The organism is Agrobacterium sp. 22-214-1 (assembly GCF_053522465.1).
Window position 1 is genome coordinate 57,319 of sequence record NZ_JBNWCK010000002.1, and the last position, 57,671, is coordinate 114,989.

47 protein-coding genes (2 of these 47 only partly in view) are annotated in these 57,671 nt (G+C 60.2%); 25 read left to right on the top strand and 22 right to left on the bottom strand.

The window, feature by feature from the left end:
* On the top strand, positions 1–72 hold the end of the coding sequence (locus tag ACQZ5G_RS10050) for an NAD-dependent succinate-semialdehyde dehydrogenase (protein ID WP_448737771.1). Its footprint begins 1,383 nt before the window's first position; 72 of the gene's 1,455 nt are visible here — the last part of the coding sequence; its start codon lies beyond the left edge, outside the window; its stop codon occupies positions 70–72.
* 23 nt (positions 73–95) lie between these two features.
* Here ACQZ5G_RS10050 and ACQZ5G_RS10055 read toward each other — a convergent pair whose 3' ends face one another.
* Positions 96–710 carry a TetR/AcrR family transcriptional regulator gene (locus ACQZ5G_RS10055; RefSeq protein WP_080819556.1) on the bottom strand — a complete coding sequence of 205 codons (615 nt, stop codon included), beginning with the start codon at positions 708–710 and terminating at the stop codon, positions 96–98.
* Positions 711–1,015: 305 nt separating this feature from the next.
* On the opposite strand from ACQZ5G_RS10055, the gene ACQZ5G_RS10060 reads away from it, so the two are divergent.
* The 4 genes from ACQZ5G_RS10060 (at position 1,016) to ACQZ5G_RS10075 (ending at position 7,159) form a co-directional block, all read left to right on the top strand.
* Positions 1,016–2,092, top strand: coding sequence for an efflux RND transporter periplasmic adaptor subunit (locus ACQZ5G_RS10060; RefSeq protein ID WP_448737770.1), 1,077 nt, complete (start codon positions 1,016–1,018; stop codon positions 2,090–2,092).
* The gene (locus tag ACQZ5G_RS10065; RefSeq protein ID WP_448737769.1) at positions 2,092–3,177 is read left to right on the top strand and encodes an efflux RND transporter periplasmic adaptor subunit; all 1,086 of its coding nucleotides are present in this window, start codon (positions 2,092–2,094) and stop codon (positions 3,175–3,177) included. Before ACQZ5G_RS10060 ends, ACQZ5G_RS10065 begins: the two co-directional genes overlap by 1 nt.
* Positions 3,174–6,245: an efflux RND transporter permease subunit gene (locus tag ACQZ5G_RS10070; protein WP_448737768.1), complete on the top strand. Its 3,072-nt coding sequence runs from the start codon at positions 3,174–3,176 to the stop codon at positions 6,243–6,245. The genes ACQZ5G_RS10065 and ACQZ5G_RS10070 overlap by 4 nt, the downstream gene beginning before the upstream one ends.
* A gap of 197 nt (positions 6,246–6,442) precedes the next feature.
* Positions 6,443–7,159, top strand: a complete 717-nt coding sequence (locus tag ACQZ5G_RS10075) for a FadR/GntR family transcriptional regulator (RefSeq protein ID WP_448737767.1) — start codon at positions 6,443–6,445, stop codon at positions 7,157–7,159.
* Here the strand turns inward: ACQZ5G_RS10075 and ACQZ5G_RS10080 are convergent.
* The gene (locus tag ACQZ5G_RS10080) at positions 7,128–8,555 is read right to left on the bottom strand and encodes an aspartate ammonia-lyase (RefSeq protein WP_448737766.1); all 1,428 of its coding nucleotides are present in this window, start codon (positions 8,553–8,555) and stop codon (positions 7,128–7,130) included. The two genes, ACQZ5G_RS10075 and ACQZ5G_RS10080, sit on opposite strands and share 32 nt — an antisense overlap.
* Positions 8,556–8,828: 273 nt before the next feature.
* Between ACQZ5G_RS10080 and ACQZ5G_RS10085 the strand changes: the two genes are divergently transcribed.
* The 9 genes from ACQZ5G_RS10085 to ACQZ5G_RS10125 all read left to right on the top strand — a co-directional run bounded on the left by ACQZ5G_RS10085 (position 8,829) and on the right by ACQZ5G_RS10125 (position 19,907).
* Positions 8,829–10,280 carry an amino acid permease gene (locus tag ACQZ5G_RS10085; RefSeq protein ID WP_003519567.1) on the top strand — a complete coding sequence of 484 codons (1,452 nt, stop codon included), beginning with the start codon at positions 8,829–8,831 and terminating at the stop codon, positions 10,278–10,280.
* Positions 10,277–11,230, top strand: a complete 954-nt coding sequence (locus ACQZ5G_RS10090) for an asparaginase (RefSeq protein WP_448737765.1) — start codon at positions 10,277–10,279, stop codon at positions 11,228–11,230. Before ACQZ5G_RS10085 ends, ACQZ5G_RS10090 begins: the two co-directional genes overlap by 4 nt.
* Positions 11,231–11,605: 375 nt before the next feature.
* Positions 11,606–11,695 (top strand): K(+)-transporting ATPase subunit F, encoded by a 90-nt coding sequence (gene kdpF, locus ACQZ5G_RS10095; RefSeq protein ID WP_003506089.1) that lies wholly within the window; start codon positions 11,606–11,608, stop codon positions 11,693–11,695.
* Positions 11,696–11,829: 134 nt separating this feature from the next.
* Positions 11,830–13,533 (top strand): potassium-transporting ATPase subunit KdpA, encoded by a 1,704-nt coding sequence (gene kdpA, locus ACQZ5G_RS10100; protein WP_448737764.1) that lies wholly within the window; start codon positions 11,830–11,832, stop codon positions 13,531–13,533.
* A 9-nt stretch (positions 13,534–13,542) separates the two neighbouring features.
* Positions 13,543–13,704: a hypothetical protein gene (locus tag ACQZ5G_RS10105; protein WP_400156807.1), complete on the top strand. Its 162-nt coding sequence runs from the start codon at positions 13,543–13,545 to the stop codon at positions 13,702–13,704.
* 44 nt (positions 13,705–13,748) lie between these two features.
* Positions 13,749–15,833 (top strand): potassium-transporting ATPase subunit KdpB, encoded by a 2,085-nt coding sequence (kdpB, locus tag ACQZ5G_RS10110; protein ID WP_448737763.1) that lies wholly within the window; start codon positions 13,749–13,751, stop codon positions 15,831–15,833.
* 12 nt (positions 15,834–15,845) lie between these two features.
* Positions 15,846–16,412 (top strand): potassium-transporting ATPase subunit KdpC, encoded by a 567-nt coding sequence (kdpC, locus tag ACQZ5G_RS10115; protein WP_003519563.1) that lies wholly within the window; start codon positions 15,846–15,848, stop codon positions 16,410–16,412.
* A gap of 54 nt (positions 16,413–16,466) precedes the next feature.
* On the top strand, positions 16,467–19,169 hold the full coding sequence (locus ACQZ5G_RS10120; RefSeq protein ID WP_003519562.1) for a sensor histidine kinase: 2,703 nt from the start codon (positions 16,467–16,469) through the stop codon (positions 19,167–19,169).
* A gap of 48 nt (positions 19,170–19,217) precedes the next feature.
* Positions 19,218–19,907: a response regulator transcription factor gene (locus ACQZ5G_RS10125; protein ID WP_003519561.1), complete on the top strand. Its 690-nt coding sequence runs from the start codon at positions 19,218–19,220 to the stop codon at positions 19,905–19,907.
* Between the two features lie 30 nt (positions 19,908–19,937).
* Here the strand turns inward: ACQZ5G_RS10125 and ACQZ5G_RS10130 are convergent, their stop codons facing one another.
* On the bottom strand, positions 19,938–20,990 hold the full coding sequence (locus ACQZ5G_RS10130; protein WP_448737762.1) for a threonine aldolase family protein: 1,053 nt from the start codon (positions 20,988–20,990) through the stop codon (positions 19,938–19,940).
* Positions 20,991–21,361: 371 nt separating this feature from the next.
* Here ACQZ5G_RS10130 and gltB point away from each other — a divergent pair, with 371 nt between their 5' ends.
* Both gltB and ACQZ5G_RS10140 read left to right on the top strand, forming a co-directional pair.
* Positions 21,362–26,107, top strand: a complete 4,746-nt coding sequence (gene gltB, locus ACQZ5G_RS10135) for a glutamate synthase large subunit (RefSeq protein WP_448737761.1) — start codon at positions 21,362–21,364, stop codon at positions 26,105–26,107.
* Between the two features lie 182 nt (positions 26,108–26,289).
* Positions 26,290–27,744: a glutamate synthase subunit beta gene (locus ACQZ5G_RS10140; protein WP_003519554.1), complete on the top strand. Its 1,455-nt coding sequence runs from the start codon at positions 26,290–26,292 to the stop codon at positions 27,742–27,744.
* Positions 27,745–27,827: 83 nt separating this feature from the next.
* Here ACQZ5G_RS10140 and ACQZ5G_RS10145 read toward each other — a convergent pair whose 3' ends face one another.
* From ACQZ5G_RS10145 to ACQZ5G_RS10160, 4 genes are all read right to left on the bottom strand, one after another.
* Positions 27,828–29,183, bottom strand: coding sequence for an ATP-binding protein (locus ACQZ5G_RS10145; RefSeq protein WP_196378483.1), 1,356 nt, complete (start codon positions 29,181–29,183; stop codon positions 27,828–27,830).
* Complete coding sequence (locus tag ACQZ5G_RS10150) at positions 29,180–29,854, bottom strand: response regulator transcription factor (protein ID WP_448737760.1); 675 nt, start codon at positions 29,852–29,854, stop codon at positions 29,180–29,182. The genes ACQZ5G_RS10145 and ACQZ5G_RS10150 overlap by 4 nt, the downstream gene beginning before the upstream one ends.
* Before the next feature lie 247 nt (positions 29,855–30,101).
* A complete protein-coding gene (locus ACQZ5G_RS10155; protein ID WP_448737759.1) occupies positions 30,102–31,337 on the bottom strand; it encodes an SGNH/GDSL hydrolase family protein in 1,236 nt (411 codons plus the stop codon).
* Between the two features lie 63 nt (positions 31,338–31,400).
* Complete coding sequence (locus ACQZ5G_RS10160) at positions 31,401–32,624, bottom strand: lytic murein transglycosylase (RefSeq protein WP_003519550.1); 1,224 nt, start codon at positions 32,622–32,624, stop codon at positions 31,401–31,403.
* Positions 32,625–32,819: 195 nt separating this feature from the next.
* Between ACQZ5G_RS10160 and galU the strand changes: the two genes are divergently transcribed.
* Positions 32,820–33,707, top strand: coding sequence for a UTP--glucose-1-phosphate uridylyltransferase GalU (galU, locus tag ACQZ5G_RS10165; protein ID WP_003519549.1), 888 nt, complete (start codon positions 32,820–32,822; stop codon positions 33,705–33,707).
* A gap of 59 nt (positions 33,708–33,766) precedes the next feature.
* On the opposite strand, the gene uppP is transcribed toward galU, so the two are convergent.
* On the bottom strand, positions 33,767–35,266 hold the full coding sequence (uppP, locus tag ACQZ5G_RS10170; RefSeq protein ID WP_448737758.1) for a polysaccharide biosynthesis protein UppP: 1,500 nt from the start codon (positions 35,264–35,266) through the stop codon (positions 33,767–33,769).
* Positions 35,267–35,685: 419 nt separating this feature from the next.
* Between uppP and ACQZ5G_RS10175 the strand changes: the two genes are divergently transcribed.
* Both ACQZ5G_RS10175 and ACQZ5G_RS10180 read left to right on the top strand, forming a co-directional pair.
* Positions 35,686–36,051 (top strand): PAS domain-containing protein, encoded by a 366-nt coding sequence (locus ACQZ5G_RS10175; RefSeq protein ID WP_020809352.1) that lies wholly within the window; start codon positions 35,686–35,688, stop codon positions 36,049–36,051.
* Positions 36,052–36,163: 112 nt separating this feature from the next.
* On the top strand, positions 36,164–37,159 hold the full coding sequence (locus ACQZ5G_RS10180) for a KpsF/GutQ family sugar-phosphate isomerase (protein WP_448737757.1): 996 nt from the start codon (positions 36,164–36,166) through the stop codon (positions 37,157–37,159).
* Positions 37,160–37,196: 37 nt separating this feature from the next.
* Here ACQZ5G_RS10180 and ACQZ5G_RS10185 read toward each other — a convergent pair whose 3' ends face one another.
* From ACQZ5G_RS10185 to ACQZ5G_RS10210, 6 genes are all read right to left on the bottom strand, one after another.
* A complete protein-coding gene (locus ACQZ5G_RS10185) occupies positions 37,197–37,661 on the bottom strand; it encodes an NfeD family protein (protein ID WP_448737897.1) in 465 nt (154 codons plus the stop codon).
* Between the two features lie 2 nt (positions 37,662–37,663).
* On the bottom strand, positions 37,664–38,713 hold the full coding sequence (locus tag ACQZ5G_RS10190) for an SPFH domain-containing protein (RefSeq protein ID WP_125144965.1): 1,050 nt from the start codon (positions 38,711–38,713) through the stop codon (positions 37,664–37,666).
* Between the two features lie 57 nt (positions 38,714–38,770).
* A complete protein-coding gene (gene hemH, locus ACQZ5G_RS10195; RefSeq protein WP_059757715.1) occupies positions 38,771–39,805 on the bottom strand; it encodes a ferrochelatase in 1,035 nt (344 codons plus the stop codon).
* Between the two features lie 354 nt (positions 39,806–40,159).
* The gene (locus tag ACQZ5G_RS10200) at positions 40,160–42,091 is read right to left on the bottom strand and encodes a 5'-nucleotidase C-terminal domain-containing protein (protein ID WP_448737756.1); all 1,932 of its coding nucleotides are present in this window, start codon (positions 42,089–42,091) and stop codon (positions 40,160–40,162) included.
* A 216-nt stretch (positions 42,092–42,307) separates the two neighbouring features.
* The gene (gene omp10 / locus ACQZ5G_RS10205; RefSeq protein WP_003497694.1) at positions 42,308–42,682 is read right to left on the bottom strand and encodes an outer membrane lipoprotein Omp10; all 375 of its coding nucleotides are present in this window, start codon (positions 42,680–42,682) and stop codon (positions 42,308–42,310) included.
* Positions 42,683–42,831: 149 nt separating this feature from the next.
* On the bottom strand, positions 42,832–44,277 hold the full coding sequence (locus ACQZ5G_RS10210) for a homospermidine synthase (RefSeq protein WP_448737755.1): 1,446 nt from the start codon (positions 44,275–44,277) through the stop codon (positions 42,832–42,834).
* Positions 44,278–44,524: 247 nt separating this feature from the next.
* Here ACQZ5G_RS10210 and ACQZ5G_RS10215 point away from each other — a divergent pair, with 247 nt between their 5' ends.
* Positions 44,525–45,433 (top strand): diguanylate cyclase domain-containing protein, encoded by a 909-nt coding sequence (locus ACQZ5G_RS10215; RefSeq protein ID WP_448737754.1) that lies wholly within the window; start codon positions 44,525–44,527, stop codon positions 45,431–45,433.
* Here ACQZ5G_RS10215 and ACQZ5G_RS10220 read toward each other — a convergent pair.
* Positions 45,430–46,065: an aminotransferase class IV family protein gene (locus ACQZ5G_RS10220; RefSeq protein WP_125144961.1), complete on the bottom strand. Its 636-nt coding sequence runs from the start codon at positions 46,063–46,065 to the stop codon at positions 45,430–45,432. The genes ACQZ5G_RS10215 and ACQZ5G_RS10220 overlap by 4 nt on opposite strands.
* A 99-nt stretch (positions 46,066–46,164) precedes the next feature.
* Positions 46,165–48,015 carry a M3 family oligoendopeptidase gene (locus tag ACQZ5G_RS10225; RefSeq protein ID WP_448737753.1) on the bottom strand — a complete coding sequence of 617 codons (1,851 nt, stop codon included), beginning with the start codon at positions 48,013–48,015 and terminating at the stop codon, positions 46,165–46,167.
* 169 nt (positions 48,016–48,184) lie between these two features.
* Between ACQZ5G_RS10225 and ACQZ5G_RS10230 the strand changes: the two genes are divergently transcribed.
* Both ACQZ5G_RS10230 and ACQZ5G_RS10235 read left to right on the top strand, forming a co-directional pair.
* On the top strand, positions 48,185–49,732 hold the full coding sequence (locus ACQZ5G_RS10230) for a sigma-54-dependent transcriptional regulator (protein WP_003520377.1): 1,548 nt from the start codon (positions 48,185–48,187) through the stop codon (positions 49,730–49,732).
* A gap of 175 nt (positions 49,733–49,907) precedes the next feature.
* Positions 49,908–51,815: a DUF882 domain-containing protein gene (locus ACQZ5G_RS10235; protein WP_448737752.1), complete on the top strand. Its 1,908-nt coding sequence runs from the start codon at positions 49,908–49,910 to the stop codon at positions 51,813–51,815.
* Between the two features lie 80 nt (positions 51,816–51,895).
* On the opposite strand, the gene pyk is transcribed toward ACQZ5G_RS10235, so the two are convergent.
* Positions 51,896–53,335, bottom strand: coding sequence for a pyruvate kinase (gene pyk, locus ACQZ5G_RS10240; RefSeq protein ID WP_003520375.1), 1,440 nt, complete (start codon positions 53,333–53,335; stop codon positions 51,896–51,898).
* Positions 53,335–53,721, bottom strand: coding sequence for a DUF1036 domain-containing protein (locus tag ACQZ5G_RS10245; RefSeq protein ID WP_020012242.1), 387 nt, complete (start codon positions 53,719–53,721; stop codon positions 53,335–53,337). The genes pyk and ACQZ5G_RS10245 overlap by 1 nt, the downstream gene beginning before the upstream one ends.
* 291 nt (positions 53,722–54,012) lie before the next feature.
* Between ACQZ5G_RS10245 and ACQZ5G_RS10250 the strand changes: the two genes are divergently transcribed.
* The 3 genes from ACQZ5G_RS10250 (at position 54,013) to ACQZ5G_RS10260 (ending at position 55,527) form a co-directional block, all read left to right on the top strand.
* Positions 54,013–54,801: an N-formylglutamate amidohydrolase gene (locus ACQZ5G_RS10250; protein WP_020012241.1), complete on the top strand. Its 789-nt coding sequence runs from the start codon at positions 54,013–54,015 to the stop codon at positions 54,799–54,801.
* A 15-nt stretch (positions 54,802–54,816) separates the two neighbouring features.
* On the top strand, positions 54,817–55,122 hold the full coding sequence (locus tag ACQZ5G_RS10255) for a DUF1244 domain-containing protein (protein WP_137453630.1): 306 nt from the start codon (positions 54,817–54,819) through the stop codon (positions 55,120–55,122).
* 147 nt (positions 55,123–55,269) lie between these two features.
* Positions 55,270–55,527 (top strand): DUF2312 domain-containing protein, encoded by a 258-nt coding sequence (locus tag ACQZ5G_RS10260; RefSeq protein WP_026364047.1) that lies wholly within the window; start codon positions 55,270–55,272, stop codon positions 55,525–55,527.
* A gap of 42 nt (positions 55,528–55,569) precedes the next feature.
* Here ACQZ5G_RS10260 and ACQZ5G_RS10265 read toward each other — a convergent pair whose 3' ends face one another.
* The 4 genes from ACQZ5G_RS10265 to ACQZ5G_RS10280 form a co-directional block, all read right to left on the bottom strand.
* Positions 55,570–56,139: a hypothetical protein gene (locus tag ACQZ5G_RS10265; protein WP_448737751.1), complete on the bottom strand. Its 570-nt coding sequence runs from the start codon at positions 56,137–56,139 to the stop codon at positions 55,570–55,572.
* Between the two features lie 46 nt (positions 56,140–56,185).
* Entirely contained in the window at positions 56,186–56,806 is a 621-nt protein-coding gene (locus ACQZ5G_RS10270; protein ID WP_448737750.1) for a hypothetical protein, read from the bottom strand.
* A 101-nt stretch (positions 56,807–56,907) separates the two neighbouring features.
* Positions 56,908–57,033 (bottom strand): type B 50S ribosomal protein L36, encoded by a 126-nt coding sequence (gene ykgO, locus ACQZ5G_RS10275; RefSeq protein ID WP_003497670.1) that lies wholly within the window; start codon positions 57,031–57,033, stop codon positions 56,908–56,910.
* Positions 57,034–57,180: 147 nt separating this feature from the next.
* On the bottom strand, positions 57,181–57,671 hold the end of the coding sequence (locus tag ACQZ5G_RS10280) for a 5-(carboxyamino)imidazole ribonucleotide synthase (RefSeq protein ID WP_448737749.1). Its footprint extends 586 nt past the window's final position; only the last 491 of its 1,077 coding nucleotides appear in the window; its start codon lies beyond the right edge, outside the window; it ends in the stop codon at positions 57,181–57,183.

Genomic DNA, 57,671 nt, shown 5'->3' on the forward strand with positions numbered 1-57,671 from the left:
CGGGAAGGCTCGCGCCACGGCATCGAGGAATATACCGAGCTCAAATATGTCTGCATCGGCGGCGTCGGCTAAGGCCGGGCCGCGAAGAATGATGCCTATGCCAGCAGCCCACGCATGATCAGCTCGAGGTGTATTTTCAGGACGGCCTGTCTGTCCAGAATGCGTCGGTCGTTGAAAATCAGCCGAAACACCAATGTTCCGACCATGGGTGACATCACCACTTTGGCGAGTTCGGGAGGGTTGGCCCTGAACCTTTTTTTCGCGACGCCTTCCTCGAGGACCGTATCGATGCGCGCAAAGACCGGTGCCATCAACGTGTCGTGATGCTGGTCGATGAGATCGGGAAATTTTGCGCCTTCCGCAAGGATCAAGCGGAACAGTTCCCGCATCTTCTTGTTGTCGACGAGTGCATCGAACAGGAATTCCAGCAGCAGGCGAAGCTCCTCGACGGGGTCGTCGGATGTATGCGTATAGGCCTTGAACGCCTCCTGGAATGGCAGGGAGGCGTGCTTGACCATCGCTTCGAAGAGCGCTTCCTTGGTTTCGAAATAGACGTAGACCGTTCCTTTCGTCACCCCCACCCTTTCCGCGATGTCTTCCACCCGCGTCGCGGTAAATCCCCTTTTGGTGAATTCCTCGAATGCGGCATCGAGAATTTGCAACGGACGTTGTATCTTCTGTTCAGCACGTGTCAGTTTTGCTTTCGCCATGGCCCCGGATCCTTCTTTATTTTCGACGCGTGCCCTTCTGTCCGTCGCGATTGGCGGAAATGAGAGATGGGTTTGCCTATAGCACCGGCGCAAAAACCGGAATGATTTTTGTGAAGGCGCGCGCATGCTTCACTATGCCGGAACATTGCCAATGCGCCCGCAGGTATGTGCCGGACTACGAGGGAATGATCATTCGGGAACCCGTGCCGATACTCCGGACAGCTCCCCGTTCAGCGGCATAAGAATTTCATTGACTATTCAGTCAGTCAAATATTATAGGATGAGGCGAAGATCAAGAGGTCACCATGAGAACCATTCTTATCGCGGCGGCGCTTGGCGGTATTTTCGCCCTGTCGTCCTGCAGCAATGAAGAGCCGCCCGCCGAAAAGCCGCTCCGCACCGTCGATGTGGTCGCGGCTGAGAAAAAGCCCGTTGATCGCGGCAGCGTCATCACGGGCGAAGTAAAGGCGCGGGTCCAGACGGACCTGTCCTTCCGGGTCAGCGGCAAAATCACCGAGCGGCTGGTGGATGTGGGCGCACGGGTGAAGACCGGGCAATTGCTTGCCCGCATGGATCCCGAAGAACAAAAGGCCGATCTAGATGTCGCCCTGGCCAACCTGCAATCAGCGGAAGCGCAGCAGACGCAGGCGCAATTGACGTTCGACCGTCAGCAAAGTCTGTTCAGGACGCAGGTGACCTCGCGTTCGGCGGTCGACAAGGCCCAGGAAACCCTTCTCACGACGCAAGGAGCGGTGAGATCGGCGCAGGCGCAGCTCGATACGGCGCGGGATGCCCTGTCCTATACGGAACTCAGGGCGGATGCGGATGGCGTTATCACGGCGCGCAATGTCGAAGTCGGCCAGGTGGCGCAGGCCGCCCAGCTCGTCTTCACGCTGGCGCATGACGGGCCGCGCGATGCGGTTTTTGATGTTTATGAATCCCTCTTCCTCGAGCGTGATATCGACAATCTTGTCAATGTCAGCCTCCTGTCGGACCCCGCCCGCAGCGTTGCGGCGCCGGTGCGGGAGATTTCTCCGACGATCGACCCGGACAATGGAACGATCAGGGTCAAGGTCGGCCTGAACGGCGATATGACCATGCCGCTCGGCGCGCCCGTATCTGGCCATTTCCGCTTCAAACAGGTCGATGCGATTGAGCTTCCGTGGTCGGCGATGACGTCGCAGGACGGCTTCCCCGCCGTCTGGGTGGTCGATCCGCAATCTTCGGAAATCGCCATGCGGCGCATCGAGGTCGCCGATTACGAGACGGGTCAATTCGTCATCACGCAGGGGCTTAATCCCGGCGATCTCGTCGTCACCGTCGGCACCAAATTTCTCCGCGCCGGTGAAAAGGTCGCCTATGAAAAGGGGCAGGCACAATAATGTCCAGTATATACAAAAGCTTGTTTTTGGTGGCTGTGGCGATTGCGGTTTCCTCCTGCGAGGACAAGCAGGAAGCCGCCGCCGAGGCGCCGCGCCCGGTGCTTTCCGTTGTCGTGGAAGAGAAGCCGGCCGACGCCTTGCGTCTGACCGGCACGGTGGAATCGCGCATTCAGACCGATCTCGGCTTTCGCGTGCTCGGGCGCATTATCGCCCGCAATGTCGATGTGGCTGATCTGGTGAAGAAGGGCGACGTGGTTGCGTCAATCGATCCGCTCGCGCTCGAGCTTGCGGTGAAGAGCGCGCAATCCGACCTCTCCAATGCGGAAGCGCAGCTGGCCAATGCAGTGACGACCGAGCAGCGCCAGCGTGTGCTGGCGGAAGCCCGCAGCGGCACGGAAGCGGCGCTGGAAGAGGCCGAGCAGGCCACCCGCACAGCCAATGCTTCCGTCGCCAAGGCCCGCGCCAATCTGGACAAGGCCGAGGAGCAGCTGGGTTATGCGCAGCTGCATGCGGAATTTGACGGTGTGGTGACGGCAACTTCAGGCGAAATCGGTCAGGTCGTCTCGGCCGGGCAAACGGTCGTTACGATTGCCCGTCCGGAAGTGCGCGACGTGGTGGTCGACGTTCCGCAATTTGCGGCGCAACGGCTGGAGATCGGCTCCGCCTTCGAGATCGCCCTGCAGCTCGATCCGAAAATTCGCACCACCGGCGTGGTGCGCGAGATTGCTCCGGAAGCCGAAACGGCGACGCGCACGCGCCGCACGAAGATCAGCCTGCAGGATGCGCCGCCCGCATTCCGGCTGGGGTCCGTCGTCACGGCCTCGGTGCTTGCCGCCTCCGAACCGCAGATCATGCTTCCGTCATCGGCCTTGCTGAAGACCGACAATGGATGGGGCGTCTGGATCGTCAATGCCGATACGGCAACGGTAACGCTCCGCCCCGTTACGATAGAGGGTGAGCCTGCCGAAGGCGGCAGCGTGCGCGTCACCGGCGGCGTCAAGCCCGGCGAGCGCGTTGCCAGCGCCGGCGTTCACAAGCTCAAGGATGGACAGGCCATCAGGATCGATCAGGAGGTCCGTCAGTGAAGAAATTCAATCTCTCCGACTGGGCGCTCGAACACCGTTCGCTCGTCTGGTACTTCATGCTGGTTTTCGTTCTTGCCGGCGTTTTCTCCTATCTCAACCTCGGTCGTGAGGAAGATCCGAACTTCACCATCAAGACCATGGTGATCAGCGCGCAATGGCCCGGCGCTTCCGCCGAAGAAGTGGCGCGGCAGGTGACCGACAGGATCGAGAAGAAACTCGAGGAACTCGACAATCTCGATCATCTGCGCAGCCAGACTGTCGCCGGTCGCACGACGATCTTCGTGGAGCTGGTGCCGGAAACCAAGGCGCGCAACGTCGAGCCGACCTGGGTGCGGGTGCGCAACATGATCGGCGACATCAAGGGCGATTTCCCCTCGGGCGTCGTCGGTCCCTTCTTCAACGACCGCTTCGGCGATGTCTATGGCAATATCTACGCCTTCACCAGCGACGGTCTCAGCCAGCGGCAATTGCGCGATCTGGTGGAGGATGCCCGTGCAAAGGTGCTGACCGTCGACAATATCGGCAAGGTCGATGTCATCGGCGCGCAGGACGAGACGATCTATCTGGAGTTCTCCACGCGGCAGATCGCGGCGCTCGGCATCGACCAGCAGTCGATCATCAAGACGCTGCAAGCCCAGAACGCCGTTACGCAATCCGGCTTCGTCAATGCCGGGCCTGAGCGCGTGGCGCTGCGCGTCAGCGGCCAGTTCACCTCGGAAGACAGCCTGCGGTCCATCAATCTGCGGGTCAACAACCGGTTCTTCCCTCTGACGGAAGTGGCGACGATCCGGCGCGGTTATGTCGATCCGCCATCCTCGCTTTTCCGCTTTAACGGCCAACCGGCCATCGGCCTTGCTATCGGCATGAAAACCGGCGCGAACCTGCTGCACTTCGGCGAGGCGCTGGATGCGCAGATGAAGCGGGTGGTTGCGGATTTGCCTGTTGGCGTCGATGTGCATCGCGTGTCCGATCAGCCGGCCGTGGTCGATGAGGCGGTCTCGGGCTTCACCTCGGCGCTGTTCGAGGCCATCGCCATCGTTCTCGTCATCAGTTTCATCAGCCTTGGCCTCAGGGCTGGCATGGTGGTTGCGGTTTCCATTCCGCTCGTGCTGGCGATCACCTTCGTCTACATGGAATATACCGGCATCTCACTGCAACGCATTTCCCTGGGCGCCCTCATCATCGCGCTCGGGCTTCTCGTCGACGATGCGATGATTGCCGTCGAGATGATGGTCGCGCGGCTTGAAGTGGGAGACGATCTCAGGAAAGCGGCGACCTATGTCTACACCTCGACCGCTTTCCCGATGCTGACCGGTACGCTGGTCACGGTTGCCGGCTTCATTCCGGTCGGTCTCAACAACAGCGCGGCGGGTGAATTCACCTTCACGCTTTTTGTGGTGATCGCCGTTTCGCTGATCGTGTCATGGATCGTCGCGGTCCTGTTCACGCCGCTGCTCGGCGTGACGATCCTGCCGAAGACGATGAAATCGCACCATGAGAAAAAGGGCCGCTTTGCCTCTGCCTTTTCCTGGCTTCTCGGCCGGGCGCTGCGCTGGCGCTGGGTGACGATTATCCTCACCATTGCGCTGTTCGGCCTTTCCGTCGGCGGCATGGGTCTTGTGCAGCAGCAGTTCTTCCCGTCATCCGACCGCGTGGAACTGATCGTTGACTGGAACCTGCCGCAGAACAGTTCGATTGCCGAGACCAACCGGCAGATGGCGCAGTTCGAGCAGGACATGCTGGCCAAGAATCCGGATATCGACCATTGGACAACCTATGTCGGTGAAGGCGCGCCGCGTTTCATCCTGTCCTTCGACGTGCAGACGCCTGACGTCACCTTCGGCCAGACGGTCATCGTCACCAAGGGGCTGGATGTCCGTGACAAGGTCCGTGCTGAACTGCAGGACTATCTGAACAAGACTTTTATCGGCACCGACGCCTTTGTGAAACTGCTCGATATCGGTCCGCCGGTCGGAAAGCCGGTACAATATCGCCTCAGCGGTCCTGACATCCAGAAGGTGCGTGAACTCGGGCAGCAATTGTCGGGCATCGTCGGCGAACACCGGCTCTTGTCCAACATGGTCATGGACTGGAACGAGCCGACGCGCGTGGTAAAAGTGGATGTTCTGCAGGACAAGGCCCGCCAGCTCGGCGTCTCCTCGGAAGATATCGCCAATGCCATGAACAGCATTGTCGAAGGGTCCACCGTCACGCAGGTGAGGGACGATATCTACCTCGTCAACGTGGTGGCGCGGGCGCAGCTTTCGGAGCGCGGCTCCATCGAGACGCTGCAGAACCTGCAATTGCCGGCAACCAACGGCAAGGCCGTTCCGCTCTCGGCAATCGCCAATTTCCGCTATGAGCTGGAGCAACCGACCATCTGGCGTCGTGACAGGATCCCGACGGTCACCGTCAAGGCGGCCATTATCGGTCCAACGCAGCCGGCGACGATTGTGGAACAGCTGAAGCCGAAGATCGAGGCGTTCCAGAAAACGCTTCCCGTCGGCTATACGTTGGAGACGGGCGGCTCGGTGGAATCCAGTGCGGATTCGCAAGCGCCGATTGTCGCTGTCGTGCCCATGATGCTGTTTGCGATGGCGACGATCCTGATGATCCAGTTGCAGAGCTTCAGCCGGCTGTTCCTGGTCTTTGCCGTGGCGCCGACTGCCCTGATCGGCGTCGTGGTGGCGCTGCTCTTCTCCAATGCACCGATGGGCTTCGTCGCCATTCTCGGCGTGCTGGCGCTGATCGGCATCCTGATCCGCAATTCGGTCATCCTCGTCGTGCAGATCGAGCATCTGAGAAGCGAAGGGGTCTCGGCTTGGCGCGCCGTCATCGAGGCGACCGAGCACCGCATGCGGCCGATCATGCTGACGGCGGCGGCGGCCACGCTTGCCCTCATCCCCATATCGCGGGAAATCTTCTGGGGGCCGATGGCCTATGCGATGATGGGCGGCATTGTGGTTGGCACGGCGCTTACCCTGCTCTTCCTGCCGGCGCTCTATGTCGCGTGGTTCCGCATCCCGCGTGAGGATGACAAGCCGGAGGCAGGGGAAATCAAGGCGTAATATCGGACGCGGAGTGAGGGTGCGGCGATGCTGCATCCTCTCTCCAACAAAAATATTCGCCGTCGTTGTTCCGGCGGGCAGGATAATGTTAGGAAGGTCGGCTTGGCCGCGAGAGCGGCGGCCGTCCTTTGCGTTTGGGCGGTTGTCTGGTTTTGCGTTGATATTGCGAACATATAGAGAGTGCGGAGGGTTTGAAGATGGGCGGGTTGTCGGATTGGCTAGCGGATGCGCAGCCGATCAATCGCAAGAATGCCGCAGAAGCGGTGTTCGATGATATCCGTTCCGCCATCACCTCGGGGCAGCTTGCGGTCGGCACCCGGTTGCCTTCCGAAGCCCATCTGGCCGCCCGATATGGCGTTAGCCGGCCGATCATTCGCGAGGCTTTGCGGTCGCTCCAGACCCTGGGCCTGACGCAGACCCGCACGGGAAGCGGCACCTATGTGATGACGCCGACCCCGCCTTCCGAATTGAACTACGGCGCCTATTCCGCCCGCGATCTGATCGAGGCCCGCCCCTTCATCGAAGTTCCTGCGGCCGGATGGGCGGCGTTGAGGCGCACGAATGCTCAGCTGGAAGTCCTGCTTGACCTCTGTGATCGGATGGAAGCCGAAGAAAGGCCGCATCCCTGGGTGCTGCTGGATGGGCAATTCCATTGCGCCATTGCGGAAGCTTCGGCCAACAGGCTGTTCGCCAAGGTGGTGGCCGATGCCCGCGAGGCCCTTTCCCAACAGTCAGAGATGGTCAACCTGATGGCCGGCCGACGCGTCGCCTCGAATTTCGAGCACCGCCGGATCGTCGAGGCGATCCGGCGGGGTTCAGCGCCCGAGGCGCGGGAGGCGATGGAGCTTCACCTTGGGCAGGTGAAGCAGGTGGTGACGACGATTATTGGCGAAGATCGGTTTCGCCAGCCGTGACGGCGGGCAGGTTGGCAAGGTGCCGCGGGCTCAGCGCCTGCTGCAGTTGCGCATCGGTGAGATAACCGCGTTCCAGAACCACCTGCGGCACCGTGCGGCCGCTGGCAAGCGCTTCCTTGGCCACTTCGGTTGCCGCATAATAACCGATCAGCGGGTTGAGCGCGGTGGCGAGACCGATGGATTCTTCCACGCGCTGTGCCATGATCGTCGGATTGGCGACGATACCCTCGACGCAGCGTTCCGCCAGCGTGCGGCAGGCCGCGCTGAGCTGACTGATGCTCTGTGAAAGTGCGCGCACGATGATCGGCTCGAAGGCGTTCAACTGCAATTGCCCGGCTTCGGCGGCCATGGTGATGGTGATGTCATTGCCGATCACCGCATAGGCCACCTGATTGACCACTTCGGGAATGACCGGATTGATCTTGCCCGGCATGATGCTGGAACCCGCCTGAACGGAGGGCAGGGTGATCTCGCCGATGCCGGCGCGCGGGCCGGAAGAGAGCAGGCGAAGATCGTTGCAGGTTTTCGACAGCTTCACGGCAACGCGTTTCAGCACGCCGGAGAGATGCACGAAGGCGCCGGGGTCCTGTGTGGCTTCGATGAGGTCTGCCGCCGTCACCAGCGGTCGTCCGGTCAGTTCCGCCAGATGCTGGCAGGCAAGCTCGGCATAACCGCGCGGTGCATTCAGCCCGGTACCGATGGCGGTGGCGCCGAGATTGATCTCGTGCAGAAGTGCTGCGGATTCGATGAGGCGCGCCTGATCTTCTCCCAGCATCACCACGAAGGTGCGGAATTCCTGGCCGAGCGTCATCGGCACGGCGTCCTGCAATTGCGTGCGGCCGATCTTGATGAAGCCCGCGAATTCCTGCGCCTTGCGGTCGAAGGCATCCTTCAGCACACCCATGGAAGCGGCCAGATCGTCGATGGCCTCGATCAGCCCGACATTGATCGCGGTCGGATAGGCGTCGTTGGTCGACTGGCTGAGATTGACATGGTCATTGGGGTGAAGGCGGGCATAATCGCCTTTTTCGTGTCCGAGCAGTTCGAGCGCACGGTTGGCGATGACCTCATTGGCATTCATGTTGGTGGAGGTGCCGGCTCCGCCCTGGATTTCATCCACCACGAACTGCTCATGCAGCGCGCCGGCGCGGATTTCGCGGCAGGCCTCGGCGATGGCTTCCATGCGTTCTGTGTCCAGAAGGCCGAGCTCGTGATTTGCGCGTGCCGCCGCCTCCTTCACATAGGCCAGTCCCCTGACGAGATAGGGGTTGTGGCCGATGGTCACACCGGTGATCTTGAAGTTTTCCACGGCGCGCGCCGTGTGCACGCCCCAATAGACATCCGCTGGAATTTCCTTGGTCCCGAGCAAATCATGCTCCTTGCGCGTCACGCTCACTTTTTCCTCCACTGGCTTTTAAGTGTTGCTATATCTGTAAAGCTGTCTTACAGATTTTTTGACCTTAATTGGGGTGGAGGAGAAGGTCAATCATATCGAATACGCTTGACGAACGGCATTATGTGCCATTATGAGGGGCGAAAATCTGTCATGCAGCCTTACAGCGCGCATGAGCATGCATGCTGGCCATATTCCAGCGCGGACTGTGCCAGTTTCATTTTCATTTCCGGCTTATCGCCGACTGCAAGCACTTTATCGGGAGGATAAATATCCATGCATTCTGGAAAAACGGCGTCTGCCGACCGTGAGGTCTTCGTCGAAGAAGACCTCGGTTACCACAAGGCCCTCAAGCCGCGTCAGATCCAGATGATCGCCATTGGCGGCGCCATCGGCACCGGGCTTTTCCTCGGTGCGGGCGGGCGTCTGGCGCAGGCAGGCCCGGCGCTGGTGTTCGTTTATGCGCTGTGCGGTTTCTTCGCGTTTCTGGTGCTGCGCGCGCTCGGCGAACTGATCATGCATCGCCCGAGCTCCGGTTCCTTCGTGTCCTATGCTCGCGAATTCTACGGCGAGAAGATGGCCTTTGCGGCCGGCTGGATGTACTGGCTGAACTGGGCCATGACTTCGGTGGCGGATGTGACCGCCGTCGCTCTCTACATGAATTTCTTCAAGCAATATGTTCCGTGGCTTGCGGGTATCGACCAGTGGGTCTTCGCGATGACGGCGCTTCTGGTCGTGCTGGCGATGAACATGCTGTCGGTGAAGGTCTTCGGCGAGCTTGAATTCTGGTTCAGCCTCATCAAGGTGCTGGCGCTTGCGATCTTCCTCGTGGTCGGCATTTATTTCGTCATCTTCGGCACCCCTATCGAAGGCCACGTCACCGGTTTCAGCATCATCACCGATAATGGCGGTTTCTTCCCGAACGGTATTTTGCCAGCCTTCGTGATCATACAGGGTGTCGTCTTTGCTTATGCCTCCATCGAACTGATCGGCACGGCGGCAGGCGAGACGGAAGACCCGCGCAAGGTCATGCCCCGCGCCATCCGCGCCGTGGTTCTCCGTCTCGTGGTCTTTTATGTCGGTTCGGTGCTGCTGTTCGCGCTGCTTCTGCCCTATACCGCCTATAAGGCCGGCGAGAGCCCCTTCGTCACCTTCTTCGGTTCCATCGGCGTGCAGGGTGCTGACGTGATCATGAACCTCGTGGTTCTGACCGCCGTGCTGTCCTCGCTCAATGCCGGGCTTTATTCCACCGGCCGCATCCTGCATTCCATGGCGGTTTCCGGCTCGGCGCCGGCCGCACTTGCGAAGATGAACAAGAACGGCGTGCCCTATGGCGGCATCGCGGTGACCGCCGTCGTCACTGTTCTCGGTGTGGCGCTGAACGCCGTCGTTCCCGCTTCGGCCTTCGAGATTGCGCTCAACCTCTCGGCGCTCGGCATTATCTGCGCATGGGCCGTCATCGTGCTCTGCCAGTTGAAGCTCTGGCAGCTTTCTGAGCGCGGTGAACTCGTGCGTCCGGATTTCCGCATGTTCGGCGCGCCATACACCGGCATTCTCACGCTCATCTTCCTGTTCGGCGTGCTGGTGCTGATGGCCTTCGATTATCCCGTCGGCTCCTGGACCATCGCCTCGCTGCTGATCATCATCCCGGCGCTCGTCATCGGCTGGTATCTCTTGCGTGACCGCATCTACCGCCTTGCGGACGAGCGTGCGGGAGCATCGCAGTGAGCGGGCAGGACGCAACGCCTCTGGTGGCGGTCATCGCCACCGGCGGCACCATCGCCAGCCGGCGTGGCGCCGATGGCGTGAGCACGCCCAGCCTTTCGGGTGAGGACCTGCTGGCGCTGGTTCCGCAGATCAACGCCCGGCTGAAGCCGGTCGACTTGATGGCGAAGGATTCCTCCAGCCTGACACTGGCAGACATGCAGCGCATCAGCGATGCGGTGGGCGCGGAGCTCGATGATCCCGCCGTTGCCGGCATCGTGGTTCTGCATGGCACCGACGCCATGGAAGAATCGTCGCTGCTCGTGCATTTGCAGCGGGCCATCACAAAACCGGTGGTCTTCACCGGCGCACAGTTTACGGCAGACCATAAGGACGCGGACGGACCGGCCAATCTGGCCCGGGCCATAGAAACAGCGCTCGATCAGGCGAATGCCGCAAAAGGCGTGCTCCTCTCCTTCGGCGGCCGCTGTCTGCCGGCCTGGGGGCTTTATAAGCTGAGCGCGGACGAGGCGGACGCCTTCCGCTCCGCCCGGCCGCTGGTTGCTGCCGCAACGCTGCGGCTTTCCGCCCCGGTAACCGATCAGCGCGTCGATATCGTCGCCATTCATCCCGGCTGTGACGCGACCCATATCGATGCAAGCCTGCAGGCGGGCGCGAAAGGAATCGTTCTTGCCGCACTCGGTTCCGGCAACGCCAATCCGCGTATCGCCGAAGCCGTGAAGCGCTGCGCCGAACGCGGCGTTCCCGTCATCGTTTCCAGCCGTGTGCCGGAAGGGCGGCTGGTGGCGACCTATGGCGGCGGCGGCGGCGGGCATGACCTTGTCGCGGCGGGCGCCGTGCATTCATCCACGCTTCGCCCGGGCCAGGCCCGCATTTTGCTGGCAGCGCTGCTGGCCGGCAAAAGTTTGGCGGAAACCATCGTTTCCGCTTTCGGTGACAGCCCGCTCTCTTAGAGCACTTCCAGGAAAAGTGGACCCCGGTTTTCCGTCCGGAAATGCGTCAAAACTCTAAGTAGCGGCAGCGATGCCCGCGACCGGCGGGCATCGAAATTCCTATAGGATTCCTATTTTATTGTCTCTGGGGCCGTCTCGAACCTTTATGCGGTTCGGGTGCATTCTTCTGTGCGGGAAGGGATGGTGTTCCCTTCTCAGCCAGAAAGAGTGAAAAGCGACGTCCCACATGACGGCGCTTTTCTTCCTGTCCGGCTCCTCGAATAAAAAGGAGTCCCATCGATGATGGATGTTGTTCTGATCGGCGCAGTCACGGTGTTTTTCGCCCTCTGCTTTGCCTATACGCGCGCCTGCGACCGGCTTTAGACGGAGGCTGCGATGACATTCGACTATATCTTGAGCGGTGCCGTCACGGTCTTTATCGCCGCCTATCTCACCTATGCTCTCATTCGCCCCGAACGTTTCTGATCGGGAAGCGGCGGTTCGAGCGGCGGAGAGAAAATGGAATCGTATCCGCCGCTCTCTCTTTCTGTCCGAGCATCGGATTTTCCGAAAACCGCATGACACTTTTCGGTCCGATGCTTTATTGAAAGTTCAATACCATGACCCTCAATGGATGGTTTCAGATTCTGCTGTTTTGCGGGATCATTTTTGCGCTGGTGAAGCCGCTCGGCTTCTATATGGCGCGTGTCTTTAATGGCGAGCGCACCCTGCTGTCGCCGGTTCTCGCACCGGTCGAGCGCGGCCTTTATGCCCTTGCCGGGACAAGCGAGCGTGAGGAGCAGCACTGGACGACCTATGCTTTCTCCATGCTTCTCTTCAACCTGCTCGGTTTTGCCCTGCTTTATGCCCTGATGCGCTTTCAGGCGGTGCTGCCCTATAATCCGCAGGGAATGGCGGCCGTGGGACCGGAATTATCCTTCAATACGGCGGTCAGCTTCGTCACCAACACCAACTGGCAGAATTATGGCGGCGAAAGCACCCTGTCCTATCTGACCCAGATGGCGGGTCTCACCGTGCAGAACTTCGTCTCCGCCGCAACAGGCATGGCCATCGCCATCGGCCTGATCCGCGCGTTTTCCCGCGCTTCCGGCAAGGCGATCGGCAATTTCTGGGTGGATATGGTTCGCTCGACCCTCTACGTGCTTTTACCCCTCTGCATCGTGCTGACCCTCGTTTACGTCTGGCTCGGCGTGCCGCAGACGCTCGGCGCCTATGTGAATGCGCAGACGCTGGAAGGCGCGCAGCAGACGATTGCCGTCGGCCCCGCCGCGTCACAGCTGGCGATCAAGATGCTGGGCACCAATGGCGGCGGTTTCTTCAACGCCAATTCGGCGCATCCCTTCGAGAACCCGGATGCCATTTCCAACATGATCCAGATGGTGTCGATCTTCGCCATCGGGGCAGCCTTTACCAATGTCTTCGGCCGCATGGTCGGTAACCAGCGCCAGGGCTGGGCGATCCTCGCCGCCATGGGCGTGCTGTTCATCGCCGGCGTCGCCGTCACCTATTGGGCGGAAGCGGCCGGAAACCCGCTGATGCACGGCTTCGGTCTTGCCGGCGGCAATATGGAGGGCAAGGAGGTCCGTTTCGGCGTGGCGCTCTCGTCGCTCTTTGCGGTCATCACCACCGCCGCCTCCTGCGGCGCGGTCAACGCGATGCATGGCAGCTTCACGGCGCTGGGTGGTCTTATCCCGCTTATCAACATGCAGCTGGGCGAGGTGATCGTCGGCGGTGTCGGTGCGGGTTTTTACGGCATTCTGCTCTTCATCGTCATCGCCATCTTCGTGGCGGGTCTGATGGTCGGGCGCACGCCGGAATATCTCGGAAAGAAGATCGAGGCCAAGGAAATGAAGATGGCGGTTCTGGCCATTCTCTGCCTGCCGCTCGCCATGCTGGTCTTCACGGCAACGGCCACTGTTCTGCCCTCTGCCGTCGCGTCAATCGGCACGGCGGGGCCGCACGGCTTCTCCGAAATTCTCTATGCCTATACCTCGGCGGCCGCCAATAACGGCTCGGCCTTCGGCGGCCTCACAGGCAACACCACCTGGTACAACATCACGCTTGGCTTTGGCATGCTGATGGGACGTTTTCTGGTCATCATTCCGGCACTCGCCATTGCCGGTTCGCTGGTCACCAAGAAGACCGTTCCGGCCTCGGCTGGCACCTTCCCGACGGATGGCCCGCTCTTCGTCGGCCTGCTTGTCGGCACGATCCTGATCGTCGGTGGCCTTACCTTCCTGCCTGCACTGGCGCTCGGCCCCGTTGCCGAACATCTGGTGATGGCGGCAGGCCAGCTCTTCTGAGGTGATGCCATGAACGACAAGTCCCGAAGTAACCGCATCGTCTCCGCCCGCAAAGGTGCTCCCGTCAAAGGGAGCGCCACGCCTGGCGGCTGGTGCGCTTCCAATCTCATTCTCGCGATGATGGCGGCTCTCGTCGCCGCCGTTATCGCTCTCGAAGTTATCACGGGCTGATCGACCTTTATCGGTCGCCCTGTTTCAAACGCTGGAGCCTCTTCATGAGCCAGTCCAAACAAGCGAGCATCCTCGATTCTCGCATTCTCGTGCCGGCCATTGCCGCCGCATTCAAAAAGCTCAACCCGCGCACGCTTGCCCGCAACCCGGTCATGTTCGTGGTCGCGACGGTGTCACTGCTGACAACAGTGCTGTTCATCCGCGATCTCGTCACCGGCAGCGGCAATCTCGGCTTTTCCTTCCAGATCAATCTCTGGCTCTGGTTTACCGTATTGTTCGCCAATTTCGCGGAAGCCGTCGCAGAAGGGCGCGGCAAGGCGCAGGCGGATTCGCTGCGCCGGACCCGCACCGAAACCCAGGCGAAACTGCTCACCGGCGATGATCGCAGCCAGTATAAGATGGTGGCGGGCACCAGCCTGAAAGTGAACGATGTCGTTCTCGTCGAGGCGGGCGATATCATCCCCTCCGACGGTGAGGTCATCGAAGGTGTCGCCTCCGTCAACGAGGCGGCAATCACCGGTGAATCCGCTCCCGTCATCCGTGAATCCGGCGGTGATCGCTCGGCCGTGACAGGCGGCACGCAGGTGCTGTCGGACTGGATCAGGGTTCGCATCACCGCCGCTGCCGGTTCCACCTTCCTCGACCGGATGATTTCGCTGGTCGAAGGCGCTGAACGCCAGAAGACGCCGAATGAGATCGCGCTCAACATTCTGCTCGCGGGCATGACGCTGATCTTCGTGCTGGCCACCGCGACCATTCCGAGCTTTGCATCCTATGCCGGCGGTTCGATCCCGATCATCGTGCTGGTGGCTCTCTTCGTAACGCTCATCCCCACCACCATCGGCGCGCTTCTGTCCGCCATCGGCATTGCCGGCATGGACAGGCTGGTGCGTTTCAACGTGCTCGCCATGTCCGGCCGTGCCGTCGAGGCCGCCGGCGATGTCGATACGCTGCTGCTCGACAAGACCGGCACCATCACCCTCGGCAACCGGCAGGCAACCGAATTCCGCCCCGTTGCCGGCGTTTCCGAGCAGGAACTGGCCGATGCGGCGCAGCTTGCCTCCCTTGCCGACGAAACGCCGGAAGGCCGTTCTATCGTGGTTCTCGCCAAGGAAAAATACGGCATCCGCGCCCGCGACATGCAGAAGCTGCATGCGAATTTCGTACCCTTCTCCGCCCAGACCCGCATGAGCGGTGTCGATTTCGAAGGTTCGTCCATTCGCAAGGGCGCAGTCGATGCCGTTCTTGCTTATGTTGATGGCGGCGCTCCGCAACAGGGCAATGTGGCGCTTGCCGTCAAAACCGAAACGGACGCCGCACGCGGCATCCGGACAATTGCGGAAGAGATTGCCAAGACCGGCGGCACGCCGCTCGCCGTCGTGCGGGATGGAAAGCTGCTCGGCGTCGTGCAGCTGAAGGACATCGTCAAGGGCGGCATTCGCGAGCGTTTCGCAGAGCTTCGCCGTATGGGCATCCGCACGGTTATGATCACGGGCGACAACCCCATGACGGCCGCCGCCATCGCAGCGGAAGCCGGCGTCGATGATTTCCTTGCCCAGGCGACACCGGAAAACAAGCTGGAGCTTATCCGCGAGGAGCAGGCCAAGGGCAAGCTCGTCGCCATGTGCGGCGATGGCACCAACGACGCGCCGGCGCTGGCGCAGGCCGATGTCGGCGTTGCCATGAACACGGGTACAGTGGCGGCACGCGAGGCGGGCAATATGGTCGATCTCGACAGCGATCCGACCAAGCTCATCGAGATCGTCGAAATCGGCAAGCAATTGCTGATGACGCGCGGCGCGCTGACGACGTTCTCCATCGCCAACGATATCGCCAAATATTTCGCCATCATCCCGGCAATGTTCCTGGCGCTCTATCCGCAGCTCGGCGTTCTGAATGTGATGGGGCTTTCGACACCGCAGAGCGCCATCCTGTCGGCGATCATCTTCAACGCGCTCATCATCATCGCGCTCATCCCGCTCTCGCTGAAGGGCGTCAAATATCGGCCGATCGGCGCGGGCGCGCTGCTGTCGCGCAATCTGGTCATCTATGGCCTCGGCGGCATCATCGTTCCCTTCATCGGCATCAAGGCCATCGACCTCGCCATCACGGCGCTCGGTCTTGCCTGAGGAGTAAAGACAATGTTCAAACAGCTTCGTCCCGCACTGGTGCTCATCCTCGCCACCACCGCCATCACCGGCCTTGCCTATCCTCTGGGCATGACGGGTCTCGCTCAGGCGATCTTCCCCTTTCAGGCCAATGGCAGCCTCATAGAAAAGAGTGGTGCGGTTGTGGGTTCGCAATTGATCGGGCAGGCCTTTGCCAGTGAGAAATATTTCCATGGCAGGCCATCGGCTGCCGGCGATGGTTACAATGCCGCTTCATCGTCCGGCTCCAATCTCGGTCCGACGAGCGCCAAGCTCATCGACCGGGTGAAACAGGATTACGAGACTGCAAAAGCCGAAAATCCGACGGCCGAGGTTCCGGCCGATCTGGTGACGGCCTCGGGCAGCGGCCTCGATCCGCATGTTTCGCCGGAGGCCGCTTATTTTCAGGTGCCGCGCATCGCCAAAGCAAGGGGCATGGATGAGGCATCCCTGCGTGCCATCGTCGAGAGCCATGTCGAAGGACCGGAACTCGGATTCATGGGAGAGCCGGTCGTGAATGTGCTGGCGCTCAACATGGCTCTTGACGCAGCCGGCTCATGAACTGAAATGGCTATGGCTTGTTCGCAAGCCATAGCCTCGACACTGGTGGGTTAAATGCCTGACGACAATCGCGATATGCCGAGCCGACCGTCGCCCGATGCGCTGCTGGAAAACGCCCGGCGCGAGGCGCGGGGCCGGCTGAAGATATTTTTGGGGGCGGCACCCGGCGTCGGCAAGACCTATGAAATGCTGATGTCCGGCCGTGCGAAGCTGGCGGATGGGGTGGATGCCGTCATCGGCGTCGTGGAAACCCATGGCCGCCGGGAAACCGAAACGCTGGTGCAGGGTTTCGAGATCGTTGCGCGCCGGCGTATCGATTATCGCGGTCAGGTGCTGGAAGAGATGGATATCGATGCCATTCTCGCCCGTCGTCCCGCCCTGGTTCTGGTCGATGAACTGGCCCACACCAATGCCGCCGGCAGCCGTCACCCCAAGCGCTACATGGACGTTCAGGAAATTCTCGCGCAGGGCATCGACGTCTATACGACGCTGAACATCCAGCATGTCGAAAGCCTGAACGACGTCGTTGCGCAGATCACCCGCATCCGCGTTCGCGAAACAGTGCCGGACAGCATCATCGACCGGGCCGACGATGTCGAAATCATCGATATTACGCCAGACGATCTGATCAAGCGTCTGCAGGATGGCAAGGTTTACCTGCCCCGCACCGCCCGGCGCGCCATCGAGAATTATTTCTCTCGCGGCAACCTGACGGCGCTGCGCGAACTCGCGCTTCGCCGCACCGCGCAACGGGTGGATGAGCAATTGCTCAACCACATGCAGTCCCATGCCATTTCCGGCCCATGGGCGGCAGGAGACAGGGTTCTGGTCTGTCTCGATCATGGCGGCAACGGTCCGGGGCTGGTGCGTTATGCCCGCCGGCAGGCGGATCGGCTGCGCGCGCCCTGGACGGCGCTGCATCTCGATACGCCGCGTTCGCAACAATTGTCGGAGGTGGAGAAGGACCGGCTGGCCGGCACCATGAGGCTCGCCCAGCAGCTTGGCGGCGAGACGGTGACCCTGCCGGCGCTCGACCTGACTCGGGAGATCATCTCCTACGCCAACGCCAATAATTTCACCCACATCATCATCGGCCGCCCGCGAAAATCCTGGTGGCAGCGGATTTTTCAGCGCTCGCTGACACATGATCTGATCGACCACGCCGGCGATATCAGCGTTCACGTCATTTCCGGCGATAAAAAAGAAGAGAAGCCGGGCCAGGCCGCAAAGCCGGCCTCGGCGCAATCGTATCGTTCCATACGGCCCTATCTTAACAGCACCCTGTTCGTCGGCCTGGCGATCGTGGCCGGCATCGTGCTCGACCAGACGCTCGATGTCAGAAATCTGGCGCTGGTGTTCCTGATGGCGGTTCTGGCAGCCGCCGTGCGCGGCGGGCTGGGGCCAGCGCTTTATGCTTCCCTGCTCGGCGCTTTTGCATTCAATTTTTTCTTCCTTGAGCCGCGTTACACCCTGACCGTTCGCGATCCGGAAAGTGTCGTGGCGCTGCTGTTTTATCTCGGCGTGGCGCTTGTCGCCTCCAATCTCACGGCGGCCGTACAACGGCAGGCCGCCGCCGCACGGGCAAGGGCGCGAACGACGGAAGATTTATATCTGTTCTCCAAGAAGCTTTCGGTAACGGGAACGCTGGACGATGTGTTGTGGGCGGCCGCTTTCCAGATGGCCTCGATGCTGAAGGTGCGGATCGTTCTTCTCTTACCGGAAAACAACACGATCACGGTCAAGGCGGGGTATCCGCCGGACGATACGCTGGTGGATGCCGATATTGCCGCCGCGCAATGGGCCTGGGAACATAACAAGGCAGCAGGCAGGGGCGCGGATACGCTTCCCGGCGCCAAACGTCTTTACCTGCCCCTGCGCACCGGCAGCGGCGCCGTCGGCGTGGTGGGGCTGGACGATGACCGGCTCGGCCCGCTTCTGACACCGGAACAGCAGCGGCTGTTCGATGCCCTGGCCGATCAGGCGGCACTTGCCATCGAGCGAATCCAGCTCGTCTCGGATGTCGACCGGGCAAGGCTTGCGGCGGAAACCGACCGGCTGCGCACCGCGCTCCTGACATCCATCTCCCACGACCTTAAAACGCCGCTTGCGGCCATTCTGGGTTCGGCCGGAACGCTGAAGGATTTCGCCGAGGACATCCCGCCGGATGCGCGCGCCGAACTGCTGTCGACGATCATCGAGGAATCCGAGCGGCTGAACCGGTTCATCTCCAATCTTCTCGATATGACGCGGATCGGCTCGGGTGCTATGGAGCCGAATTATGGGCTGCATTTCGTGGGCGACATGGTCGGAACCGCGCTTTCGCGGGCCGCGAAAATCGTCGTCAGGCATGAGATCGTTCTGGATATTCCCTCCGACCTGCCGATGCTGAAGGTCGATCCCGTGCTTTTCGAACAGGTTCTGTTCAATCTCATCGACAATGCCGCCAAATACGCTCCCGAACATACCGCCATCGAGATTCGCGGTTGGCGACAGGGCAAGAATATCTTTCTCTCGGTGGCGGATGCGGGGCCGGGTATTCCGCCCGACGATACGGAGCGGGTCTTTGACAGCTTCTACCGGGTGCGCAAGGCGGATCATGTGCAGGCCGGAACGGGCCTGGGGCTATCGATCTGCAAGGGGTTCATCGAGGCCATGGGCGGTTCGATCCGTGCGGAAAACAGGACGGGCCGTACCGGTGCGCAGTTTACCGTCAGTCTGCCGGTTCCCGCCGATGCGCCGGTGATAGACCATGATTAAGGCGCGATTGCCGGCGACAAGCAGCTATGCCGCTGAAGGAGATCGGGAATGACCAATTCCGCCGTTCGTATTCTGATCGTCGACGACGAACCACCGATCCGCAAGCTTTTGCGCGTAGGGCTGTCGACCCAAGAATATGCGGTGAGCGAGGCGATGAATGCGAAGGTCGCCATGGAGCTGGTCAGTCAGGACAAGCCCGATCTCGTCGTTCTCGATCTCGGCCTGCCGGATATGTCGGGGCATGATCTTCTGGCGAAATGGCGCGGCGAAGGGCTGGCGCTGCCGGTCATCATCCTCTCCAGCCGCACGGATGAGGCGGGTATCGTCAGGGCGCTGGAACTGGGGGCGGATGACTATATCACCAAGCCTTTCGGCATGAACGAACTTGTCGCCCGTATCCGCGTCGCCCTGCGCCATCGTCTGCAAAGCCAGGGAGAGAGGCCGGTGTTCCAGACCGGAGATCTTTCCGTCGATCTGGTCAGGCGCATCGTCAAGGTGGAGGATCGGGAGGTGAAGCTCTCGCCCAAGGAATATGACATTCTGCGGGTTCTGGTGCAGCATGCCGGCAAGGTGCTGACGCACCGTTTTCTGCTGGAGCATGTATGGGACGAACTGACCGACGTGCAATATTTGCGGGTCTATGTGCGCCAGCTTCGCCAGAAGATCGAAAAGATCCCGGATCAGCCGCGTTATATCCTGACGGAAACCGGCGTGGGTTACCGGCTGCAGGAGGTATGAGGGCGCCGCAAGGCGACGCCCTCCGATAGTTTAAACGGCGGCGCAGATCGACAGGAATTCGTCCACATCGGCCTCGGTCGTCGCGAAGCTGGTGACCATGCGGATCAGCACCTCATCCTTGCCGACCTTTTCCGGCATGTCGCGCGGCTCGAGCCAGTCGTAGAACTTCGCACCCTTTGCCGTGGCGGCTTCTGCGGCGGCCTTTGGCAGAATGGCGAAAACTTCATTGGCCTCGGTCGGCCAGGCAAGGCGGGCGCTGTTCAGCGAAGCGAAACCGGCGCGCAGCCGGTTGGCCATGGCATTGGCGTGGCTGGCGAGACCGAGCCACAGATCGTCCTGCAGGTAGGCCTCGAATTGCGCGGCGATGAAGCGCGACTTGGAAAAAAGCTGGGCGGTGCGCTTGCGCAGGAAGGAAAAATCCCGGGCGAGCGAGGGATCGAAGAAGACGATGGCTTCCGCACACCAGCAGCCATTTTTCGTGCCGCCGAAAGACAGGACGTCGACGCCGCGTTTCCAGGTCATTTCGGCGGGCGTTGTACCGAGGGCGGCCAGCGCATTGGCGAAACGCGCGCCGTCCATATGCAGCGGCAGGCCGTTATCCTTGGCGATTTTGGCGATGGCGTCGATTTCATCGAGCGTGTAGACCGTGCCGGCCTCGGTCGCCTGCGTCATGGTGATGGCTGCGGCGCGGCCGTGATGCACGGCATCCTGCGGATAACGCGCAATGCGCTCGATCAGGTTCTCCGGCAACATCTTGCCGTTCGGCCCCTCGACGGCGACCATGCGCATGCCGGAAAAGAAATCCGGCGCGCCGCATTCGTCCTCGATCACATGCGCTTCGGAGTGACAGAAGGTCAGGCCGCCGGCGCGGGCGATGCTGGCCAGCGAAAGCGAATTGGCCGCCGTGCCGGTGGCGACGAAAAACACCGCGACCTCGCGCTCGAAAATCTCGTTGAAGCGCTTTTCGATGGAGAGATCGAGTTCGCTGGTGCCGTAGGCGGCGGCAAAGCGCGTGGATTCCCGCGAAAGCCGTTCGTTGACGGCAGGGTGGGCGCCGGCCCAATTGTCTGAAGCAAAAAACATCTCTGAAGGCTTTCCGATGGCTGGGGTTCTGGTTTGGGAATGCGTGGCGCGATGAACGGCAAAGTTCTATGACCTAAGATTGCGATTGGCAAATCCGGCAATGAAAGCAATGGCTCTGCGGGTCTTGCGATAAGAAAGTTTCGCGCAATAGGTCAGTATCGAAACTTCGCTGCAAATGGGGCTTTCACTAATTGGATTCGCGCCCTTGCTAAATTCGCCTGTTTCTGCCAAAATCCTCATGAATTGAGACAGCTTTGCTGTCCTAAATTTGATCGAGCCGGATTGAATGCGGATTTTGCGGGAAGCGAAAATTCGTGTCGAGCCGGATCTTCGCATGAAACCATGCAAGTAATTTTGCAGGAGGGACAAAAATGACGAACAAGCCGCAGGTGGAAATCGCCGCCGCCACCCTGACCACAGACTGTCCCACCGCGGCTGCGGCCGCACCCGTTTCTGCGAAAGCGCGTTTCGCGGGCGGTTTGCCGGAAAGGCAGGGTCTTTACGATCCCGCCAATGAACATGATGCCTGCGGCGTCGGCTTCGTTGCCCATATGAAGGGCACCAAGTCGCACCAGATCGTCAAGGACGGCCTGTTCATCCTCGAAAACCTGACGCATCGCGGTGCCGTCGGCGCCGATCCCCTGATGGGCGATGGCGCGGGCATTCTCGTGCAGATCCCCGACCGCTTCTTCCGCGAGGAAATGGCGGCGCAGGGCGTGACCCTGCCGAAGGCCGGTGAATATGCCGTCGGCCACATCTTCATGCCGCGCGATCCTTCCCGCATCGAGCATTACAAGAAGGTCATCGTTGACGTCATCGGCGAAGAGGGGCAGCAGTTCCTCGGCTTCCGCGATGTGCCGGTCGACAATTCCTCGCTCTCCAAGGCGCCGGATATCGCAGCGACCGAACCGCACCACGTGCAGGTCTTCATCGGCGCCGGCCGCGATGCCGCGAGCAATGCCGATTTCGAGCGCAAGCTGTTCCTGATCCGCAAGGTTCTCTCCAACCGCATCTATGACGAGGGCGGCGGCAAGGAAACGCAGGATTTCTATCCCGTTTCACTCTCCTCCTCGACCATCGTCTACAAGGGCATGTTCCTCGCCTATCAGGTGGGCGCCTATTACAAGGATCTGGCCGATCCGCGCTTCGAATCCGCCGTCGCCCTCGTGCACCAGCGTTTTTCGACCAACACCTTCCCGTCCTGGAAGCTCGCGCACCCCTACCGCATGGTCGCCCATAACGGCGAAATCAACACGCTGCGCGGCAACGTCAACTGGATGGCGGCGCGTCAGGCGTCGGTTTCCTCCGTGCTGTTCGGCGACGATATCTCCAAGCTCTGGCCGATCTCCTATGAAGGTCAGTCGGATACGGCCTGCTTCGACAACGCGCTCGAATTCCTCGTGCGCGGCGGCTACTCCATGGCCCATGCCGTGATGATGCTGATCCCGGAAGCCTGGGCCGGCAACCAGTCCATGTCGGCCGAACGCAAGGCGTTCTACGAATATCACGCAGCGCTGATGGAGCCGTGGGACGGCCCGGCCGCCGTCGCCTTCACCGATGGCAAGCAGATCGGCGCGACGCTCGACCGTAACGGCCTGCGCCCCGCGCGTTATCTCGTCACCGATGACGACCGCATCATCATGGCGTCGGAAGCCGGCACGCTGCCGGTGCCGGAAGAGCGCATCGTCAAGAAGTGGCGTCTGCAGCCCGGCAAGATGTTGCTGATCGACATGGAAAAAGGCTCCATCGTTTCCGACGAGGAAGTGAAGCACGAGCTTGCCGCCAAGCACCCTTACCGCACCTGGCTTGATCGCACGCAGCTCATCCTCGAAGAGCTGAAGCCTGTCGAACCACGCGCGCTGCGCCGCGACGTGTCGCTGCTCGACCGCCAGCAGGCCTTCGGCTACACCAGCGAAGATACGAAGCTCCTGATGTCGCCGATGGCGACGACCGGCCAGGAAGCCATCGGCTCGATGGGCACCGATACGCCGATCTCGGCCATGTCGGAAAAGTCGAAGCTGCTTTACACCTATTTCAAGCAGAACTTCGCGCAGGTGACCAACCCGCCGATCGACCCGATCCGCGAAGAGCTTGTCATGAGCCTCGTGTCCTTCATCGGTCCGCGCCCGAATATTCTCGACCATGAAGGTGCGGCCCGCGCCAAGCGTCTGGAAGTGCGCCAGCCGATCCTGACCAATGGCGATCTGGAGAAGATCCGCTCCATCGGCCACACGGAAGATCGTTTCGACACCAAGACGCTCGACTTCACCTATGACGTGGAGCGCGGCGCCGAAGGCATGCCTGAAATGCTCGACCGCCTGTGCGAGCGTGCGGAATCGGCCGTTCGCGGCGGTTACAACATCATCGTTCTCTCCGACCGCCAGCTCGGCCCGGACCGTATTGCGATCCCCGCCCTTCTGGCGACCGCCGCCGTGCACCATCACTTGATCCGCAAGGGTCTGCGCACCTCCGTCGGTCTCGTCGTCGAAACCGGTGAGCCGCGCGAAATCCACCATTTCTGTCTGCTGGCCGGTTATGGTGCCGAAGCGATCAACCCCTATCTCGCCTTCGACACGCTGCTTGACATGCACAAGCACGGCGCCTTCCCGAAGGAAGTCTCCGACGATGAAGTGGTCTATCGCTACATCAAGGCTGTGGGTAAGGGCATCCTCAAGGTCATGTCCAAGATGGGCATCTCCACCTACCAGTCCTATTGCGGCGCGCAGATCTTCGACGCCATCGGCCTTTCCTCGGAATTCGTCGAGAAGTATTTCTTCGGCACCGCCACCTCCATCGAAGGTGTCGGCCTGACGGAGATCGCCGAAGAAACCGTAACGCGCCACACGGCTGCCTTCGGCAAGGACCCGATCCTTGCCAACACGCTCGATATTGGCGGCGAATACGCCTATCGCATGCGCGGCGAAAGCCATGCCTGGACGCCGGATGCCGTTGCCTCGCTGCAGCACGCCGTGCGCGGCAACAGCCAGGATCGCTACCGCGAATTCGCCGGCATGGTGAACGAGACGGCGCTGCGCATGAACACCATTCGCGGCCTGTTCAAGGTCAAGTCGGCGGAAGCGCTCGGCCGCAAGCCGGTTTCCATTGATGAGGTCGAGCCGGCAGCTGATATCGTCAAGCGGTTCTCGACTGGCGCCATGTCCTTCGGCTCGATCAGCCGCGAGGCGCATACGACGCTCGCGATCGCCATGAACCGCATCGGCGGCAAGTCCAACACGGGTGAGGGCGGCGAAGAATCCGACCGTTACATGCCGCTGTTGAACGGTAAGCCGAACCCGGAACGCTCCGCCATCAAGCAGATCGCTTCCGGACGCTTCGGTGTGACGACGGAATATCTCGTCAATGCCGATATGCTGCAGATCAAGGTGGCGCAGGGTGCCAAGCCCGGCGAGGGCGGCCAGCTGCCCGGCCATAAGGTGGATGCGACGGTTGCCAAGACGCGTCATTCGACGCCGGGCGTTGGCCTCATTTCGCCGCCGCCGCATCATGACATCTATTCTATCGAAGATCTGGCGCAGCTGATCTACGACCTGAAGAACGTCAACCCTGAAGCCGATGTTTCGGTGAAGCTGGTGTCGGAAGTCGGCGTCGGCACGGTTGCGGCCGGTGTCGCCAAGGCGCGCGCCGACCATATCACCGTTGCCGGTTTCGATGGCGGCACGGGCGCTTCGCCGCTAACCTCGCTGAAGCACGCCGGTTCCCCATGGGAAATCGGTCTTGCCGAAACCCAGCAGACGCTGGTGCTGAACGGCCTTCGCTCGCGCGTTGCCCTGCAGGTGGATGGCGGTTTGAAGACCGGCCGCGACGTCATCATCGGCGCGCTGCTCGGTGCGGATGAATTCGGCTTTGCCACCGCGCCGCTGATTGCGGCCGGCTGCATCATGATGCGCAAGTGCCATCTCAACACCTGCCCGGTGGGCGTCGCGACGCAGGACCCGGTTCTGCGCAAGCGCTTCAAGGGCACGCCGGAACATGTCATCAACTACTTCTTCTTCGTGGCCGAAGAAGTGCGCGAAATCCTCGCTTCGCTTGGCGTTACCAGGCTGGACGAGATCATCGGCGCTTCCGAACTGCTCGAGAAGGATGAGATGCTGGCGCACTGGAAGGCCAAGGGGCTGGATTTCAGCCGTATCTTCCACAAGGTCGAAGCTCCGAAGGAAGCAACCTTCTGGACCGAGCGCCAGAAGCATCCGATCGACGATATTCTCGACCGCAAGCTGATCGAGAAGTCCCTGCCGTCGCTCGAAAACCGCGAGCCCGTGGTCTTCGAAGTGCCGATCAAGAACGTCGACCGTTCCGCTGGCGCGATGCTGTCGGGTGCGCTCGCCAAGCGCTGGGGCCACAAGGGCCTGAAGGACGACACGATCCACGTCACCCTCAAGGGTACGGCGGGCCAGTCTTTCGGCGCGTTCCTCGCCCGTGGCATCACCTTCGATCTGGTGGGTGACGGCAACGACTATGTCGGCAAGGGCCTTTCGGGTGGCCGCATCATCGTGCGCCCGCCGGAAAACACCCGTATCGTCGCGGAAAACTCGATCATCGTCGGCAATACCGTTCTCTACGGCGCGATCACCGGCGAGTGCTATTTCCGTGGCGTGGCTGGCGAGCGTTTCGCGGTGCGTAACTCCGGCGCGGTCGCGGTTGTCGAAGGTGTCGGCGACCACGGTTGCGAATATATGACCGGCGGCATCGTCGTTGTTCTCGGTGAAACGGGCCGCAACTTCGCGGCCGGCATGTCCGGCGGCGTGGCTTATGTTCTCGACGAGAAGGGCGATTTCGCCACCCGCTGCAACATGGCCATGGTCGAGCTGGAGCCGGTTCCGGAAGAAGACGACATGCTGGAAAAGCTGCATCATCACGGCGGCGACCTCATGCACAAGGGACGCGTGGACGTTTCCGAGGACATGACGCGCCACGACGAGGAGCGTCTCTACCAGCTGATCTCGAACCACTTCCATTACACGAACTCGTCGCGCGCCAAGGATATACTCGATCGCTGGAGCGAGTTCCGTCCGAAATTCCGCAAGGTCATGCCGGTCGAATACCGCCGTGCGCTTGAGGAAATGGAGCGCATGCGCATGGGCGTGGCGGCGGAGTAATCCGCCGCGTGAGGATACTACACCAACTGGTCTCGCTGATGATCGCGGTCGCCGTTCCCACGGCGATCATCTGAACGAGCGGCGAGACCGGATTTGAGTTCATCGTGCTGGGGGCGGCTTTTGGTGTCGCTTACTGGTACTGGGGCCCGACAGGCGCTCCGCTTTGATGTGAGGATATAAACGTGGGCAAGGTTACAGGTTTTCTGGAGATCGACCGGCAGGTGGGCAAGTATCAGCCCGCATCGGATCGTATTCGCCATTTCCGCGAATTCACCATTCCGATGTCGGATGCCGAGGTACAGAAGCAGGCGGCGCGCTGCATGGATTGCGGCATTCCCTACTGTCACGGCCCGACCGGCTGTCCCGTGCATAACCAGATCCCCGACTGGAACGATCTGGTCTATAACAACAATTGGGAAGAGGCGATCCGCAACCTCCACTCCACCAACAACTTCCCGGAATTTACCGGTCGCGTCTGTCCCGCGCCTTGTGAGGAGGCGTGCACGCTGAACCTTGAGGATGCGCCGGTCGCCATCAAGACCGTCGAGCAGGCGATTGCCGACAAGGCCTACGAGCTGGGCTTCATCGTGCCGAAGCCAGCGACGATCCACACCGGCAAAAAGGTTGCCATCATCGGTTCCGGTCCCTCGGGCATGGCGGCTGCGCAGCAGCTCGGCCGCGCCGGTCACGAGGTTCATGTCTATGAGCGCGAATCCAAGCCCGGCGGCCTGCTGCGTTACGGCATCCCGGACTTCAAGATGGAGAAGAACTTCATCGACCGCCGTGTCGAGCAGATCAAGGGTGAAGGCGTCACCTTCCATTGCGGCGTCAATGTCGGCGTCGATGTGACGGTCGAGGCGCTTCTGGCCGACCACGATGCGGTGCTTTATTGCGGCGGCTCGGAAACCCCGCGCCCGGCCGGTATCGGCGGCGCCGATCTGCATGGCGTTTACGATGCCATGCCCTATCTCGTGCAGCAGAACCGCCGCGTCGGCCGCGAAAATATCGACAGCGTCGGCTGGCCGGCCGATCCGATTCTTGCCGGCGGCAAGCATGTCGTCGTTGTCGGCGGCGGTGATACCGCATCCGACTGCGTTGGCACGGCTTTCCGTCAGGGTGCGGTGAAGGTCACGCAGCTCGACATCCGCCCGATGCCGCCGGAAAAGGAAGACAAGCTGGCGGTCTGGCCCTTCTGGGCAACCAAGATGCGCACCTCGTCGTCGCAGGCCGAAGGCGCCATCCGCGAGTTCCAGGTGGCAACGCTCGAATTCGTCGGCGAAGACGGCGTGCTGACCGGCGTGAAGTGCTGCCAGGTGGATGACCGCCGCAAGCCGATTGCCGGCACGGAATTCATCATCAAGGCCGATCTCGCCTTCATCGCCATCGGCTTTTCCGGTCCCTTCACGGACAGCGTGCTGAAGGAAATGGACGGCAAGTTGACGCTCAACACCGACCGTCGCGGCTCCACCAATGTGATCGCCAACGAAACGGACTATAAGACCTCGGTCGACAAGCTGTGGGCGGCGGGCGACGTGCGCCGTGGCCAGTCGCTGGTGGTCTGGGCGATCCGCGAAGGCCGTCAGGCGGCGCGTGCTATCGATGAAGCGCTGATGGGTGCGACCGTTCTTCCGCGCTAAGCACCGAAGGTAATACGAGCCGGAAAGGCCTGTTGCAGACGCAACAGGCCTTTTCTTTTGGCTGCAAAATGACGGCTTCTTCTTCAGCAATAGGGAAGGGTGATACGAAAACAGGCGCCACCGGTGGAAGCATCGCTGATGGCAATCTCTCCGCCGTGATAACGGACGATTTCCTGCACGAGGTTGAGCCCAAGCCCGGTGCCGCGATCTTTCGGCCGCAGGCGGTGGAAGGCATCGAAAACCAGTTCCCGGTCCTCCTCGGGAATGCCATTGCCTTCGTCGGCTATCTCGATCACCCGGTTTGCCGCCACCCTTATCGTGATCGTGCCGCGATTGCCGCCATGTTCGATGGCGTTTTGCACGATGTTCATCAGGGCGCGCTGCAACGAAGCGTCGTCGGCAAGGGCGAGGATCGGCTCTTCCTCCGGTTCGAAGGACAGCGCATATCCCTGTGATATGGCGAGCGGGGCCATATCGGCGACGACCGATCTGCACAGGGTGACAAGATCAAGGGGAACCAGAGGGGCTTTCTGCCCGCCAAGGCGCTGCAAATCGAGCAATTGTTCGGCCAGCACGGCGATACGGCTGGCATCCGCCAATATTCTGCTGCGGGCCGGGCCGTCCAGCAGCGTTTCCACCCGGGTCTGGAGAATGGCGACGGGGGTTCGCAATTCATGGGCGGCATCGAGAATGAAGCGCTTGTGCCGTTCGTAGCCATCGTCCAGTCGCTTCAACGCGCCGTTGACGGCATGCACGAGCGGCTGCACCTCCCGTGGAATATCGCCATCCGGCAATCGGTATCCGCGCCTGTCGATATCGATGGTTTCCGCCGTTCGGGCAATGGTGGAAAGGGCGCGAAATTCCCTGCGGATGATCCAGGGGATGGTCACGACCGTCACGATGGACATGAGAATGAGGACAGGCATGATCAATATGTTCGAGAACAACAAAACGGGGAAGGTCATGCTGAACGGCCCGCCTTTGCCGATCATGACGAATTCTCCCGCCGGTCCCGAAGCACGGCGAACGACGGCGATGCGCACCACGGCGAGGTAGGAATAGGACAGCGCCGCGTCGCGCACGTCGGAGACCCTGATGTCGCTCAGCTGCTGATCCATGTTGCTGAATGCCTCGGGCACCTGCCCGCCCTGCACGATCTCACCTTTTTCGCTGACCGCGACGAACCAGAAATCGGAGGTATTGCTGCGCAGGTTGATGAATTCGGGCGTTTCTTTGAGAACCAGCCGATTGTCCTCATTCCGTATGATCGCGTTGGCGGTTATCTGGGCCGCCTCCGGGCTGAGCAGCGCGCTGCCTGCGCCGCCGCTCGACATATAGGTGACAATGGCGGCGGTGACGAAGAACAGGCTGCCGATCTGGAACAGCAGCAGTTGAATGGTGAGCCGGCGCTTGAGCGATTTTCTTCTGGCCAGCTTCACGAGGTTGCCCTCAGCAGGTAACCGACGCCGCGAATGCCGTGGACCTCAAGGCCCGCATCCGCGGCCGCCAATTTGCGGCGCAAGCGGGAGATATGGGAATCGAGTGCATTGGACTGGATCTCGTCGTCGAAATTATAAACGGCTTCCTCAAGCAATGAGCGCAGCACCGTTCTGCCCTGTCGCCGCAACAGGGCCTCGAGGATCAGCAGTTCGCGTCTGGTCAGCGGAAGGAATTCACCCTTGATACGCACTTCGCGGGTTTCGAAGCAGAATTCCAGCCTGCCCAGTTTTGCCGTCATCGTCACGGCGCCGGCCGGCCGGCGCATCAGGGCGCGAATGCGTGCAAGCAGTTCCTCGACCGCGAATGGCTTGGCCAGATAATCGTCCGCACCGAGGTTCAGACCATTCACCCGATCCACAAGCGCGCCCTGCGCCGTCAGCACGATGACGGGCGGGGTGACGGGCAGGAGCCGCAAATCTTCGATAAGCTGGATGCCGTCACCATCCGGCAATTGCCGGTCGAGCACGACAAGATTGTGGACGCCGTCCATGATGGCGTGACGGGCAAGATCGAGCGTGCCGACCGTATCCACGATAATATCGAACCGGTGGAGCGCGGCGGACAGGGCTGCTGCCATTTCGCGTTCGTCTTCAACAAGCAGCAGGCGCATGAATTCATCTCGGTATTGTCCGGCGTACCTTCCGGAAAGGGGTGCGGTAAAAGGCAAAAAACGACGGCGTCGCTGACGCTACGAACAAGCGAGGCGTCGCCGTCAAATAGATGTCGCCATGCAAAAAGGGGACCGGGGATGGTGGATGGCCAACCCCGCATTCCTGCAAAGCTGTACCTATCCTGTCATGCGCGGATTGCCTAAACATTACGCCCGCTGCGGGGCGGTCAGGCAGCTGCGAAAGCGTCTATTGTTTTGCCTGTGTGGTATCGGGTGCCACACGATAGTCATCGATGCGGCCTGCCGGTGCATCGGCCATTTCGCCCCGCTTGGTCAACCTCTCGCGTGGCGATTCCACCACGGATACGCGTGTCGGTCCGGCGGTCAAAGGGGCATCGCCCAGCAGCTTGTCGCCGCCATCGAGATTGGGATCGGTGAGACTGATAGGCTGGGTGCGCACCTGCCCGGCATCGATGCCGAGTGCTGGCAGGGAGGTGAGCGCCGGCAGATTGCTGCCGTCCAGTTTCACGAGGTCCGGCCCGGCGCTATCGAGGTGCCTGCGCACGAATTTTTCGACGTAAAACGCAAGCTTGCGTTTGCCGGCCTGGGTCATGCCGATGCCGTCAGCCTCGCGCAGGCGGGCCTGCTGGCCGTTCATGTCGTAGCCGGTAATGACGAATTTTCCCGCCTCATCGACGAAACCGTCCCAGACGTCGACGAATTCGCCGCCATATTTCTCGACATGGCTGCGATAAAGCCGGTTGAAGCCGACGAGATCGGCCGAAAGCGACGGCGACTGGAAGGCGGGTAGGCCAACCCATAGCAGCGGCACCTTTGGGCGTCCGGCAAGGGCCAGAAGCTCGTCGATCCGCCGCTCATATTCCTTGAACCAGACCTCCGTGCCGAATTTTTCCCTGATATCGCCGATCTGCATCTGCTGGCGATCGTTCGATCCCATCATGATGACGATGGTGGCCGGTTTGGTCTCGCTGATGAATTGCGGCAGGTTGGTGAACCAGTCGTAATAATCGGTGCGGACGAGGCCGGAAGAACCATTTGCACGCACATCGACGGCGATTGCAGGCGAACTGGCGAAGGCATTGACCAGTTCTTCACCCATGCCGCCGGCGAGAAAATCGCCGATGACCAGAACGCGTCGCGCATTTTCAAGCTTGGCGGCAGGCTCCGGCTTTGCGGTCCGCATCTGCACCACCGAGGGCGCTTTTCTGGCGGGTTGCGGGCGGGTGACCGATCTTTCGCGCGGAGCAGACGGAAAGTCGCGACGGTTGCGGGGCTGGTATTCGCGCCCGGATCCGCCATCGCGGCCCACCGGTCTGCCGAAGAGCATTTCAAACAGGGTGCGCCGTTGCTCCTGGGCGAAGCTTTCGGAAGGAACGAGCGGCACGGCAAGGACAACGGAAAGAAGGACGGCGCAGAAACGCCAGCCGGTTCTTCCGTTCTTCACCACAGGTTTCCTACTCATGACATCAACCTTTCCGGATGCATCGGCGGCGTTCAAGCCGCCGCCGAATTCACCGGCACATTATCAATTGCGCAGGGCTCTCAGCAACCGCTGCGACGGCTGGCCGTCGGTTTCCATACCCATGCGCGACTGGATGGCGCTGATGGCGGCTTTCGACCCGGAGCCGAAGTTCCCATCCACCTCGCCGTCATAATAGCCGAGTTCCTTCATGCGGGTCTGCAGCTCGAATTTTTCACGAATGTCCAGCGTCCCATCGGGGCGCGGCCATTTCTGCTGCATGCCGCCATAACCGGCGATCTCATCCGCAAGCAGGCCGACGGCGAGCGCATAGCTGTCGGAGGCGTTGTATTTCTTGATGGTGAAGAAGTTCTTCATCATCAGGAAGCCGGGGCCGTTTGCTCCGCCCTGCAATTTCAGCATGGCGCGATCGGAGCCGCGCGTGAAGTTCTTGCCGTTCGGGCGGGCGAAGCCGAGCTTCGTCCATTCCGCAATGGTCTTCGTCTGTCCTTCATAACGGGCGCCGCCACGCGGAACGGCGGTTTCATAACCCCAGGTCCGGCCGGGCTCCCAGCCGTTCTTGGAAAGAAGATTGGCAGCAGTTGCCAGCGCGTCCGGAACGGAGTGCCAGATGTCGCGCTTGCCGTTGCCATCCGCATCCACCGCATAAAGCAGGTAGCTGGTGGGAATGAACTGGGTGTGACCCATCGCGCCCGCCCAGGAGCCTGTCAGCTGTTTCGGCGTGACATCGCCCGCCTGGAGAATCTTCAGAGCCGCGATCAATTGCGTGCGCGCGAATTTGGCGCGTTTGGGATCGGAATAGGCGAGCGTTGCCAGCGCCTGCGGGATGTTGTGCAGACGTTCGGGTTTTTCCAGAACCGCGCCGTAATTCGATTCCATCGACCAGATGGCGAGAATGATGTGCTTGTCGACGTTGAAGTTACGCTCGATCCAGTTGAGGGTCGTCGCGTGCTTCATCTTCATCTCGCGGCCGATCCGCACCGTGTACGGGTTGACGCGGGAATCGAGATAATCCCAGATCTGCGTGGTGAATTCCGGCTGGAAGGTGGCCTTGCGCAGCGCGTCGGGATCCGGCTCGCTGACACCGGCAAAGGCCTTCTGATAGGTCGCCTTGCTAATGCCTTCTTTCGCGGCTGTTGCATAGAACTGGTTGATCCACTGACGGAATCCCTGATCGGCGCGGGCCGAAACGGGCGCCAGCGAGATTGCCAGGCCTGCAACCACCATGCAGCCGAATTTGCGGACATCTGAAAGGATCATCTTTGTCATCGTCTGTCTTTCGTTCTCTCGAATATCATTTCGATTGCGAAAACGCATCGGGCGTCATCATGGATAACAAAAGAACGTCAACAAATTCTTTACCATTAATAGATGGTAGCGTCACCCTTTACAAAACGTTGTTATTTTTGAAATAACAACAGCGTGCGGGGATTGTGATCAAGTTTTATCTCTCAGGAGGGATATGTGGTAGAACAGAAGAAAATTCGGAAGGCCGTATTTCCGGTCGCAGGTCTCGGCACGCGTTTCCTGCCCGCAACCAAGGCGGTTCCGAAAGAAATGCTCACTGTCGTCGACAAGCCGGTCATTCAATACGTCGTCGATGAGGCGGCGGAAGCGGGCATCGAGCATTTTGTATTCGTCACCGGCCGCGGCAAGGCGGTGATCGAAGATTATTTTGATATTCAATTTGAACTTGAACAGATGCTGCGCGAGCGCAACAAGAATGCCGAGCTGACATTGCTGGCCGGCCTTCTGCCCAAGGCGGGCACCGCGAGCTTCACGCGCCAGCAGGTGCCGCTCGGTCTTGGCCATGCGGTCTGGTGCGCCCGTGATATCGTCGGCGACGAGCCTTTCGCGGTGCTCTTGCCCGATATGATCATGCATTCGCAGAAAAGCTGCCTGAAGGGCATGGTCGAACTTTATGACCAGACCCAGGGCAACGTCATCGCGGTGCAGGAATGCGCTCCCGACCAGACGCATAAATATGGCATCGTCGGTGTGGGTGATGCCGTGGGTGAAGGTTTCAAGATCACTGAAATGGTCGAAAAGCCTGCCAAGGGTACGGCGCCCTCGAATTTCTACATCAACGGCCGTTATATTCTTCAGCCCGAGATTTTCGACATTCTCGAAAATCAGGAGCGTGGTGCCGGCAACGAAATCCAGCTGACGGACGGCATGCTGACGCTCGCGAAGTCGCAGGAATTCTCCGGCTATCATTTCCGTGGCCAGACCTTCGATTGCGGCGCCAAGGATGGTTTCATTCTTGCCAACGTCGCCTTCGCGCTGGAGCGTGGCGATATTCGCCCTGCCATCGAGGAGCCGATCAAGGCCCTGATCGATGGGCTGAAGTAATCTACCAGAACAACAACGGGATCCCGGCCTCAGCGCCGGGATTTCTTCTTGGCCGAAGCCTATCGCTTGAGGACAAGTCCTGCGCCGACGCGCAGCTCACTGCTGTCGTAAACCGGCGTCCACTGGTAACTGACATCCGCCGTCAGGTCGAGATAGCGGTTCAGTCCCCAGGTCAGGCCGGCGCCTGCGGTATATTCAACGGCATTTTCCATGTCGGAAGAGGGGAATGTGCGATGCACGATCTGTCCCGTCAGGCGGGCAACGAGGTTGCTGCGCAATTCGTGGGTCAGGCCGGCATCCAGCCGATAGGAAACCCAGCCACCCTGCGGTCCGCCGGCGAAGTCCTCTATCGTCGTGCGCAGGCCTAGATTGACATTCGTGCCGCGCTGGGGTGACCAGTTGAGTTCGCCATCCAGCGTCAATGCGCCGATCGAGGCGAGGCGATCGTCGTCATATTGCTTGCGCAGATAGCCGATGGCGGCCTCGCCGCGTGTCTTCTCGCCAAGATCGACTTCCGCGCCGACCTTTGCCCCATAGGCATTGGAGGAGCGGGCATAGCCCGAATTGTCGAGACGCCTGTCATATTTGGTCGTCCCGGCATTCAGTTCGAGGAAGGGGATGAGCGCCGGCGACAATTCATAACCGATGCGTCCACGCAGGTTCGCGCCGTTCTGATCGCGGTCGCTGAGGCTGATCGGCCGGCCGTCGACGCCTTTCGCATCCGTATAGACCGTGCGCGAGAGATCGAGCGCCGCCAGGCCACGCAGCTTGCCGAAATCCCGCTCTATCGATGCGCTGGTGGTGAAGCGGTGTTCGCCGCCCTGCACGGCAGCGCCGGTGAGAGCATTGGGGTCCGTCGTGTCTTCGCGGCTGAATTCGTAACCGGCCTTGAGATTGGCCGTCGTTTCTTCACCGAGATCAAGGCGCAGATCGGCCTCTACCCTGGCCCGGGGTTCTTCGCCGTCCTTGTCGCTGCCGAAATTTCTCTCCCAGGCGCCGTCGCCGGTCACCGTCAAAGCGTTACGGGACCAGTCGCTGGTGAGCGTACCGCGTATGCCCGTCGTCAGATAATTGCGCCTGGAAGGACCGCCGGTATTCGTCTGCTTTTCCGTGTTGATCGTCTGGCTGATCGAAGGTCGCAGCAGGAATGTGCCGAGCCGGATGCCGGGCGTTTGGCCGGGTTCGGTCGCTATCCGTGGGTTTTCGCCACCATCCACCGTCGGCTCATAGGGGTTTTCGGCCTCGGCATAGGGTTGGCCCGCGTCGTCCTGCTGTTCGTAAATCGGATCGCCGGGATTGTTGGACGGACGCCACAGTTGCGGTGCGGGCGTGGGCGTAGCTGTGGCCGGGACAGTGCCAGTGCTCACCCCACTGTCCGTCGCCGGTGTGGGTGAAGCTGCTCCGTCGACGGCAGAAGCGCTGCCCGGCAAGACGGGTATGGCTGTCGTTGCAGTCTGCGCGAAGGCGCTTCCCTGCGGGTAAAAAATCGTACAGGCGAGCAGCAGGGTTGCTGCTTTCCGCGACGTCGGCAGACGTGTGGCGGTGCCCTTCACGTTCATTCCTTTTCACCCGGCGAGTTTGGCCGATGCCGGATCGAAGGGCCACCAAGACATCTCCTCAGGCCCGATGAGTGACAGGCCGATGAAATGACGTGAAGAAACCAGGGACCAGACAGGCGACGCAAGTTTTAACATCGCTTTAACAATAGGTTTTTTATGGTTAACAGTTGATAAAGATCGCCGGGATTTCGGTGTTATGGCAGGGGCGCAAAGCCAACGGCGCCGATCATCGGACCCGGTGGGCCGATTTCACCCGTCACCATGACTGGAGGAAATTGGTCAAGAATGCAAAATATTCCTAATATGAGAAGATTAAAACGTTTCAATTTGGCACGGAATCGCCCTATAGTTTATAGGGGCTGATCTTCTATTGCTCAGCAAGTGGTATTGAATTTTATTTTGTGTGACAGCGTCGTTTCATGAATCCCGTTTTGAACACCAAGCAGGTCGGTTTTTATTGTTGGGATATTACCAATGACCGTTTCTATCTAGACGAAGTATGTGCTGAACTCTTCGGGATTCCACTGCGGCAGGCGATGCAGGGTATCAGCATTTTTCAGATGCTTGAAAAAGTGGACCTGGATCATCGAAACCGTGTGATCGAAACGGCGTTGATCACCCTGAAGGCCGCGAGTTTTTATAATCAGGAATATGCCGTGCGCCGCAGCGATGGCTCGGTCTCATGGGTAAGGACGCTCGGGCGATATCTGGTCGACGAGGAAAACATCCCTTTCAAGCGGCTTGGAACGATGGAGGAGATTTCTCCGCCTGATCGCCGTCATTGATGACATGTCGCTGTCCCGACACCGTCGAACATTTTCGGGCGACATCTACTAAAACCCGGTGCCTGTCGGCTGGAGAGTGGACTTATTCCGGCTGAAAGAGTAACAGTCGGCCATGATTACGCGCGCCGTCAAACTGGTCGAAGACAATGCCATCGAATCCGCCGTGCGGACGATTTCGATGGAGCGGGCTGGCCTTGCCGCCCTTGAGGATGCTCTGAGGAACGGTCTTTCCGACCCTTTCTGCAAGGCGATCGAGACCATCGGCCAGTCGAATGGCCGTCTCATCATTACCGGGGTCGGGAAAAGCGGCCACATAGGCGCGAAGCTTGCCGCCACCTTCGCCTCCACCGGAACGCCTGCCTTTTTTGTGCATGCGGCGGAGGCCAATCACGGCGATCTGGGCATGATCGGCGGCGATGATGTGGTGTTGGCCATTTCCAAGGGCGGCGAAAGCGCCGAACTACGCAGCATCATCAATTATTCGCGCCGTTTCTCCATTCCGCTGATCGCGCTCACCTGTTCGGAAAATTCATCGCTGGCACAGGCTTCCGACATCGTGCTGCTGGTTCCCAATGAGCAGGAAGCCTGCCCGCTCGGCCTTGCGCCCACGACCTCTACGTTGATGCAGCTTGCGCTGGGCGATGCCCTTGCCGTGGCACTTCTGGAGGCGCGCAATTTCACCGCTGGCGATTTCAAGGTATTTCATCCCGGCGGCAAGCTGGGGGCGAGCCTGACGCTGGTCAGCGATATCATGCATACCGGCGATCGTGTGCCGCTGGTCAACAAGGGAACGGCCATGACGGAAGCGGTCGGCGTTCTCTCCCGCAAGCATTTCGGCTGCGTCGGCATTCTGGACGAGGATGGCCGCCTGTGCGGCATCGTCACCGAGGGCGATATGGCGCGCAACCTGTCGCGCAACCTCGCCGAAATGACGGTCGACGATATCATGACCCGCACGCCGAAGACCGTCAAAAAATCGGTGCTGGCGACCAGCGCACTGGCGACGCTGGAAAAATTCCACATTGGCGCGCTGATTGTCATCGATGACGACAACCGGCCCATCGGGCTGGTGCATTTCCACGATCTCTTGAGAATTGGCGTGGCTTGAAGCCACCGCCGATCCTGACAAAGCTGATCCTGAAAACCTATCGGTCCAACGGCTCGATTGTCAGCGTGCGTCCGCGTGCGGAAGCGATCCTCACCCGGGTGCCGGCCGGCAGGTCTTCGCCGTTGACCGGCCACCAGGTATCGTCCAGCCTGATGCGGCCACGCCCTTCGACAATCGGCTCCTGAAGGGTCGCGGTGCGGCCGACAAGGCTTGCCTCTCGCTGGTTGAGGAAGGGTTCGTCGCTTGCCGCCCGGTTCCTGTCGAAATATTTCCGGCCGAGCAGGGCGAAGACGACGGAAAGCGCGGCAAACAGCACCAGCTGCAATTGCCAGGCCCAGAATGCCGCATCCCACAAAAGCAGCGAGACCGCGCCGATGACCAGCGCGGCGAGGCCGATCCAGATCAGGAATACGCCGGGAGCGATGAGTTCGGCGGCCAGAAGCACGAAGGCGACGATCCACCAGCTCCATGGTCCCAGCTCAGTGGCAAGCCGTTGCAGCATCATCACTTCTCCGATGAAGAGCCGAAGGGATTGCCGGGGATCGTGACGTTGATGCTCTGGCCGGAAGGCCGCGTCGGCGGCACGGAGCGGGGCGCTGTGGAGGCGGCAGGCGCAGTCGGCGCATCGCCCCTGTCACCGAAGACCTCTTTCGCAATCGTGCCGATACCGCCAAGGGAACCGATCAGCGCCGAAGCCTCCATCGGCATCAGTACGATCTTGGAATTCTTCGCCGTGCCGATCTCCGCCAGAGCCTCGGTATATTTTTGGGCGACGAAATAGTTGATGGCGTGGACATTACCGGCGGCGATGGCTTCCGAGACCATGCGGGTGGCATTGGCTTCGGCCTCGGCCAGACGCTCGCGCGCCTCGGCATCGCGGAATGCCGCCTCGCGCTGGCCTTCCGCCTCCAGAATGGCGGATTGCTTTGCGCCTTCCGCGCGCAGGATCTGGGCATTGCGGGCGCCTTCTGCTTCCAGCACCTGCGCGCGTTTTTCACGCTCGGCCTTCATCTGCCGCGCCATGGAATCGACGAGATCCTTCGGCGGTGCGATGTCCTTGATTTCGATGCGGGTGACCTTGATGCCCCATGGTCCCACCGCCTCGTCCACCACGCGCAGCAGGCGATCGTTGATGGCGTCGCGGTTCGACAGTAATTCGTCGAGGTCCATCGAACCCATCACCGAACGGATATTGGTCATGGTGAGGTTTTCGATGGCCATTTCCAGATTGGCGATCTGGTAAGCGGCCTGCGCGGCATTGAGGACCTGATAGAAGGTGACGGCGTCGGCGGAGACGCTGGCATTGTCGCGGGTGATGACTTCCTGTGTCGGTATATGAAGGACCTGCTCCATCACGTTCATTTTCGAACCGATGGTTTCGAAGAACGGCACGATGAGGTTCAGGCCCGGCTCGAGCGTGCGGGTATAGCGCCCGAACCGTTCAACCGTGTAGCGATGCCCCTGGGGCACGGTCTTGATGCCGGCAAACAGCACCAGAATAACGAGAACCACCGCTGCCATGACGACGATGTCGAAACCGCCCAATGCAATCATCACTTTTCCTCCTGATCAGAACCGTCCGGGTTTTACCCCGGCATCGTTATGGCAAGATTACACCCATCCTTGCAACTCCCGCCGCACAACCTTTTCGAGAACATTCATGCCCTCGGCACTGTCGTTCAGGCAGGGAATATGGGTAAATTTCTCTCCGCCATTATGCAGGAAAATCTCGCCCGCTTCACCGGCGATTTCTTCCAGCGTCTCAAGACAATCAGAAACGAAGCCGGGATTCATCACGGCGATGCGCTTGATGCCTTCCGACGCCAGCTTTTCCACGGTCTTGTCGGTATAGGGCTGCAACCATTCTTCCGGTCCGAAACGCGACTGGAAGGTGATCATGAAATTTTTCTCTGTCCGCCCCAGCGCCTCGCGCAGCAGCCGGGCGGTTTTCTGGCAGTGACAATAATAGGGATCGCCCTTTTTGAAATAGGATTGCGGAATGCCGTGGAAAGAGGTGATCAGCATTTCCGGTTCCCAGTCCAGCGTCGCCAGATGGTTTTTGACGGAGGTGGCGAGCGCCTCGATATAGGCCGGATCGTCGTGATAGGGCGGTACGGTGCGGATGGCGGGCTGCCAGCGCAGCTTCATCAGATGCTCGAAAGCCTTGTCGTTCACGGTTGCCGTGGTCGATGCGGCATATTGCGGATAAAGCGGGAAAAGCAGGATTTTTTCGCAACCCTGTTCCTTCAGCGCATCGATCTTCGAGGCGATGGAGGGCTGGCCGTAACGCATGCCCCAGTCGACCGCGACATTGGGCAGGTCCTTCAGCGCTTCCGCCAGCAGCTCCCCCTGACTGCGAGTATAGGTGCGCAGATAGCTTTCATTTCGCTCGTGGTTCCAGATTTCCTCATAGGCCTTGCCGACTTTCTGCGGGCGCTTGTTGAGAACAATGCCGTAAAGGATCGGATACCAGTAGAGACGCGACCATTCGATTACCCGCTTGTCGCTCAGGAATTCCGCCAGATAACGGCGCATCGGCCAATAGTCCGTACCGTCAGGCGTGCCGAGGTTGACGAGCAGGACGCCGACCTTGCCAAATGCCGTGCGGGGATGGTTTGCGGGGAGTGCGGATAGTTCTGTCGCCATGAATGACACCCTGAAACTCGGACTGGTTGCGTGAGGAGCGGTTCCGTTTCGGACAAGGGCGGAAACGCTCCATCTTCTGTTTATGCGTGCCGAACGCAAACCGCGACGGGGTTGGGCCGGCAATGCCCGAGCTATACGCTCGTGCCGTCAATTTGTTCACGTGTTCTAGACGAAATTTTTCAGGATTAAACCACCGGCGGAGGCTATTTCCGCGGTGGGGGGAGCTGCAGGATGTTCTTTGCCAAAATTTGATCTGTAAAGATTTGTTTTTAAAAGGAAAATAAGAAGCCGGCCCCGATCTCCGAGGGCCGGCTTCCTGTCTGCGGCAAATTGCCCTGTCTGCTCCCGTCCAGCTTATTGAGCCGGCAGTTCCAGCTCCTCGCCGATCTCGATGTGGTTCGGATGCTTCAGCGTGTTTGCCTTGGCAATTCTGCTCCAGAGAGCGCCGTCGCCATATTTCTCCGCTGCGATCTTCCAGAGCGAGTCGCCCTTTTCAACGACATATTTGCTGGCGGCTGCAGCGGCTGCGGCGGGCGTCGTCGTGGCCGGAGCCGTGGCGGCCGGTGCTGTGGCGGCAGGTGCTGCGGGAGCGGGGGCCGGTGTGGCTGCCGGCGCAGGTGCGGTTGCGGCCGGGGCAGGTGCCGCAGGCTTTGCCGGAGCGACATAACCGGCAGGCGTCACTTCGCTGATGCGGCCATCCGTGTAGGGCTTATAGGGGCTGTTGGCGGTGATATAAGCCGCAACGGCTTCCTCGAGGTTGGGGCCGAAGTCATAGGCGTTGATGGCCTTTGTCGCAAAGACCTTGAAGCCGTCGCCGCCGGTACGCACGTAATTATTGGCCGCGACAATATAGGTCTTGGCGGGATCGAGAGGTACGAAGGCGTCGCCTTCCTTGACCTCGACTGAAACGACACGGCCGCCGGCCGGCTTCGAGCGGTCGAAGGAATATTTCAGGCCGGAGACCTGCATGAAACGACCAGCGCCGTCGTCAATCTGGCTGACGCCGTTTTCGAGGGCGGCGCGAATATCCTCGCCCTTCAGCTGGAAGGTCGCGACGGTGTTCTGGAAGGGCAGAACCGTCAGCACTTCGCCCATGGAGACATCGCCGGCATCGATGGAGGAGCGCAGGCCGCCGCTATTTGCGAAAGCGATGGTCACGCCCTGATCCTTGACGCGCGCAAGCGTCGCATCGGCCACCAGATTGCCCATGGAGCATTCCTTCACGCGGCAAACCTTGCGGTCTCCCTCAATCGGGCCTTCCGAGGAGCCGACGACCTTCGATTTCAGAGCCTCGATCGGCGCCTTCAGCTCATCGATGCGCTTCAGCGTGGCTTCATCGGGCTTGAAGGAGGAGTCGATCAGGATGGGATCGCCCTTGCTTTCCTTGACCACGCCACTGTCGTCGAAGACCACTTTGAGGTCGCCCAGATATTTGCTGTACTGTCCGGCTTGAACGACCGGAACCTTGTAGCCGCCGGGATTGTCGACGAGGGTCGGATAGGGGCCTTCGGCCTTCTGGTCGGTGTTGGAAAGCAGCGTATGTGTGTGGCCGCCGACCACGACGTCGACGTCAGGGATTTTGGCGATGAATTCGAGATCGCGCGGATAGCCGACATGGGTCAGCGCGATGATCTTGTCGACGCCGTCCTGCTTCAGCTTCTGCACCTGCTCGCTGATTTTCGCGACATCTTCGGCGATGGTGATATTGGGACCGGGCGTTGCCAGTTCCGCCGTGTCGTTAGCCACCGCGCCGACGATGCCGATTTTCTGTCCGCCGACTTCGAGCACGATGGACGGCTTGACGCGGTCGCCGATTTTCGAGGCGGCGGTGGCCACCACATTGGCGGTCACGACGGGGAACTGCACCTTGTCGAGGAAGCCGGCAAGCCCGTCCTCGCTGTCGTCGAACTCATGGTTGCCGACGGTCATGGCGTCGAACTTCATGGCGTTCAGCACTTCCGCTTCCACCGTGCCCTTGTAGGTGGTGTAGAACAGCGATCCCTGGAAATTGTCGCCGGCATTGAGCAGCAGGACATTTTTGCCTTGGGCCTTCAGGGCATCACGGGTCTGATTGATTGCGGTCAGAAGACGGGCGGCGCCGCCGAAGCATTCGTTTTTGCCTTCTTCTTCCGCCGAGCAGGTCGAGTCGAACTTGTTGATCGATTCGATACGGGAGTGAAAATCGTTGATGTGAAGAATGTTGAGCTCGTAATCGGCCAGAGCTGCTCCGGCAGAAAGCGTTATCGCCGAAACGCTCAGCATGCCCAGTCCCAAAATTTTCTTCATGGTCCCTCTCTCCTGTTCAAAGCGGAAGCCCGGGCCGGTCGATCATCCTCCGGCCGTGCTCATTTTCTAATCTGAAATCATGTCAGTCTTTCAAAACGCGATGTTTCCATTTAGCGGCAATCGCCGCAAGCGAAATTATGACAGGCGCACAATAAACAAAAACGCACGCCTGAGGCGTGCGTTCCAGAAGATCATCTCTTTGAAAAGGTGACGTTATCAGCCCTGGCGCGTCAGCGAGAACTGGCTGTTCGTGTCCGTCGTGCAGTTCAATTGTGACGGGGAGACGAGGGCGCAGTTAACGCGCGACTGCGTGTTGCGCACCAGCGAGGTCATGTTGATTTCGTAAAGCGTCGGCGAAATCGTCACATAGGTGCCGGAGGCCAGAAGTGTGTTGGTGTCGGTCGAGCGGGTGGAGAAGGCGCCGTTCTGGAACGTCGATACGATGCCGTTGCGGTCGATCCAGCGACCGTCGACGGCCGGGCCGCGGGCAAGCGAAGGCGCCATCGAGGTCTGCTGGGAGGGACCCGGCGCGACGCATGAAGACACCGCGATGGCGGCTGAAAGCAAAGCAGCGCTTGTCTTGAAGTTCATGAGCCTGTTCTCCTGCGATTCGATGAAACCTTCTGTGCTTCGACCATGCCGCGAAGCGTTGCTTATTTCAAGGCAACGTTGTTCGCTCTCCCCGGTTCCTGATGTCGTGCAGGAAAGCCCCGGCGTGACAAATATGAGACTCCGTCCCGTCAGCGCACGAGGATGTTGCGAAACTGCCAGGGATCGGACGTATCGATATTGTCGGGAAACAGGCCGGGGCGGCCATCGGTCGGCTTCCAGTCGGTATAATGTCCCTCGACGGGTCCGAGATAGGGGCGCTGCACCTCAAGGCAACGGCGGTAATCCATTTCATCCGCCTCGACGATACCGGCCTGCGGATTTTCGATCGCCCAGACCATGCCCGCGAGCACAGCGGAGCTGACCTGCAATCCGGTCGCATTCTGGTTGGGGGCGAGGGAGCGTGCTTCCTGCAGGCTTAACCGAGAGCCATACCAATAGGCATTCCTGTCATGGCCATAAAGAAGAACGCCGAGTTCATCGGCGCCGTCGACAAGCTCGTCTTCGCCGAGCACATGCTGGATCGGCTGAGGGGTGCCGCCATTGCCGAAAAGCTCATGCAGGGAAAGAATGGCGTCATTGCAGGGATGGTAGGCATAATGGCAGGTTGGTCGATAGGTCACGTCGCCATCATCGTTGCGGACGGTGAAATAGTCGGAAATCGAAATCGCTTCGTTATGCGTGACGAGAAATCCGTATTGCGGCCCAAGGCCCGGACACCATGTCCGCACCCGCGTATTGGCGCCGGGCTGATCGAGATAGATCGCCGCCTTGCTTCCCTTTTTCTGCTTTTTTGCGTTTTTCGGCATCCAGTTTTCATGCGTTCCCCAGCCGAGTTCGGCCGGCTGAAAACCTTCCGCGATAAAACCTTCGACGGACCATGTGTTCCAGAAAGCGCCGAAGGGCTTGGGTTCCTTCGCCCGCTGGGTGTCGCGTTCGGCCACGTGAACGCCCTTGACGCCAAGCCGCTTCATCAGCTTTGCCCAGCCATCGCGGTCATGCGGCTGCGGCTCCTCGATGTCGAGGCCGGTATCTTTGGCGAGATTGACGAGTGCCTGTTTCACGAACCAGGACACCATGCCCGGATTGGCGCCGCAGGTGGAAACCGCCGTCGTGCCGCCTGGCTTGCGCGCCCTCTCCTTCAACATGGTTTCGCGCAGCGAATAGTTGGTTCTGGCCGCATTGTCGGCATCGGCGTCGAAATAAAAACCGGGCCAGGGTTCGACGACCGTGTCGATGTAAAGCATGCCATGCTTGCGACAGATCCGCATCAGATCGACGGAGGCGGCATCGACCGAGAGATTGACGCAGAAGCCCTGGCCCTGAACGCCCTTGAGGAGCGGCTTGAGAATCTCGCGGTAATTTTCCTTGGTCAGATGCGTCTGGATATGGCGGATGTTCCTTTCGGCCAGAAAGGCGGCGATGTCTTCGCGCGGGTCGATGACAACGAGCCGGGCCCTGTCGAAATTGAAATGACGTTCGATCAACGGAAGAGTACCGCGCCCGATGGAGCCGAAGCCGATCATGATGATGGGGCCGTCAATATCGCCGTAAATCGGGTGGTTTTTATCCGTCATTCGTCAATTTTCCTTTTTCAGCCAATAAGTAAGCTAGATCACAAAAGCGTGCCACAATAAAGGGCAGGTGGATGACGGACATATGACGATGGCGACGGCAAGGCGGGCGCGCGCACCATTCTGCCTCTTCGCATTTTAGATAGTGCGTTTATAATTAAGTTCTTCCTTTCCTCTCTATGTCCAAAGGCTTGGGGGCTTTGGCCGGATGACGACAGGGGAATTTTCGCCATCACGGGGGAGTTGCCTATTGAATAATCTTATCGAGCGTGTCGCAGCGCTTCAGAGTGCCACCCCCGTTCTTATTGCACTTTACGATTCCGAGGACCGGTTGCGCCATGCCAATCCGTCGTTTCGGGAAAGCTTTCAGCTCGCCGCCGGCGATTTCCCGACCTGGGCGGATATCATGCGGCTGAACCATCGGTTGCGCACCGGTGTCGTCGTCCGCAACAATGATTTCGAGGGATGGCTGCTGTCGGCGCAGTCCCGGCGCGGCAAGCTGCCTTACCGCGCCTTTGAGATGGATATGCATGACGGCCGCTGGTTCTGGATGACGGAAACGGTGCAGCAGGATGGCTGGATGCTGTGCGTTGCAAGCGACGTCACCGAATTGCGCCAGGGTTACAGAACGCTGCGGCAGGACCGGGATCTCGCAGTCCGCGCCTCGCAAACGGATGAATTGACGGGAACGGCAAACCGGCGCTTCGTCTTCGCGAAGCTGGCTTTGCAGGTGGAGCGGGTTGCCAAGGGGCTGGAAACGCCTTTTTGCCTGTGCACGCTCGATATCGATTTCTTCAAGCAGATCAACGACCGTTTCGGTCATAAATGCGGGGATGCGGTGCTTCGCGATTTCGTCGGCATCGCCCATTCCGTCATCCGGCGGGTGGATTGTTTCGGCAGGATCGGCGGCGAGGAATTCATGCTCATCCTGCCGCGCAGCACGGTGACCGAGGGCCGGGAGATCGTCGAACGGCTGCTGCAGAAGGTGCGCCTTTCGAGGCCCCTCTCCGAATTCCCGGATTTTTCCTATAGCTGCTCGGCCGGGCTAACGGTCTATCGCGCACCCGAAAGCGCCGACGATGTTTTCATGCGGGCTGATCAGGCTCTTTATGCGGCCAAGGAAAAAGGCCGCGACCGGCTTCTGGCGGTGACTGTTTAGACGAGTTCCGCCGCAATCAACCCATGCAGCGAATTGCCGACGAAGAGTTTCCGGCCGGCGATGTCTTCCGGTTTCAGCGCCTGCCCGCGCGCCCTGCGTTCGCGGATCAGATCGGCGCGCAGCACACCCGGCAGAATGCCGCTGTCGAGCGGCGGCGTCAGCAATTGCCCATCCGGCATTTCGACGAAAATGCTGGTCGACGATCCCTCGCACAACTCGCCGCGCTCGTTGAGCAGCAGCACCTCGTCGGCCTCCCCGGCTGAAAATTCGGCCCGGGCGGCATCATAGGGCTCGCGGCGTGAGGACTTGTGGCGATAGAAGGTGTCGGTGGAGTCGAGCGTGGTCTGCCGGGCGATGCGAACCCGCCAGACGGCATCCTGCCGCAAGGGCTGGAAGTCGGCGGTTTCGATATCGAGTTCGCCCTTGTAGTTCATGACCAGCCTGACGCAGAGCGGCTTTTCGCCGCCCACCTTCTTTTCCAGCACCTGAACCGCATTGACCGGCGCGCGAAAACCGAGCGCGTCGGCGGAGCGCAGCAATCGGCGCATATGCTGGTCGATGCGCTGAAAGCCGGTCTGCGGCTCCCAGCGCAGGGTTTCCCTCAAGGTCAGATCGGCGGGTTTGCGTTTCATTGCCTGTGCTCGTCGCCCGAATTGTTGCCGGTGTCTTCTGCCGGCAATATCAACCGGCAAAGCTTGTTCGAAATAGGATAGCCCTGCCGGCAGAAGAGATTAAGCCTGTTTGTTATCCAGCGCTTCGAGCTCGTCGATCAGCCCCTCGATCATCGAAAGCCCCTTGTCCCAGAAGGAAGGATCGGTCGCATCGAGGCCGAAGGGTTTCAGAAGCTCCGAATGATGCTTGGTGCCGCCCGCCTTCAGAAGCTCGAAATATTTCTCCTGAAAACCCGTCTCGGCCTTCTGGTAAACCGCATAGAGCGAGTTCACCAGGCAGTCGCCGAAGGCATAGGCATAAACATAAAAGGGCGAGTGAATGAAATGGGGGATGTAGGTCCACCATGTCTCGTAGCCTTCGGAAATCCGGATTGCCGGACCAAGGCTCTCGGCCTGAACGGACAGCCACAATTCGCCGATCTGCTCGGAGGTCAGTTCGCCCTGTTTGCGGGCGGTGTGCAGCTTGCGCTCGAATTCATAAAAAGCGATCTGGCGTACGACCGTGTTGATCATGTCCTCGACCTTGCGGGCGAGCATGGCCTTGCGTTCCCGGATGTCCCTCGTGTCGTCGAGCAGCTTGCGGAAGGTCAGCATTTCTCCGAAGACGGAGGCGGTTTCGGCAAGCGTCAGCGGCGTCGCGCACATCAACGCGCCCTGTTCGCCGGCCAGAACCTGATGAACGCCGTGGCCGAGTTCGTGGGCGAGCGTCATCACGTCACGCGGTTTGCCGAGATAGTTGACCAGCACATAGGGATGGGCCGAGGGCACGGTCGGATGCGCGAAGGCGCCGGGCGCCTTGCCGGGGCGGGCCGGCGCGTCGATCCATTCTTCATCGAAGAAACGGCGGGCAATATCGGCCATCTCGGGGGCGAAATTGCCATAGGCGGAAAGCACGGTGTCCTTTGCCTCATCCCAGGGAATGATCGTGTTCGACGTATCGGGAAGCGGCGCGTTGCGGTCCCAATAATTCATCTGCTCCATGCCGAGCCATTTCGCCTTCATGGCGTAATAACGATGCGAGAGGCGCGGATAGGCCTTCTTGACCGCCGCCGCCAAGGCATCGACCACCTCGCGCTCGACGCGGTTGGCGAGATGACGGCTATCGGCAATATCCTCGAATTTGCGCCAGCGGTCGGAAATATCCTTGTCCTTGGCGAGCGTGTTGGTGATGAGGGTGAAGACGCGCAGATTGTCCTTGAAGGTGGCGCTCAGCGCCTGAGCCGCTTTCTTTCGGGTTTCCGGCTCCGGTTCCTGCAGCATGTTGAGCGTCACTTCCAGCGGCAGGCTCGCGCCGTCAATGTCGAAACGCAGGTCGGCCATCGTCTCGTCGAACAGGCGGTTGAAGGCCGCTGCGCTGGTCATCGATTTTTCGAGGAAAAGCTGTTCCAGCTGGTCGTCGAGCTGGTGCGGCTTGTCCTTGCGCAAATCCACCAGCCATGGGCGGTAGTGACCCGCCGCGGCGTCATTCGCCATGCAGGCGTCCATCGTGGCGTCATCGATGCGGTTGAGCTCAAGGGTGAAGAACAGGAGGTGAGAGGAAATATCCGTCAGCTTCGCCTGGGCATCGCCGTAGAGCTTGCCGTTTGCCGGGTTCGACGTATCGGAAAAATAGGTGAGCCCGGCAAAGGAGCCGATGCGGCCGATGAGATCGTCCAGCGCTTCATATTCCTTGAGCGCGGCACCGATGCCGTTTTCGCCCGTCGCCTTCGCGGCTGCTTCAAGCTTGCCCTTCCATTTCTTCTCGAAAGCCGCCGCCATCGACGCCGCCTTGTCGAGATCGCCCTTGTATTCCGGCGAATCGCCCGACGGATAGAGGTCCGAGAGCTTCCAGCCGGGCAGGTCGCCAAGCGCCGGACCGGTGGTTTCGGCAAGGGAGAAGACGGGTTGCGGGGTAGGGCGGTTGAGGGTCATCGAACGTGTCCTTCTGATTATGCGTGCGAAGCATATGGGGAGCTTGTTTCCCGCGGCAATGGATAAAATGCAAGCAATTCTCAAAACTGGATGTTCAAGTCTCCCATGCGAGAGTGCGGAATAAGGGACCGCATGAAGCAGGTCCATAAACCGGAAACCGGAGCTAAAAATGACCGCGCATGTTCTCGTGATAGACGATGATCCCGTCCAGCGCCGCCTGCTCAAAAATGCGGTGGAACGTTATGGGCATCTCGCCTTGCTCGCCGAAAACGGCAAGGCGGGGCTGGAACTGCTCAAGCAATATAGCGGCGAGATCAATGTCATCGTTCTCGACCTCATGATGCCTGAAATGGACGGGCTTACCTTTCTCAAAGCTATCGGCGAACTCGGCACCGATGTTCCCGTCATTGTCCAGACGGGGCAGGGCGGCATCGATACCGTCGTGCAGGCCATGCGCGCCGGCGCTTTCGATTTTGTCGTCAAGCCGGTTTCGCCGGAAAGGATCGGCGCTGCCATCTCCAATGCGCTCAAGCTCGACAGGAGAGAGGCAAAGGCCCGCACGGGCCGGCGCGGACGGAGCAATGCAGTGAATTTTACCGATATCGTTTCCGCAAGCCCCGCAATGCTGAGGGTCATCGAACTCGCGCAGCGCGCCGCCCAGTCCAGCATCCCCGTGGTGCTGGAAGGCGAATCCGGTGTGGGCAAGGAAATGGTCGCCCGCGCCATCCAGTCGGCCGGCGACAGGGCGAGCAAGCCGTTCATCACCGTCAATTGCGGCGCCATTCCCCATAATCTCGTGGAAAGCATCCTCTTCGGCCACGAAAAGGGAGCCTTCACAGGCGCGACGGAAAAACATGTCGGCAAATTCATGGAGGCGGATGGCGGCACGCTGTTCCTCGATGAAATCGGCGATCTGCCGCTGGACGTGCAGGTGAAGCTGCTCCGCGCGGTCCAGCAGGGCGAAATCGAAACCGTCGGCTCCGCACGGGTGCAGAAGGTGAATGTGCGGCTGATCTCCGCCACCAACAAGAACCTCATCGAAGAGGTGAAGGAAGGCCGCTTCCGCGAAGACCTTTATTATCGCCTCAACGTCTTCCCGATCACCATTCCGGCGCTGCGCCGCCGCAAGGAAGATATTCCCCATCTGGCGCGGGTTTTCGCCGAGCGCTTTTCGGCGGAACAGAAATTGCCCAATCCCGTCGGTCTCAATGCCAGCGCGCTGGCGCTGCTGACGGCCTATGACTGGCCGGGCAATATCCGCCAGCTCGAAAACGCCGTCTTCCGTGCGGTAGTGCTCTCACAGGGCGAGGAACTGTCGGATTCCGATTTTCCGCAGATCGCGCTTCAGCTGCCGGAATTTTCGACCGGCGACGATGCGGACGATGTCATCCGCACACCATCGGGAGCGTCGCTGAAGCTTGCGGCCTATTCACCGGCCCCGCCACCGGCCGCTGAAAACCACGCCGTCATCGAGGAGCCGTCGGATATTTCCACCACCATTTACCGGGGCGGAAACCTGATCTCCAGCATGGATGAATCGGGCAATATCCGCAAACTGGCCGAGATCGAGGAGGAGCTCATCCGTTTCGCCCTGCGCTTCTATCGCGGGCAGATGAGCCAGGTTGCCAGAAAGCTTGGTATCGGCCGTTCGACGCTTTACCGAAAGCTGAAGGATTATGGCATCGATCCCGACGATCCCCTTCGAGATGCAGCCTGAGCGCACAAACCCCATATTCGAAGGCAGATCGTAAATTCGTTAACTTCTGAGCAAGGATATCCGCTTACCGTCTATAAACCTCTTGTTAGTGGCTGATTCACTATATAGAGGAAGGTTGTATGTGTGTGGCAATTTTGCCATCGTGTCACCGTATTTGACGTTCATTTGAGGCAATGTGACAGAAATTGTCTTCCAGGCGGGGATCGAATTGCCATATCTGCATCGGAATAACGCGCTTTCGACCAGGATCGCGCGCGGCTTGATCAAGGATATATGCACGAAGCTGTCGGCGCGCGCTGTCACCTTTGCCTGCCTGATGCTCGCCGCAATGCCTTTCGTAGGTGTTTCGGCGACGGAAGCCGCCGCCGAGACGCGCAGCCTCAAACTGTATTATATCCATACACGCGAGAAGGCGGTCATCACCTTCAAGCGCAATGGAAAATATGACCAGAAAGGTCTGCAGGAGCTGAACCGGTTCCTGCGTGACTGGCGTCGCAACCAGCCGACACGCATGGACCCGCGCCTTTTCGATCTTGTCTGGGAAGTTTATCGCCGCAGCGGCGCGACCGACTATATCAACGTCGTTTCGGCCTTCCGCTCGCCGGAGACCAACGGTCTGCTGCGGACGCGCACCAAGGGTGTCGCGGAAAAAAGCCAGCACATGCTCGGCAAGGCCATGGATTTTTATATCCCCGGTGTGAAGCTTGCCCGCCTTCGTGAAATCGGTATGCAGATGCAGATCGGTGGCGTCGGTTTCTATCCGACATCGGGCTCCCCCTTCGTGCACATGGATGTCGGCGGCGTTCGCGCCTGGCCGCGCATGAGCCGCCAGGAACTCGTCCGCATCTTCCCGAACGGCAATACGCTGCATCTTCCTTCCGACGGCAAGCCGCTTCCCGGTTATGAGCAGGCGCTTGCCGATTACAAGAAGCGCGTCAGCTCCTCCTCCATTCAGGTTGCTTCCAGCGCCGGTGCCGGCCCTGCCTCATCTGGCGGCGGCAAGCGCAAGACCCTGTTGCAGGCCCTCTTTGGCGGTGGCGGCGACGAGGATGAAGATCCCGATAGCATCGCAGCGCCGGAGCCCGCAGAACGGCCGGCTGTCGCCCGTCCGGCGGCTCCGCAGCAGGCGGCTCCCGAGCCTGAACCCACCATTGCAGTTGCTTCGGCACAGGCGCTTCCCGGCGTGAACGATGCGCCGCTGCCGACGGCTCGTCCCGCCTTCGGTAACCAGCCGCCGGCCAATACAGGCCTTGCGACCGCGCTTTATTCGCCGGCCCGCAATGCAGCGCAGGATGCCCTGCAGGCAGCGACCACGCCGACGCCGGCTTCTGCGCCGGCCGAGCGCCAGCAATTTGCCGATCTGGCTGAGGTATCCGTGCCTGTGCCCACACTTCTCGGGCCGCGTGGCATGAAAGGTGATGCGGAAGGATCGATCCTGACGGCGTCCGCAGATGGTGCGACACCGGCTGCGAGCGGCGAACTCGCCTCTGTTCCGGTTCCCGCCAATCGTCCGGCCGTGGCGGAAGCCCTGCTGGCGGCGGCCAATGCCGACCCTGAAGGTGAGGACGATCTCGCCGAGGCGCAGGAGGATACGCTTTCGCCGACGGTGGTTGCGGCTCTTGAACAGAGCGGTCAGGCCGCCCGGTCGCAGGTCCAGTCGGCTGCCATGCCGACAGCCGCGCCATTCCCGGCCGCCGTCAACCACAAGGTTACCGTCGCACCCGCCGAAACGGCCAAGGCTGAACCGCAGGCTGGCTTCGGTGATGCTTTCGACCTGAAGCCCGCCATCAATGGCGGTCTCAGCGCCGGCATGCCGACCAAGGGTTCGCGCCCGAGCAGGCAGGATGCCGCCGTTTCCCAGCAGGCCATGGTGGGCGGTGGACGCCTGACGCAGGATCTGATTTCGGATTGGGCGCTTAACCAGAACAAGGGCACGACCGGACGCTCGGTAAAGGCGCCGCGTGTTGTCGCCAACCGCATGCTCAGCAACGACATGTCGGCTTCCGCGACCTCGGCGAGCTTCAAGCCCGGTGCAGTGGCCATCGAATCCAGCCGCTTCAGCACACCGGTGAAGATGCACTGAGCCTGTTTTCATAAGACGGCCGAGAGGCCAACAAAAAACCCGCCGTTACCGGCGGGTTTTTTATGCGGGATATTGAAGCTTTACACGCCGCTCTGGCCGTCCGAGCCGATATAGGCGATGCGTACCATGTTGGTTGCGCCGGGGGTGCCGAGCGGCACGCCTGCGGAGATGATGATACGATCGCCCGGCTTGCCGAAACCCTCGGAAACCACGATGCGACAAGCGCGGTTCACCATGTCGTCGAGGTCGCTGGCATCGCCGGTGACGACGCAGTGCAGGCCCCAGACGACCGACAGGCGGCGGGCGGTCTGGATGATCGGCGACAGCGCGATGATCGGAACCTGCGGCCGTTCGCGCGCGGCGCGCAGACCGGTCGTGCCGGAGGACGTATAGGTGACGATTGCCGCAAGCTTCAGCGTTTCGGCGATCTGGCGGGCGGCAAGCGAAATGGCGTCGGCGCCGGTCGGTTCCGGCTGGGCGCGCTGCGCATAGATGATATTGGAATAATAGGGGTCCTGCTCCACGGTGCTCGCAATGGAGGCCATGGTGGAAACCGCTTCGACCGGGTAGTCGCCGGAGGCGGATTCAGCAGAAAGCATGATGGCATCCGCGCCTTCGAAGACGGCGGTGGCGACGTCGGAGACTTCGGCGCGGGTCGGCACAGGCGCGGTGATCATCGATTCCAGCATCTGCGTGGCGACCACGACCGGCTTGCCGGCGCGGCGGCAGGCGCGGGTCAGCTGCTTCTGGATGCCCGGAACGGCTTCCAGCGGCATTTCGACGCCGAGATCGCCACGGGCGACCATCAGCGCGTCGGAAAGCTCGATGATTTCCTCGATGCGCTCGACAGCCTGCGGCTTTTCGATCTTGGACATCAGGCCGACGCGGCCGCGTGCGATCTTGCGCACTTCCGCAAGGTCTTCCGGACGCTGGACGAAGGAAAGCGCCACCCAGTCGACTTCGCCGGTGGCGAGAACGGCGTCGAGATCGACGCGGTCCTTGTCGGTCAGAACGCCGACGCCGAGCAGCGTATCGGGCAGGCTGATGCCCTTGCGGTCGGAAATGCGGGTGCCGGAAATGACGGTGGTGACGATGCTTTTGCCGTCGCTCTTTTCAGCGCGCAGATGCAGCTTGCCGTCATCGATCAGCAGGCGATGGCCGGGCTTGACCGCCTCGAGAATTTCCGGATGGGGAAGGAAAACGCGGGTGTTGTCACCGGGCGTGTCGTTATTGTCCAGCGTGAAGGTCTGGCCCGGAACGAGTTCGACCTTGCCTTCGGCGAATTTTCCGACGCGCAGCTTGGGACCCTGCAGGTCGGCCAGAATGCCGATGGGGCGGCCGGTACGGCTCTCGACAGAACGGATACGCTGAATGAGCGTCCGCATCACGTCGTGGCTCGCATGGCTCATGTTGATCCGGAAAAGATCTGCGCCAGCAAGATGCAGCTTCTCGATCATCGCCTCTTCGGAAGAGGCCGGGCCGAGAGTTGCAAGAATTTTGACTTTGCGGTTACGCTTCATCAGTTTTGATTTCCCTGTGTGCCTGGCGTATCGGAGAGCTGGACCATCCAGCTGCCCTGTCTGCCCGTGTCATATTCCTTGAAACCCATTCTCTGGAAGCTGCGGGCAAAACAATCGTCCACGCCGTTGATCTTGAACTCGTTTTCCGCCACGCACATGTTGACGTCACCGGTCCAGCGGCCGCCATGGGCGGCATCTTCGGCATAGAGATAATAATAACGTGACTGCAGCTCACCCTCGATCAGCGTCGCGCAGGTCGAGGAGGGGACCTGCCACCAGCCTTCGCTGACCCAGCCCTCCTGTGCCCGGTAGCCGATTGCGACCCCCACGAGGTTCTGCGTGCTGTTGCACACGCGAAAATCCGCATGCGCGGGCGCCGCGATCATGAACGGGGTCAGAAACAATGCCGCTGCGGAAAAAAGACGGGCGATATGCCGAAAGTGGCGAGGAAGAGCGAGAGATGACTGAGTCACGGCTTCCATCCGGATTCCATGGTTATAATGAACACACTTCTTGGCGTGGCCGCCCAAGAAAGTCAACGCGATTTTAATCGATTATATTGTTCGTGGGATCGTGAGTGCGATAAGGTAGATGGCTGTTCTTTCGCCGCAACTTGCGCCCGGCCTCAAGCCATGCCATCAAGCTTCTCTCCTCAATCCTGCCCCAGAAAATCATCGATGAACGACTTCATACCCTATGAAATCATAGAAGGCGATTATGACAAAGGCATGGTTCTTCTGGCGGACCATGCCATGAACCTCCTGCCGGCACACTACGGCAAACTTGGCCTTCCGCAAACCGCTTTTCATCGCCATATCGCATTTGATATCGGTATAGAGGGGCTGACGCGCTCACTTGCCGCGCGCCTGGGCGTGCCGGCGGTGCTCGGGCGGTTTTCCCGGCTGCTGATCGATCCGAATCGCGGCGAGGATGATCCCACTCTCATCATGAAGATTTCGGACGGGGCGATCATCCCCGGCAACCATCCGATTTCGGACGAGGAATGGCAGAGGCGGATCGAGATTTTTCACCGGCCCTATCACAATGCCGTGGACCGTGTGCTGACCGGCGTGGCCGAGGCCTCGGAAGAAGCGCCGCTGGTTCTGTCGCTGCATTCCTATACGCCGTTCTGGAAGGAAACGCCGCGGCCGTGGCATGCGGCGGTTCTGTGGGATACGGATCATCGCGCGGTCGATCCGCTTCTGGCGCATCTGCGGGCCACGGGCGACATCCTCGTCGGTGACAACGAACCCTATGACGGGGCGCTCAAGGGAGATACCATGTATCGCCATTGCATGATGAAGGGCATACCGCATGCGCTTCTCGAGGTTCGGCAGGATTTGATCGCGAATGAAGAGGGAATCGCCGAATGGTCGGACCGGCTCGCTCCCATTTTCGCCGCAATGAACGACGATCCCGTCCTGCATGAATATCAGCTGTTCGCCTCCCGCACCGGTCCCTATTGAGCCTGGAGTTTTGCCATGACGAATGAAAACGACAATCGGCAGATCGAATTCGAAGCGGCGGCATTTCGCCGTCTCGTGCGGCACCTTCGCGAACGTCACGACGTGCAGAACATCGACCTGATGAATCTCGCCGGCTTTTGCCGCAACTGCCTTTCCAACTGGTACCGGGAGGCGGCCGAGGAGGCCGGTGTTCCGCTCAGCAAGGAAGAGTCCCGGGAAATCGTCTACGGCATGCCCTATGAGGACTGGAAGGAAAAATATCAGGCGGAGGCGAGTGATGCCCAGAAAGCCGCCTTTGAGCAGAACAGGCCCAGGGAATAACCCCGATCGACGGAAACGACTTGACGCGACGCCTTTCAGTGGGCAGTTCACAGGCCGGAATTCTGCTGCCCGCCGGCAGCGACCGGCGAAGGCTTCGCCCGGATATAATGAACAAGGCTCGCATGCGGGCCGCCAGTAAAGGATGATATGATGGACGATACCAGCACCACCGAAACCGTCGCCGCCGCAGAACTGCGCCAGATTATTGAACGGATTGAACGTCTGGAAGAAGAAAAGGCTGCCATTCAGGGCGATATCAAGGACGTCATCGGTGAGGCCAAAGGCCGTGGTTACGATACCAAAGCGATCCGCACCATTATCCGCTTGCGCAAGAAGGACGCCAACGAGCGTATCGAGGAAGAAACCATTCTTCAGACGTATATGGCTGCGCTTGGCATGGAGTAATCAACAGCTAGCTGTGGGGCGACTTCCGGGTGCGCCCTGCAGCTAAATCTTATTGTCCAACACGTCCTTGTTGGCGATAAGAAGCTCCAGGATTTTTTCACTTACGAATTTGTGCTCTTTTGACAATTCGGCTTGGCGCTTTTCCGCAGATCGTGAAATCTCTGCAAACATTACGACTGTAAACAGAAACTCCTCGAAACCGCCTGGCCGGGTCACTTCGGATGTGGCGCGTTCCGTCGTGAGAGTACGAAACAAATTGCGCTTCTCTTCGTCCGAAACGTGGAATATCAGTTTGTGCGCAAACCTGTTCCGTAAGTTATTGACGGCCCTTAGAACATTGCCGAATTCATCATGAAAATATCCCAGCGCCTGACATAGGCTGAGTTTCTCAGCGAACGATCTGTGACCATTGAAATATGAGGCGGGATGATCGAGATGCGTGTTCAAAACTTCAGTGACGATGTGATCCAGATAGATATGGGCGACGATGAGTTTCCCCCAATCCTCAGTCACGGAAATTCGATCTATGAACTCGCTTATATCGAAACTCGGATTGTCTCCGATGGAGTTTAAAAGACTTTCGGCTGCTTTAAATTCATTCTGCTCTGCCAAAATATAGCCCTGCTAAATCCAATAAATAAAATCAGTGGTATCGATATCAGCCGCGCGTGCCGGCCAGCTTTTCCGAAAGGTCGACGGCCTCCTTGCGGGCGTCCTTGTCGGCGGGGTAGAGCGCCAGATAACGCTCCCAGGCCTTCAGTGCCAGCTCCTCCCGGCCCGAGGCTTCGAGGATGTTGGCGAGGCTTGCCAGCGCCGGAAAATAGCGCGGTTCCCTTTCCAGTGTCAGGTTGATATCCGCCATCGCTTTGCGGGTGTCGCCATCGGCAAAATGCACCATGGCGCGGCGATAGGGCGCCTGCACATAGTCCGGATCGAGCAGAATGACCTGGTCGAGAAAATCGTAAGCGGCGGCGTTGCGCTTTTCGTCGGCGGCTTCGCCCGCCCATTGCATCAGCAGGTTGACCGTTGCGCTGCCGGAATCATTCCATTCTGAGGCGATCTGGTTGGCGATGCTGCGCGCCTTGACCGCATTCCGTTCTTTTTTCAGCGATGCGAAAAGCGTGTCGATCGTCTTGGCGGGTGAAGGGACGGAGTCCGCGACAGCAGGCGGTTGCCCGTCCGCCGCATGGGCAATAGCAGCCATTCCCGGAAGCGGGAGGCTTGAAAACAGGAAGCCCTGGGCGAGGATGATAGCCGTGCAAAAACGATTTGGGCGCATGGGTTAAAGCTTAACCCGACTGCGCCCAATATCAAATGCAAACTTCTGCTCTGTCAACAAAGTGATCCGCGAGCTTGATCGCGAACCGCAGTCGCAGTCAATCAGCCCTGACGAGCCTTGAATCGCGGGTTCTGCTTGTTGATGATGTAGACGCGGCCCTTGCGGCGAACCAGGCGGTTATCGCGATGACGGGCCTTAAGCGCTTTAAGCGAATTCTTGATCTTCATTTTACTGGTCCGCAGTTTTGCACGGTTTCTGCCGTGCTTATTCAAACAATCAAAAGCGCGCAACGGGGCGCGCTCTTTTCGGTTGGCAGGCAGATACCCGTTTGAGCCCTGCCTGTCAACACTTGCCCGTGTCTTTGCCTTAAAAGACTAGGCTTTTCCTGTGCGCAAAAGCTCGGTCACATGGCCCATCTTGCGGCCCGGTCGTGCTTCCGTCTTGCCGTAGAGATGCACGAGACAGTCTTTTTTCGACAGCCATGCCGGTACATCGTCGATGTCATCGCCGATGAGGTTAGTCATGACGCAATCCGAATGGCGATCCGTGCTGCCGGGTGTAAGGCCCGATACGGCCCGGATATGCTGCTCGAATTGCGAGATCACGCAGGCCGCCTCCGTCCAGTGGCCGGTATTGTGAACGCGCGGCGCCATTTCATTGGCGACCAGCGAACCATCCGGCAGGACGAAGAATTCGATGCCGATGACGCCGACATATTCGAGCGCGGCCAGAAGCTTCTCTGCTGACTCCACGGCGACCGCCTTCGCGGCATTGGCGAGCGCTGCCGGAACGGTTGATGTGTGCAGAATGCCGTTCAGATGGACATTCTCGGCGGGATCGTAGCAGGTGACGGTCCCATCCAGGA

Bases quoted from the DNA above. Each gene is read 5' to 3' on its own strand.
- ACQZ5G_RS10055 (WP_080819556.1), bottom strand. From the start codon at position 710: ATGGCGAAAGCAAAACTGACACGTGCTGAACAGAAGATACAACGTCCG.
- ACQZ5G_RS10060 (WP_448737770.1), top strand. From the start codon at position 1,016: ATGAGAACCATTCTTATCGCGGCGGCGCTTGGCGGTATTTTCGCCCTG.
- ACQZ5G_RS10065 (WP_448737769.1), top strand. From the start codon at position 2,092: ATGTCCAGTATATACAAAAGCTTGTTTTTGGTGGCTGTGGCGATTGCG.
- ACQZ5G_RS10075 (WP_448737767.1), top strand. From the start codon at position 6,443: ATGGGCGGGTTGTCGGATTGGCTAGCGGATGCGCAGCCGATCAATCGC.
- ACQZ5G_RS10085 (WP_003519567.1), top strand. From the start codon at position 8,829: ATGCATTCTGGAAAAACGGCGTCTGCCGACCGTGAGGTCTTCGTCGAA.
- kdpF (WP_003506089.1), top strand. From the start codon at position 11,606: ATGACATTCGACTATATCTTGAGCGGTGCCGTCACGGTCTTTATCGCC.
- kdpA (WP_448737764.1), top strand. From the start codon at position 11,830: ATGACCCTCAATGGATGGTTTCAGATTCTGCTGTTTTGCGGGATCATT.
- ACQZ5G_RS10105 (WP_400156807.1), top strand. From the start codon at position 13,543: ATGAACGACAAGTCCCGAAGTAACCGCATCGTCTCCGCCCGCAAAGGT.
- kdpB (WP_448737763.1), top strand. From the start codon at position 13,749: ATGAGCCAGTCCAAACAAGCGAGCATCCTCGATTCTCGCATTCTCGTG.
- kdpC (WP_003519563.1), top strand. From the start codon at position 15,846: ATGTTCAAACAGCTTCGTCCCGCACTGGTGCTCATCCTCGCCACCACC.
- ACQZ5G_RS10120 (WP_003519562.1), top strand. From the start codon at position 16,467: ATGCCTGACGACAATCGCGATATGCCGAGCCGACCGTCGCCCGATGCG.
- ACQZ5G_RS10125 (WP_003519561.1), top strand. From the start codon at position 19,218: ATGACCAATTCCGCCGTTCGTATTCTGATCGTCGACGACGAACCACCG.
- ACQZ5G_RS10130 (WP_448737762.1), bottom strand. From the start codon at position 20,990: ATGTTTTTTGCTTCAGACAATTGGGCCGGCGCCCACCCTGCCGTCAAC.
- gltB (WP_448737761.1), top strand. From the start codon at position 21,362: ATGACGAACAAGCCGCAGGTGGAAATCGCCGCCGCCACCCTGACCACA.
- ACQZ5G_RS10150 (WP_448737760.1), bottom strand. From the start codon at position 29,854: ATGCGCCTGCTGCTTGTTGAAGACGAACGCGAAATGGCAGCAGCCCTG.
- ACQZ5G_RS10155 (WP_448737759.1), bottom strand. From the start codon at position 31,337: ATGAGTAGGAAACCTGTGGTGAAGAACGGAAGAACCGGCTGGCGTTTC.
- ACQZ5G_RS10160 (WP_003519550.1), bottom strand. From the start codon at position 32,624: ATGACAAAGATGATCCTTTCAGATGTCCGCAAATTCGGCTGCATGGTG.
- uppP (WP_448737758.1), bottom strand. From the start codon at position 35,266: ATGAACGTGAAGGGCACCGCCACACGTCTGCCGACGTCGCGGAAAGCA.
- ACQZ5G_RS10175 (WP_020809352.1), top strand. From the start codon at position 35,686: ATGAATCCCGTTTTGAACACCAAGCAGGTCGGTTTTTATTGTTGGGAT.
- ACQZ5G_RS10180 (WP_448737757.1), top strand. From the start codon at position 36,164: ATGATTACGCGCGCCGTCAAACTGGTCGAAGACAATGCCATCGAATCC.
- ACQZ5G_RS10185 (WP_448737897.1), bottom strand. From the start codon at position 37,661: ATGCTGCAACGGCTTGCCACTGAGCTGGGACCATGGAGCTGGTGGATC.
- ACQZ5G_RS10190 (WP_125144965.1), bottom strand. From the start codon at position 38,713: ATGATTGCATTGGGCGGTTTCGACATCGTCGTCATGGCAGCGGTGGTT.
- hemH (WP_059757715.1), bottom strand. From the start codon at position 39,805: ATGGCGACAGAACTATCCGCACTCCCCGCAAACCATCCCCGCACGGCA.
- ACQZ5G_RS10200 (WP_448737756.1), bottom strand. From the start codon at position 42,091: ATGAAGAAAATTTTGGGACTGGGCATGCTGAGCGTTTCGGCGATAACG.
- omp10 (WP_003497694.1), bottom strand. From the start codon at position 42,682: ATGAACTTCAAGACAAGCGCTGCTTTGCTTTCAGCCGCCATCGCGGTG.
- ACQZ5G_RS10210 (WP_448737755.1), bottom strand. From the start codon at position 44,277: ATGACGGATAAAAACCACCCGATTTACGGCGATATTGACGGCCCCATC.
- ACQZ5G_RS10220 (WP_125144961.1), bottom strand. From the start codon at position 46,065: ATGAAACGCAAACCCGCCGATCTGACCTTGAGGGAAACCCTGCGCTGG.
- ACQZ5G_RS10225 (WP_448737753.1), bottom strand. From the start codon at position 48,015: ATGACCCTCAACCGCCCTACCCCGCAACCCGTCTTCTCCCTTGCCGAA.
- ACQZ5G_RS10230 (WP_003520377.1), top strand. From the start codon at position 48,185: ATGACCGCGCATGTTCTCGTGATAGACGATGATCCCGTCCAGCGCCGC.
- pyk (WP_003520375.1), bottom strand. From the start codon at position 53,335: ATGAAGCGTAACCGCAAAGTCAAAATTCTTGCAACTCTCGGCCCGGCC.
- ACQZ5G_RS10245 (WP_020012242.1), bottom strand. From the start codon at position 53,721: ATGATCGCGGCGCCCGCGCATGCGGATTTTCGCGTGTGCAACAGCACG.
- ACQZ5G_RS10250 (WP_020012241.1), top strand. From the start codon at position 54,013: ATGAACGACTTCATACCCTATGAAATCATAGAAGGCGATTATGACAAA.
- ACQZ5G_RS10255 (WP_137453630.1), top strand. From the start codon at position 54,817: ATGACGAATGAAAACGACAATCGGCAGATCGAATTCGAAGCGGCGGCA.
- ACQZ5G_RS10260 (WP_026364047.1), top strand. From the start codon at position 55,270: ATGATGGACGATACCAGCACCACCGAAACCGTCGCCGCCGCAGAACTG.
- ACQZ5G_RS10270 (WP_448737750.1), bottom strand. From the start codon at position 56,806: ATGCGCCCAAATCGTTTTTGCACGGCTATCATCCTCGCCCAGGGCTTC.
- ykgO (WP_003497670.1), bottom strand. From the start codon at position 57,033: ATGAAGATCAAGAATTCGCTTAAAGCGCTTAAGGCCCGTCATCGCGAT.